This window comes from Microcystis protocystis FBCC-A270 (assembly GCF_050500235.1).
GTDB classification, from domain to species: Bacteria; Cyanobacteriota; Cyanobacteriia; order Cyanobacteriales; family Microcystaceae; genus Microcystis; species Microcystis ichthyoblabe_A.
Window position 1 is genome coordinate 3,691,323 of the sequence record NZ_CP191407.1, and the last position, 57,671, is coordinate 3,748,993.

The 57,671-nt window shown below is 41.6% G+C and carries 46 protein-coding genes and 1 CRISPR repeat array (2 of these 47 cut by a window edge); of the genes, 27 read left to right on the forward strand and 19 right to left on the reverse strand.

Going from position 1 to position 57,671, the window contains the following annotated elements; genetic code table 11:
* On the forward strand, nt 1-232 hold the 3' portion of the coding sequence (locus ACQY1X_RS17975; RefSeq protein WP_002737932.1) for a hypothetical protein. The gene continues 176 nt to the left of window position 1, outside the view; only the last 232 of its 408 coding nucleotides appear in the window; the start codon falls outside the window, past its left edge; its stop codon occupies nt 230-232.
* Between the two features lie 273 nt (nt 233-505).
* Nucleotides 506-865 (forward strand): hypothetical protein, encoded by a 360-nt coding sequence (locus ACQY1X_RS17980; protein WP_002735775.1) that lies wholly within the window; start codon nt 506-508, stop codon nt 863-865.
* Here ACQY1X_RS17980 and nblS read toward each other — a convergent pair.
* From nblS to ACQY1X_RS17995, 3 genes are all read right to left on the reverse strand, one after another.
* Nucleotides 846-2,837, reverse strand: coding sequence for a two-component system sensor histidine kinase NblS (gene nblS / locus ACQY1X_RS17985; RefSeq protein WP_002735697.1), 1,992 nt, complete (start codon nt 2,835-2,837; stop codon nt 846-848). The genes ACQY1X_RS17980 and nblS overlap by 20 nt on opposite strands.
* 115 nt (nt 2,838-2,952) lie before the next feature.
* A complete protein-coding gene (locus ACQY1X_RS17990; protein WP_002737573.1) occupies nt 2,953-3,300 on the reverse strand; it encodes a DUF4359 domain-containing protein in 348 nt (115 codons plus the stop codon).
* 75 nt (nt 3,301-3,375) lie between these two features.
* On the reverse strand, nt 3,376-3,555 hold the full coding sequence (locus ACQY1X_RS17995; protein WP_002738058.1) for a hypothetical protein: 180 nt from the start codon (nt 3,553-3,555) through the stop codon (nt 3,376-3,378).
* 293 nt (nt 3,556-3,848) lie between these two features.
* On the opposite strand from ACQY1X_RS17995, the gene ACQY1X_RS18000 reads away from it, so the two are divergent.
* The 4 genes from ACQY1X_RS18000 (at nt 3,849) to ACQY1X_RS18015 (ending at nt 11,362) form a co-directional block, all read left to right on the forward strand.
* Nucleotides 3,849-4,982 (forward strand): glycosyltransferase, encoded by a 1,134-nt coding sequence (locus tag ACQY1X_RS18000; RefSeq protein WP_002737899.1) that lies wholly within the window; start codon nt 3,849-3,851, stop codon nt 4,980-4,982.
* A 248-nt stretch (nt 4,983-5,230) separates the two neighbouring features.
* A complete protein-coding gene (locus ACQY1X_RS18005; protein WP_002735644.1) occupies nt 5,231-6,430 on the forward strand; it encodes a proton extrusion protein PcxA in 1,200 nt (399 codons plus the stop codon).
* A gap of 6 nt (nt 6,431-6,436) precedes the next feature.
* Nucleotides 6,437-9,739, forward strand: a complete 3,303-nt coding sequence (locus ACQY1X_RS18010) for an efflux RND transporter permease subunit (RefSeq protein ID WP_430014962.1) — start codon at nt 6,437-6,439, stop codon at nt 9,737-9,739.
* A 57-nt stretch (nt 9,740-9,796) separates the two neighbouring features.
* Nucleotides 9,797-11,362 carry a cation:proton antiporter gene (locus ACQY1X_RS18015; RefSeq protein ID WP_002751399.1) on the forward strand — a complete coding sequence of 522 codons (1,566 nt, stop codon included), beginning with the start codon at nt 9,797-9,799 and terminating at the stop codon, nt 11,360-11,362.
* An 18-nt stretch (nt 11,363-11,380) separates the two neighbouring features.
* Here the strand turns inward: ACQY1X_RS18015 and ACQY1X_RS18020 are convergent, their stop codons facing one another.
* Both ACQY1X_RS18020 and ACQY1X_RS18025 read right to left on the reverse strand, forming a co-directional pair.
* Nucleotides 11,381-12,130: an amino acid ABC transporter ATP-binding protein gene (locus tag ACQY1X_RS18020; protein ID WP_002751401.1), complete on the reverse strand. Its 750-nt coding sequence runs from the start codon at nt 12,128-12,130 to the stop codon at nt 11,381-11,383.
* Nucleotides 12,131-12,142: 12 nt separating this feature from the next.
* Nucleotides 12,143-12,598 carry a DUF29 domain-containing protein gene (locus tag ACQY1X_RS18025; protein WP_430013267.1) on the reverse strand — a complete coding sequence of 152 codons (456 nt, stop codon included), beginning with the start codon at nt 12,596-12,598 and terminating at the stop codon, nt 12,143-12,145.
* 205 nt (nt 12,599-12,803) lie between these two features.
* On the opposite strand from ACQY1X_RS18025, the gene ACQY1X_RS18030 reads away from it, so the two are divergent.
* The 4 genes from ACQY1X_RS18030 (at nt 12,804) to ACQY1X_RS18045 (ending at nt 17,452) form a co-directional block, all read left to right on the forward strand.
* Nucleotides 12,804-13,943 (forward strand): type I restriction endonuclease, encoded by a 1,140-nt coding sequence (locus ACQY1X_RS18030; RefSeq protein ID WP_430013268.1) that lies wholly within the window; start codon nt 12,804-12,806, stop codon nt 13,941-13,943.
* Between the two features lie 244 nt (nt 13,944-14,187).
* The gene (locus tag ACQY1X_RS18035; protein ID WP_430014963.1) at nt 14,188-15,369 is read left to right on the forward strand and encodes an AAA family ATPase; all 1,182 of its coding nucleotides are present in this window, start codon (nt 14,188-14,190) and stop codon (nt 15,367-15,369) included.
* The gene (locus tag ACQY1X_RS18040) at nt 15,366-16,148 is read left to right on the forward strand and encodes a DUF3226 domain-containing protein (RefSeq protein ID WP_430014964.1); all 783 of its coding nucleotides are present in this window, start codon (nt 15,366-15,368) and stop codon (nt 16,146-16,148) included. The genes ACQY1X_RS18035 and ACQY1X_RS18040 overlap by 4 nt, the downstream gene beginning before the upstream one ends.
* Before the next feature lie 239 nt (nt 16,149-16,387).
* Nucleotides 16,388-17,452 carry a sugar transferase gene (locus tag ACQY1X_RS18045; protein WP_430014965.1) on the forward strand — a complete coding sequence of 355 codons (1,065 nt, stop codon included), beginning with the start codon at nt 16,388-16,390 and terminating at the stop codon, nt 17,450-17,452.
* 359 nt (nt 17,453-17,811) lie between these two features.
* Here the strand turns inward: ACQY1X_RS18045 and ACQY1X_RS18050 are convergent, their stop codons facing one another.
* Nucleotides 17,812-18,645 carry a photosystem II manganese-stabilizing polypeptide gene (locus ACQY1X_RS18050; protein ID WP_002773425.1) on the reverse strand — a complete coding sequence of 278 codons (834 nt, stop codon included), beginning with the start codon at nt 18,643-18,645 and terminating at the stop codon, nt 17,812-17,814.
* 361 nt (nt 18,646-19,006) lie between these two features.
* On the opposite strand from ACQY1X_RS18050, the gene ACQY1X_RS18055 reads away from it, so the two are divergent.
* Together ACQY1X_RS18055 and ACQY1X_RS18060 are read left to right on the forward strand one after the other, a co-directional pair.
* Entirely contained in the window at nt 19,007-19,351 is a 345-nt protein-coding gene (locus ACQY1X_RS18055) for a hypothetical protein (RefSeq protein ID WP_430014966.1), read from the forward strand.
* Between the two features lie 60 nt (nt 19,352-19,411).
* Nucleotides 19,412-20,845, forward strand: a complete 1,434-nt coding sequence (locus ACQY1X_RS18060; protein WP_430014967.1) for a phosphoglucomutase/phosphomannomutase family protein — start codon at nt 19,412-19,414, stop codon at nt 20,843-20,845.
* 44 nt (nt 20,846-20,889) lie between these two features.
* Here ACQY1X_RS18060 and ACQY1X_RS18065 read toward each other — a convergent pair whose 3' ends face one another.
* Nucleotides 20,890-21,909, reverse strand: coding sequence for a methyltransferase (locus ACQY1X_RS18065; RefSeq protein WP_430014968.1), 1,020 nt, complete (start codon nt 21,907-21,909; stop codon nt 20,890-20,892).
* A gap of 206 nt (nt 21,910-22,115) precedes the next feature.
* A CRISPR array of direct repeats spans nt 22,116-23,549; the repeat unit is 36 nt; unit sequence GTTTCCATTCAATTAATTTCTCTAGCGAGTAGAGAG.
* A gap of 320 nt (nt 23,550-23,869) precedes the next feature.
* On the opposite strand from ACQY1X_RS18065, the gene ACQY1X_RS18070 reads away from it, so the two are divergent.
* From ACQY1X_RS18070 to ACQY1X_RS18105, 8 genes are all read left to right on the forward strand, one after another.
* On the forward strand, nt 23,870-25,123 hold the full coding sequence (locus ACQY1X_RS18070) for a helix-turn-helix transcriptional regulator (protein ID WP_430014969.1): 1,254 nt from the start codon (nt 23,870-23,872) through the stop codon (nt 25,121-25,123).
* 123 nt (nt 25,124-25,246) lie between these two features.
* Nucleotides 25,247-28,258, forward strand: a complete 3,012-nt coding sequence (cas10, locus tag ACQY1X_RS18075; protein ID WP_430014970.1) for a type III-B CRISPR-associated protein Cas10/Cmr2 — start codon at nt 25,247-25,249, stop codon at nt 28,256-28,258.
* Nucleotides 28,258-29,382 carry a type III-B CRISPR module-associated Cmr3 family protein gene (locus tag ACQY1X_RS18080; RefSeq protein ID WP_430014971.1) on the forward strand — a complete coding sequence of 375 codons (1,125 nt, stop codon included), beginning with the start codon at nt 28,258-28,260 and terminating at the stop codon, nt 29,380-29,382. The genes cas10 and ACQY1X_RS18080 overlap by 1 nt, the downstream gene beginning before the upstream one ends.
* A 6-nt stretch (nt 29,383-29,388) precedes the next feature.
* The gene (gene cmr4, locus ACQY1X_RS18085) at nt 29,389-30,168 is read left to right on the forward strand and encodes a type III-B CRISPR module RAMP protein Cmr4 (RefSeq protein ID WP_430014972.1); all 780 of its coding nucleotides are present in this window, start codon (nt 29,389-29,391) and stop codon (nt 30,166-30,168) included.
* Between the two features lie 9 nt (nt 30,169-30,177).
* Nucleotides 30,178-30,741 (forward strand): Uma2 family endonuclease, encoded by a 564-nt coding sequence (locus ACQY1X_RS18090; protein WP_024969471.1) that lies wholly within the window; start codon nt 30,178-30,180, stop codon nt 30,739-30,741.
* A 20-nt stretch (nt 30,742-30,761) separates the two neighbouring features.
* A complete protein-coding gene (locus ACQY1X_RS18095) occupies nt 30,762-31,151 on the forward strand; it encodes a hypothetical protein (RefSeq protein ID WP_316577988.1) in 390 nt (129 codons plus the stop codon).
* A gap of 63 nt (nt 31,152-31,214) precedes the next feature.
* Entirely contained in the window at nt 31,215-33,164 is a 1,950-nt protein-coding gene (gene cmr6, locus ACQY1X_RS18100; RefSeq protein WP_430014973.1) for a type III-B CRISPR module RAMP protein Cmr6, read from the forward strand.
* Between the two features lie 4 nt (nt 33,165-33,168).
* Nucleotides 33,169-34,617, forward strand: coding sequence for a hypothetical protein (locus ACQY1X_RS18105; protein WP_430014974.1), 1,449 nt, complete (start codon nt 33,169-33,171; stop codon nt 34,615-34,617).
* A gap of 462 nt (nt 34,618-35,079) precedes the next feature.
* Here the strand turns inward: ACQY1X_RS18105 and ACQY1X_RS18110 are convergent, their stop codons facing one another.
* Nucleotides 35,080-35,352 (reverse strand): lipopolysaccharide assembly protein LapA domain-containing protein, encoded by a 273-nt coding sequence (locus tag ACQY1X_RS18110; protein ID WP_002736670.1) that lies wholly within the window; start codon nt 35,350-35,352, stop codon nt 35,080-35,082.
* 369 nt (nt 35,353-35,721) lie between these two features.
* Nucleotides 35,722-36,174 carry a hypothetical protein gene (locus tag ACQY1X_RS18115; RefSeq protein ID WP_016515597.1) on the reverse strand — a complete coding sequence of 151 codons (453 nt, stop codon included), beginning with the start codon at nt 36,172-36,174 and terminating at the stop codon, nt 35,722-35,724.
* A gap of 231 nt (nt 36,175-36,405) precedes the next feature.
* Between ACQY1X_RS18115 and ACQY1X_RS18120 the strand changes: the two genes are divergently transcribed.
* The 5 genes from ACQY1X_RS18120 to ACQY1X_RS18140 all read left to right on the forward strand — a co-directional run bounded on the left by ACQY1X_RS18120 (nt 36,406) and on the right by ACQY1X_RS18140 (nt 41,269).
* Nucleotides 36,406-37,257: an alpha/beta fold hydrolase gene (locus ACQY1X_RS18120; RefSeq protein WP_002736085.1), complete on the forward strand. Its 852-nt coding sequence runs from the start codon at nt 36,406-36,408 to the stop codon at nt 37,255-37,257.
* Between the two features lie 337 nt (nt 37,258-37,594).
* The gene (locus ACQY1X_RS18125) at nt 37,595-37,903 is read left to right on the forward strand and encodes a DUF6679 family protein (RefSeq protein ID WP_002735547.1); all 309 of its coding nucleotides are present in this window, start codon (nt 37,595-37,597) and stop codon (nt 37,901-37,903) included.
* A gap of 159 nt (nt 37,904-38,062) precedes the next feature.
* On the forward strand, nt 38,063-38,524 hold the full coding sequence (locus ACQY1X_RS18130; RefSeq protein ID WP_002735338.1) for a cupredoxin domain-containing protein: 462 nt from the start codon (nt 38,063-38,065) through the stop codon (nt 38,522-38,524).
* Entirely contained in the window at nt 38,521-39,606 is a 1,086-nt protein-coding gene (cax, locus tag ACQY1X_RS18135; RefSeq protein ID WP_002735957.1) for a calcium/proton exchanger, read from the forward strand. Before ACQY1X_RS18130 ends, cax begins: the two co-directional genes overlap by 4 nt.
* Nucleotides 39,607-39,649: 43 nt before the next feature.
* Nucleotides 39,650-41,269, forward strand: a complete 1,620-nt coding sequence (locus ACQY1X_RS18140; RefSeq protein WP_430014975.1) for a S8 family serine peptidase — start codon at nt 39,650-39,652, stop codon at nt 41,267-41,269.
* Nucleotides 41,270-41,471: 202 nt separating this feature from the next.
* Here ACQY1X_RS18140 and ACQY1X_RS18145 read toward each other — a convergent pair whose 3' ends face one another.
* From ACQY1X_RS18145 to ACQY1X_RS18180, 8 genes are all read right to left on the reverse strand, one after another.
* A complete protein-coding gene (locus tag ACQY1X_RS18145) occupies nt 41,472-44,534 on the reverse strand; it encodes a patatin-like protein (protein ID WP_430014976.1) in 3,063 nt (1,020 codons plus the stop codon).
* 168 nt (nt 44,535-44,702) lie between these two features.
* Complete coding sequence (locus ACQY1X_RS18150; protein WP_370445071.1) at nt 44,703-44,876, reverse strand: S26 family signal peptidase; 174 nt, start codon at nt 44,874-44,876, stop codon at nt 44,703-44,705.
* 86 nt (nt 44,877-44,962) lie between these two features.
* Nucleotides 44,963-46,243, reverse strand: coding sequence for a DNA cytosine methyltransferase (locus ACQY1X_RS18155; RefSeq protein WP_430014977.1), 1,281 nt, complete (start codon nt 46,241-46,243; stop codon nt 44,963-44,965).
* Nucleotides 46,244-46,328: 85 nt separating this feature from the next.
* Nucleotides 46,329-46,967 carry a HEPN domain-containing protein gene (locus tag ACQY1X_RS18160; protein WP_430014978.1) on the reverse strand — a complete coding sequence of 213 codons (639 nt, stop codon included), beginning with the start codon at nt 46,965-46,967 and terminating at the stop codon, nt 46,329-46,331.
* Between the two features lie 13 nt (nt 46,968-46,980).
* Entirely contained in the window at nt 46,981-48,222 is a 1,242-nt protein-coding gene (locus ACQY1X_RS18165) for a DUF262 domain-containing protein (RefSeq protein WP_430014979.1), read from the reverse strand.
* 88 nt (nt 48,223-48,310) lie between these two features.
* A complete protein-coding gene (gene guaA / locus ACQY1X_RS18170) occupies nt 48,311-49,936 on the reverse strand; it encodes a glutamine-hydrolyzing GMP synthase (RefSeq protein ID WP_002737357.1) in 1,626 nt (541 codons plus the stop codon).
* Nucleotides 49,937-50,076: 140 nt separating this feature from the next.
* Entirely contained in the window at nt 50,077-51,204 is a 1,128-nt protein-coding gene (gene cbiD / locus ACQY1X_RS18175; RefSeq protein ID WP_430014980.1) for a cobalt-precorrin-5B (C(1))-methyltransferase CbiD, read from the reverse strand.
* A gap of 371 nt (nt 51,205-51,575) precedes the next feature.
* Complete coding sequence (locus tag ACQY1X_RS18180; protein WP_002773364.1) at nt 51,576-53,813, reverse strand: sensor histidine kinase; 2,238 nt, start codon at nt 53,811-53,813, stop codon at nt 51,576-51,578.
* A 324-nt stretch (nt 53,814-54,137) separates the two neighbouring features.
* On the opposite strand from ACQY1X_RS18180, the gene ACQY1X_RS18185 reads away from it, so the two are divergent.
* Together ACQY1X_RS18185 and ACQY1X_RS18190 are read left to right on the forward strand one after the other, a co-directional pair.
* The gene (locus ACQY1X_RS18185; protein ID WP_002737320.1) at nt 54,138-54,770 is read left to right on the forward strand and encodes a response regulator; all 633 of its coding nucleotides are present in this window, start codon (nt 54,138-54,140) and stop codon (nt 54,768-54,770) included.
* 119 nt (nt 54,771-54,889) lie between these two features.
* Nucleotides 54,890-55,642, forward strand: a complete 753-nt coding sequence (locus ACQY1X_RS18190) for a Uma2 family endonuclease (RefSeq protein ID WP_430013282.1) — start codon at nt 54,890-54,892, stop codon at nt 55,640-55,642.
* Between the two features lie 78 nt (nt 55,643-55,720).
* On the opposite strand, the gene ACQY1X_RS18195 is transcribed toward ACQY1X_RS18190, so the two are convergent.
* Together ACQY1X_RS18195 and ACQY1X_RS18200 are read right to left on the reverse strand one after the other, a co-directional pair.
* Nucleotides 55,721-56,785 carry a pentapeptide repeat-containing protein gene (locus ACQY1X_RS18195; RefSeq protein WP_430014691.1) on the reverse strand — a complete coding sequence of 355 codons (1,065 nt, stop codon included), beginning with the start codon at nt 56,783-56,785 and terminating at the stop codon, nt 55,721-55,723.
* Between the two features lie 125 nt (nt 56,786-56,910).
* Nucleotides 56,911-57,671, reverse strand: the 3' portion of a protein-coding gene (locus ACQY1X_RS18200) for a ferritin-like domain-containing protein (protein WP_002751461.1). Its footprint extends 133 nt past the window's final position; the window shows 761 of its 894 coding nt (coding positions 134-894); its start codon lies beyond the right edge, outside the window — the gene reads right to left on this strand; the stop codon is at nt 56,911-56,913.

A 57,671-nucleotide genomic window follows, 5' to 3' on the forward strand; every position in this document is an offset into this window, starting at 1 on the left:
GTCGGTAAAAATTGCTAAAATTAATGTCACCAGTCTGGAACCGATTTATGTGGGTAATTTGCCCGCTTATCACTTGCAGGGAGATTACGATCTAACTCTACAATTGCCCCATCAAAAAGATACCAAACAACACAACAATTTTGATCTTTATTTACAAAGACAGATCGAGGGGAAAACTTGGCGTTTACTCGAAGAAGTTGCCTCCCAATGGCGCAGCTATTTAGTGAGATAACTGGAAAAAGCCCGGGGATTTTGCTAAGTAGCTGGTTATAATCAAATTGAAGATAGATTTTGGGTTCGATCCCCCCTGCCCCCCTTGATAAGGGGGGTGCCGATAGGCGGGGGGATCTACCCTTGATAAGGGGGGTGCCGATAGGCGGGGGGATCTACCCTTGATAAGGGGGGTGCCGATAGGCGGGGGGATCTACCCTTGATAAGGGGGGTGCCGATAGGCGGGGGGATCTACCTTAGCAATAACAATCCTCAAAGGGAAAATTTAGCGATCATGATTACCTGTCCTCGTTGTCAGCACAAGGTCGATAGTCAAGCCTTACAATGTCCCTACTGTTCTAATATTTTAAAGGCTTATGGTCATCCCGGCATGACCCTACATCAAGCTGTCACTGGCGAGTTTTTGTGTGAGACTTGTCTGTATCATGGCGATGATAGCTGTAATTTTCCCCAACGTCCCTACGCTACCAGCTGCACTTTATACAAAAATAGCCAAATAATAGCCGAAAAAATTCCTCCTCTCCCTCTTCCTAGGGTTTTTAAAAATTGGTGTCTCAGAAATAAGGGATTATTGCTATTATTAACCATGATTTTGGGCAGTATTACTTTGGCTTTTATAAACTCACGTCGTTAATTTTTTTGCTGGCGATCGAGCCTTGATATGAATCTAGATCGAACCAGAAAGTTGTGCCAATTCCCACTTCACTAATCAAATGAATTTGACTATAGTGTTTTTCGATAATATTTTTGACGATCGATAATCCTAATCCCGTCCCTTCTAGGGTATGAACGCGATTTTCTACCCGATAGAAGCGATCAAATATAGCAATTTGATCCTCGGCATCGATGCCAATACCAGTATCGGATACTTCCACGCGAATTTTGAGAGTTTCTTGGGGATTATCTTTGCTGATTTCATAGGCACGAATCACCACTTTACCGCCAGCAGGAGTAAATTTTAGGGAGTTACCGACTAGATTAGTTAATACCTGTAAGAGTAGATCATAATGACCTAAAATTGGCAGTAAATTGGCTTCAATGTCCGAGCTTAATTCTAGTCCTTTATCCCTAGCATTGAGTTGATAAGTCCTCAGGGTTTGTTCGATTAATTGTCCGATATCGAGCGCATCTAAGTTATAGTTACGCGAGGATTCTAACCGAGAAAGATCGAGAACATCATTAACCAAACGAGTTAAGCGATCGGTTTCATGATTAGCGGTTTCTAAAAACTCTCTTTTTTCTGTATCGCTGAGATCCTCACCAAATTCTGTCAGGGTTTCAATAAAAGATTTGATGTTAAATAAAGGGGTTCTTAACTCATGGGAAACATTGCTGATAAATTGACTTTTTGCCTCATTTAATTCTGTTTCTCTGGTAATATCCTGTAGCGTCACAGCAATTCCCCGGACATTCTCCCGATACTGATCGAATACCTGAGTTAACAAAATGCGAATTGTGCAGGGTTTCGGGTGAGTTAAAGACAATCTAAATTCCGCCGGGGAATAGTTATTATTTTCCTGATAAATAACAGCATTTTTCTGATTTTGATTAGCGGATTCTTCTGGTTGGAGGGTTTCTCCTGCTGCAATTTGATAGAGAGGTTTAGTTAGTTTAACCGTTAACTCCGAAGGAAAAAGATGTAGAACATTTTTACCGATAATTTCCTGATCTTCCCAGCCAAATATTTCCCGAGCTGCGGGATTAATCAATAATAATTGAAAGTTAGTATCTAAGAGAATTGCTCCATCAGCAATAGTGGACATTAACGTATCTAGTTTGGCTTTTTCGGCGGTCATTTCTTCGATATTTTGTTCCTCGTATCGTTCTAACTTTTCCGCCATTTCATTAAAACTGAGAATTAATTCCCCTAACTCTCCTCCTAGTGGTAAATCAACGCGCTGCTTAAAATTTCCCGCTGCAATATTTTTGACCCCGACTAATAACTCCTTGATTGGTTTGGTGATAGTTAAAGCATTAAAAACTGCCCCGAGAATCACCATGGCCCAAATCGAGACAAAAACGGCAATAGTAACATCACGGGTTAGATTAGAAGAAGCCACCACAATAGCGTTAGGATTGATCCCGATCGCCAATACTCCCAAATATTTGCCCTCATGATTCAAGGGAACAAAGACATCGGTTACTTCACCGTCGGGGGTTTTATGCTGACGGATGAGGGGAGTTTCCCCATTTTCGCCATAATTTTCCGGTAATTGAATGCGACGCTCGATCGTCAGGGAATTTTTAACTTCGGCGGTAGAATAGGGAATACCGAAAAATATTTCACCCTCCTCGTTAGCGTAGATCAAATAACGCACACTGGAGGTACTACTATAAAAACGGGCTGAAAAACGGGCTAAATCGGTTAAATTGTCCTCAGCAATCAGAGGGGACACATTAGCGGCTAATAACAGCCCTAAATCCCTGCCAAAACGGGTATCATTGAGACGCACATCCTGCTGGATCGTGTTAACCGCCCAAAAGGTTAAACCACTCATCAACAAAGAAACGGCTAAAGTAGCCGCAGCCATTAATTTAGTTTGGAGAGTGAATTCGGACCACCAACGGGCGATCGCTTTTCGGAGAATGGGCAGAAAATTAAACACGGTTAGGCAGCATTAATCGGTGTTCTTAAGGAGTCTATCGCTCAAATCGCGGGTTAACATGATTATCTTAACTCATTATTAAGCTGGTAGCCGTTAAACCAGCACTAATCAAAGCCTAAGTCTCCGAGAAAGTTAAGAAATGCCCAAAAGCGCCAATAGTTCTAATTTTAGCCACCCCCGGTACTTCTGTGGTGTAAATACTGAACACACCTAAATTTTGCCGTTGACTAGAGGTTTCGATCGCTGGTTTTAAGATTTGATTTTTGATCACATTTCTGGCTGCCACCGGTAAAGAATCGATCGAGTCACAGAGACTGATTTTCTCGCAGGCGATTTTGTCGGCATGAGCGAGAAGTTTTTCGGCGGCGTATTCGCTGTAAAGTTCTTGGGGGGGATTGGTAAATCCCATAATCCCCGCTATTACCCCCAGGGCGATCGCTCCCTTGAAGAAATTACCCCCCATAGCTACTTAGCTCCTTGATTTTGTCTTCTCACTCTAATTTTGACAAGACATTTTCGATCTGGCTAGGGGGCAGTGTTAATTTCTTAAACCAATACCGGGTGCATAGCACTCTAGTACATTTCCCGTGAGACTGCAACTAACTAACAGATAATCACAGTGAGAACAGGCGGTGCTAACGAGATGGTGTTCTAAAATATGCTGTCTTTCGGCAAAATTTCCACAATTAGGACAGCGCACTTGTTGCAGGGTGATCATAGCAAACCTCATTAATTAGTTATGTTTTGTATATAAAGCTAGTTTTTCTTGATCCCAATCGGTTTAAGCCTATTTTTTCCTTGATCCCCATTATGAACTCGATCATCTGATCTGGCTAGTAATTTTTACTAAACTTTGCAATTTTTCTTGAAAAATTTAACAATTTCTTCCTAGGGTTTTTTACCGTGATCGGATATGTGTCGGTAATTTTGGCGAAGAGAAAGCCGGAAAGTAAACTCTTAAACTGCTAATCCCTTACTGCTATAATTACGGCTGAGATTATTGATTATCCTATGAAGTACGCTCTGGTTCACGAGTGGTTAACCCCAAAAGCGACGGGGGGATCGGAATTAGTGGTTAGGGAGATTTTACAATGTCTAGAGGCGGATTTATACGCTTTGATCGATTTTGAGTCCACTAATCCCGATAGTTATCTCTATGGTCGCTCGATCGGGACAACTTTTCTGCAAAATTTCCCGAAAGCGAGAAATGGCGTACAAAAATACTTACCTTTTCTTCCCTTGGCGATCGAGCAGTTAAATTTAGAGGATTATGATGTGATTTTATCCTCCTCCCATTGTGTGGCTAAAGGGGTTTTAATACGACCGGATCAGGTTCACATTTGTTATTGTCACACTCCGATGCGTTATGCTTGGGATTTAACTTTTGACTATCTGGCTAATAGTAAGTTAGGACAGGGATTACCCGGTATTTTCACCCGTTATCTTTTGCATGGTTTGCGTCAGTGGGATGTGATTTCTGCTAATCGTGTGGACTATTTTCTGGCTAATTCCCACCACACCGCTAGACGAATTTGGCGCTGTTATCGACGGGAGGCAAAAGTTATTTATCCTCCCGTACAAATTGAGCGTTTTCCCTACCAAGAGAAAAAAGAAGATTTTTATTTAGTAGTCTCTCGTTTGGTTAGTTATAAAAAAGTCCCTTTAATTGTGGAAGCGTTTAATCAATTGGGATTACCCCTAGTGGTTATTGGAGATGGTCCCCAGATGGCTTTAATTCGACAGTTAGCGAGGGATAATATTCAGATTTTAGGGGCAGTATCCGATCAAATGGTAGCAGAATATATGTCGAAAGCAAAAGCGTTTATTTATGCTGCTTGTGAGGATTTTGGTATTGCTTTAGTGGAAGCGCAAGCTTGTGGTACTCCCGTGATTGCATTTGCTGCCGGAGGTGCTTTAGAAACCGTGCGAGATCTGCGGGAAAATTCTCCCCAGGGAACAGGATTACTTTTTGGGGAACAAAATCCCCAATCCTTGCAGGAAGCGGTTAAATATTTTGTTGATAACGGTGATAAAATTGATCCAGAAAATTGTCGGCAACAGGCTAATAGATTTACTCCAGAGGTTTTTAGAAATGCTTACAGTTTGTTTATAGAGGAACATTCAATATCTAAAAATTATTGCTAAGTTTAATTAGAGCAGTTATCCTAATGGTGAGCTAGGAGGTTTTCGTTTTAGGGAGTCAGTCATCGGTAGTCGATAACAAATTAGGTTACACTTTATTTTGATGAGAAACGTTGTATTTCACCAATGGTGAAGATGCAGCCAAGGCGCCTAAAATGTAATATCATGGATATTTCTCTAAAGTTGAGATCTAGCCAACGCTGATAGCTTACCGTGGTGCTTGTGATGACAAAAAAGCGAGGATTATAGCCGTGCCTTGGAATCGAGTTAATCAATGGGTAGAAAGACGCTCTTTAGTGGCCTTAGAATCAGCTTATCAGAGAGCGCTGAAAATTAAAGCGATCGAAGATCAACATTTTGGGGGACAAAAAATTTCCCCAGCTGCCGTGGGAGGAAAAAGTGTTTATGATTACTTTCAAAGTACCCTAGAGCGAGAATTGTTCCAGATACGTCTCGATTTAACTCAAGTGCGTCTGGGTAATTTTCTTAACCCGCAAACTAACCCAGAAAATAATAACATCCTAGAGACTTTAAAGGTGATCGAGGATATTATCGGTAAATATCGCCTAGATTTAGGGGAATTGCTGCCCCCATTACCGAATAATCAAACCCCAAATCTGCCCAATACCAATCTCACCAGTGATAAACCCAGGGATAAAGATAACCAGATAATTTCTCCTGCAACCAGTAATAAATTTTTTAACTTCCAGCAAGAATTAACCCCCGAATACGAACAAACTGTCATCAAACAACTCCGTACCCTGCGACAACAGCAGCGCATCGCTATCCGTTTTATCCTGATTATTATTTTAGTTCCTCTCTCGGTGCAGGTTATTAGTAGAAACTTTATTTTTAGCCCTGTCTTAAACTATTTTGGTGTGGATAGAGCGAAAATATCAGAAGTTTATATTTCTCAGGAAATTGGCGAAAAATATCTCAGGGAATTTGCTAGACTTCAAGAAATTGAAGAAATCAAGCACGTTTTAGGAGTAGCAAAAGTAGGACATGAATCAGAAGAAACCTTTCGGGAACAGGTCGAGGAATTATTTAAAGAAGCGGGTTATGAAAGTCAAGATGGTTGGAAAAACTTACTCTCCGATATTACTGGATTAATAGCCTTTATTGCCATCTTAATTTTTGGTCGTCAACAATTGGCAATTACGCGAGCTTATGTTAGTCGTTATTTTCTCAGCTTAAATGATATCACCAAAGCCTTTATCTTTATCCTCTTTACCGATATATTTGTCGGGTTTCACTCAGCGGAAGGTTGGACGGTAATCTTAGAAACTTTGTTCCGGCACTTTGGTTGGCGCGAGAATATTACATTTATCAGCTTGTTTGTGGCCACTGTTCCCGTTATCCTAGATACCATCTTTAAACTATTAATATTTAATTATCTGACTCGTAAATCTCCCACTGCCGCAACTATCCTAGAAAAAATGAACCAGTAACGCCCTATGATCCTCAGTATTGCCGATACTTTCATTAAAAGACCCGTTCTGACCACAGTTTGCTCGATTTTAATCGTTTTGATCGGGGCGATCGCTGTTCCCTTTTTACCCCTAGAAAAACTGCCCCAGTTGGCATTTATTCAGGTAGCGGTAAATGCCAACTATTTGGGAACCGATGCCAAAACCGTACAGGATAACGTTACCACGGTACTCGATCGCCAGATTAACGGGACAGAACAGATTGTTTATATGCAGTCCCAGAGTACCAACACCGGACAAAGTACGGTGAATGTCTTTTTCCCGGTGGAAATGGATCGTAACATTGCCCAAGTCTTGGTACAAAACCGTGTCAGTACCGCCGCCGCCAGTTTACCGGAAGAAGTGAACCGGCAGGGGGTGACCACCAATACCCAATCCCCCAGCGTTACCCTTGCCTACGGGATTTCCGCCAAACCGGACGAAAAGGGCAATTATCCCTACGATACAGTCTTTTTAAGTAACTTTGTCGATCGGGTTATCGATGCCGAGATTCGCCGGATCGAGGGAGTTGGTAGTACAACCATCATCGGGGAGAGGGAATACGCCCTACGTTTTTGGCTTAATCCCGATGCTTTAGCCGCTAGGGGTGTATCGGCGGAACAAGTAGTACAGGCGATCAGAGAACAGAATATTCAGGTGGGTGCGGGGACAATTGGCGGTGATCCCAGTCCCGAAGATCAGCAATTCCAGATCGCCATTCGCGCCGTTGGTAGGGTGGCCACCGGGGAGGAAGCGGAAAATATTGTCGTCAAAGTCGGGGAAAATGGCGATTTAATCCGAATTAAAGACGTAGGACGGGCAGAAATCGGAGCCGAAAACTACAGTACCGCCGCCTATTTCGACAAATCCCCCGCCGTAGTCTATATCGTCTATCAGTTGCCCGGTTCCAACGCTTGGAATACCGCCAAACTGGTGAAAGAAAAAATGGCAGAACTAGAACCGAGTTTCCCCCCGGGGTTAAATATCGCCATTACCCTCGATAATACCGCCTTTGTCGCCGCCTCCCTCGAAGAAGCCCTTGGCACTCTGGTGGAGGCGATTTTACTGGTTATTCTCGTCATTTTTATCTTTCTTCAGGATTGGCGCACCACGATCATTCCAGCGATCGCTATTCCCGTATCTTTGATCGGAACCATGGCCGTCGCCCTAGCTTTAGGCTATTCTCTCAATAACCTCTCCTTGTTTGCCGTCATTCTAGCCACCGGGTTAGTGGTGGACGACGGGATCGTGGTTGTAGAAGCGGTATCGGAAAAATTACGACAGGGAATGCGGCCATTTCAAGCTGCCCTCGATGCCATGGGTGAGTTAACCTCGGCGGTAATTGCTAGTTCTCTTGTACTATTTGCGGTTTTTATTCCCGTCACCTTCTTCCCCGGTACGGTGGGGATCGTTTATCGACAATTTGCCGTCATCATCTCCGCTTCAATTCTGATCTCCACCTTTAACGCCCTCAGTTTTTCCCCCACCATGTCGGCGATTATCATGAAACCGCCCCAAGGCACCCGCGGACCCTTGGGACTGTTTTTCGAGGGCTTTAATCGGGGTTTCAACGCAGTTAAAGAAGGTTATCGACGCTCGATCGAATTTCTGATCCGAGTTCGCTTTCTGGTTTTACCCTTCTTTATCGCCGCCCTCTTTCTCACAGCTTGGAGTTACAACACCACTCCCCAGGGTTTTATCCCCGAAGAAGACCAAGGTTATGCCTTCGTTTTGGTGCAAGCACCCCCCGGGGTTTCCCTGCGCTACACCGACCGGGTGATCCGTGAGATTAACGAAGAAATTCTCGACGGTATCGAAGAAATCGAACACTTTGTCGGTATGGCGGGCTTTAGTTTTGCCGGAAGTGGCAGCAACCAAGGGCTATTTTTTGTCAAGTTAAAAGAATGGTCGGAACGGACCGGGGAAGATAAGTCAGTTTTCGGCATTCTTAGGAAAATTAACCGAGAATTAGCCACTAAAGTCCGAGATGCTCGCGCTTTCGCCGTTAATGCGCCCCCCGTGGATGGATTAAGTTCTACCGGCGGTTTCGAGTTATTTATCCAAAACCGCGCTTCTTTCCCCATGGACGCTTTGATTGCCAACGCTAATAATGTCATGGCCGAAGCCCGAAAAAGACCGGAATTATCGGGAATTTTCACCCAATTTACCACCGACACGCCGATGCTGGAACTTTCCATCAATCGCAACCAGCTACAGGCCCAAAACGTCGATATGCAGTCCGTTTTCGGTACCCTGCAAACCTATCTCGGTTCCAACTTCGTCAACCAATTCGTCTTAGGCGATCGCTTGTATCGAGTCTTTGCCCAAGCAGAAGCGGATTATCGCTCTAATCCCGAAGATATTAACCGTCTTTACGTCCGTTCCCGTACCGGGGCCAATATTCCCCTATCGGGTTTAGTTAGCGTCAAACGCTTCACCTATCCACCGATTATCACTAACTTTAACCTCTATCCCTCAATTAACGTTCAGGGTAGTCCCGCCCCCGGTTTTAGTACGGGACAGGCGATCGCAGTGATGGAAGATGTTTGCCGGAAAGTCCTGCAGCCCGGTTTCGGTTACGCTTGGACGGGTACAGCTTTCCAAGAAAAAACTTCCGCCGGGGCTGCCCCAGTTATCTTCGGATTAGCCTTTATCGTGGTTTTCCTCGTACTCGCAGCCCAGTACGAAAGCTATATCGACCCGATTATCATCATGATTACCGTTCCCCTAGCGATCCTAGGTGCCATGGGGGCCTTACTGTTGCGGGCGAATTTCCTACAAGTGGGTAGTCTGTTCCCGGCGGTGAATAATAATATCTATGCTCAGGTGGCTTTGGTCATGTTGATCGGTTTAGCGGCTAAAAATGCCATCTTGATCGTGGAATTCGCTAACCAGTCCCGTACTTTGGGTTTAAGTATTCCCGATGCGGCAGCCCGGGCCTCGACGGAACGCTTAAGACCAATTCTGATGACGGCTATTTCCGGTTTAGTCGGTTTCTTGCCCTTGGTTATCGCTTCCGGCGCCGGAGCGATGAGTCGTTGGTCCCTGGGAACTGCAATCCTAGGCGGTTATCTGATTTCCACGGTGTTGAGTTTATTTCTTGTCCCGGTTTTGTATGTGCTGATCAAACAGTTCGAGGCCCGATTCCTCTCCTCGAAACCCCCCAAAGGCGGCGATTCTGGCAATAGTAAAACTCCCTCTCTCGGTGGCGAAAGAAATACATCAGAAACCCCCATAGAAGAAGAGGCCATTTCCTCTTTGAAAATCTCTCCTCAGTCCCCGAATGACTAGGGTGTTAGGAGACTTTTTCAGTGATAACTGATAACTGATAACTGATAACTGAAAATAATGAGTCTAGAATCCACTGCTAACGAGGCGATCGCTCATAATTTAGAGCAATTCCTGCTGGTTTTGACCATTTCCTTGAGTGTCGCCACTTTATCGAGAACCGTTGCCTTCCTCCGCAAAATTCCCTACACCCTGCTGTTAGTTATTGTCGGTATGGGTTTAGCTTTTTTAGATTTGCGTTTGGTCAATCTTTCCCCGGAATTAATTCTGGAAATTTTTCTGCCTCCCCTGTTATTTGAAGCCGCTTGGAATATTCCTTGGGCTAAATTAAAGGAATATTGGGTTACTATCGTCCTTTTTGCCGTTATCGGGGTGATTATCTCCGTTTTGGGAGTCGCCTATCCCCTACATATCTTTGCTAATTTACCCCTATCGATCGCTTTTCTGTTGGGTGCTGCCCTAGCTGCCACCGATCCCGTCTCTGTAATTGCCCTATTTAAAGAATTGGGGGCCAGTAAAAAACTGACGATCCTGATGGAAGGGGAAAGTCTCTTTAATGATGGGGTCGCTGTGGTCGCTTTCGTCCTCTTGGTGGGGATTCCCTTGGGAGTCGATACCTTTTCCGTCCCCGTGACGATCGCTCGTTTCTGCACCTTTGTGGGGATTGGCATCGGTGTGGGTTGCGTGATCGGTTTCGGCATTTCCTACCTTACCCAACGCTTCGATCTGCCTTTTGTGGAACAGTCTCTGACTCTAGTTTCTGCCTATGGAACCTATCTCGTCACGGAAAAATTAGGCGGATCCGGTGTGATTGGGGTGGTAATTGTCGGGATTATTCTCGGTAATCTCGGTTCGCGCATTGGTATGAGTCCGCGCACGCGCCTGGTAGTTAGCGAATTTTGGGAATTTATCGCCTTTTTTGTCAATTCCATCATCTTTTTACTGATCGGTGATCAAACCCGTTTTGAGAGTCTTGGTAGTCACTTAAGCGGGATTTTAATAGCGATCGCTGCTATGGTGGTTTCCCGTCTGTTCTCAATTTTTGGACTAGGGGGAATTAGTAACCTAATTACGGGTAATAGGATCAGTTTCAAGGAAAGAACGGTGTTATGGTGGGGAGGATTGCGCGGTTCGGTTTCGATCGCCCTAGCGTTAAGTGTTCCCACGTCTATCCCCTACCGTCAAGAAATTATTGACGTGGTTTTTGGGGTGGTTTTATTTACTTTATTGGTGCAAGGATTATCTATACAATGGCTGTTAAATGCCCTCAATCTTATTGGTGATCAACCGATTCGCACCGAATATTCGGCCCTAATTGCTCGTCAAATTGCTTTAACTAGGGTGTCTAATTATCTGCAACAACCAGAACGTTTTCCCGATATCGATCCCGAATTTTATCGCGACAAAAAAACTCTGGTGGAAGGACAATTAAAGTCCTTGCGGGATCAGTTGCAAAAATTACTACAGGAACATCCACAATTAAAAGATGTGGTGGCCGAACAATTTCAAGATACTTTACTCGATATCGAAGCTAATACCTACGCAGAACTAATTCGAGCCGGTCGTTTAAATGAAAATCTCGTTCCCCTTTTAGTGGAGGTAGAAGAAGAAAAAGAGATGGTTTAATGATCAAGTCATGGAAAATCAAAGAATTTTTGCTAAAAATTGCTGAGTTCGATCGGATTGGGGATGATTAAAAAATTCTGCTGGGGGGGCAATTTCCAAAATTAAACCCTGATCCATAAATACCACTCGATCGGCCACTTCTCGCGCGAATCCTACCTCGTGGGTGACACAAACCATGGTCATCCCCGATTTGGCTAAACTTTGCATCGTTTCCAAGACTTCTCGCACCATTTCCGGATCTAAAGCTGAGGTGGGTTCATCGAATAACATCACCTTCGGCTGCATAGCTAAAGCGCGAACGATTGCCACCCGCTGCTGTTGTCCTCCCGATAACTGAGGGGGATATTTAAGTGCTTGTTCGAGAATACCAACTTTTTCGAGGAGTTTTCTCGCTATTTCCTCCGCTTTGGCTTTTTTCCAACCGCGCACCCACATGGGTCCGAGGGTGACATTATCTAATACCGTCAGATGGGGAAAAAGGTTAAATTGTTGAAAAACCATGCCAACTTCCTGACGGATTACCTCGATATTTTTCAGGTTGTGGGACACAGTTATTCCGTCAATAATAATGCGACCTTTTTGATAGGATTCCAAACCGTTAAAAGTGCGAATAAAGGTGGATTTTCCTGAACCGGACGGCCCCATAATCACGACAACTTCCTGTTTATTAACGGTGAGATTCACTCCCCGTAAAGCATGAAAGCGGTTATCATACCATTTTTCCACCGCTTCGGCAATTATAATCGGTTCACTGTTGTGAGATTCCATATTTTTGAGAGTTTATTGATTATCTGTATCGGGAAACCACTGTTTCTCAAGAATTTGTCTCAGAGAGTAGGGACAAATTATCGGTAAATTTTTTAATCCTGTCTTTTTTTCTGCAATTAAGCGAGCGTTTTCATAGATATTTTCTAACTCTAGTTCTAGTTCTAGAAATTTACTTAAATTGGTGGTGAGCTTATATTCTAATTGTACTCGAAAAGTGATAATCTCTGCCGCCCAATGATTACTATTTTTTTCTCTTTCTGTTGTCCAAAATTGATAGAGTAACAGATGGATTATTATTTGTAAACTTAAACTTTTAACAGCAGTTTTTTCGCTTCGTCTCAAAGCTGCCAACTCCTCGATTAAATGTTCGTAATCTACCCGATCGAACTGACGATTTTTTAATAACTCGATCGTCTCGCTTAACCAGCGATCATACTCCCGTTCATAAAGCTGTTCTAAAGCAAGCATTGTCTTTGATCAAATGGGGACATTATTAAAAATAACCCATTCCTAGAAATGATAGCACAAAATATCCAGATGGCACGGGATTAGTGTGAATATTCTTGAATTAATGATGATGACCGTCAAAAATGCTTGACCATGAGGTAAAAAAAAGGTTAAATTATGGTTAGGCTGAGAAGATAACTCACACATCCTAGATAATGAGGCTATCATGGAAATCGATAAACTCAAAGAAATTGCTCAAAAAGTTGAAACCTCTCGTTCTCAAATCCAAAACGAACAGGCAACCAAAACAGCTTTTATTATGCCTTTTTTGCAAGCATGGGGTTACGATGTATTCAATCCCATGGAAGTTCACCCCGAATATAGTGCCGATTTAACTGGATTAAAAGGGGAAAAAGTAGATTATGCTATTTGTTTGGACAATCAACCGATTATTTTGATGGAATGTAAAAGCTGTCATCAAAATCTTGAGCATCCTAAACATAGTTCCCAACTGCATCGATATTTTATCGCAACTGGAGCTAACTTTGGAGTTTTAACTAATGGGATTATCTATCGGTTTTATACGGATACCGTCAAGGATAATATCATGGACGATAAGCCATTTTTTGAGTTTAACATCCTCGACTTTGACGAATCTTCTGTTAACGAATTAAAACGATTTTCTAAATCTAGTACTAGCACATCTGACTTCAATTCTGGCAAAATAAAAGAGGCTGCTCGCAATTTATTGTACACCAAAGAAGTTAAAAAAGTGATTGCCCAGCAATTAAATGATCCTTCCCCCGAATTTGTTAAGTTTTTTGTTAGTCATGTGTATTCTGGGGTGAGAACTGCATCGGTTGTCGAAAAATTCACAGAAATTATTAAGCGTTCTCTCAAAGAGTATATCAATGATATCATCAAAGAAAAATTTGAGGAAGTTTTAGGAAAAGAACCTGAAACAAATCCTCCTGATACATCAGCAGCAGAAGATACTCCACCAGAAGAAACAGGGGAAGATAAAATTAATACGACCCCCGAAGAATTGGAAGGATTTTACATTATTAAATCAATTCTACGGGAAGAAATCAATACCGCACGCATTCAATTCAAAGACACTAGAAGTTATTTTGGTATCAACTTAGATGGAAAAGTAACCAAAACAGTCTGTCGTCTGCGCTTCCATGAAAAAACTGGCAAGAAATCAATCAGTATTCCCGATAATGTCGAAACTGGTAAAGAAGCAACCACGAATATAAACAATCTTGATGAAATTTATGGAGTCGCTGAATTTCTGAAATCTCGTATCCGCTATCTGACTCAAGATATTTATAAAAGCAAGTCAGAAAAAACGGAAAGTATCTAAAATAATTAGCCCCTATCTCTTTAACGACCGATAGGGGTTTTTAATGATATAATTTTTAGTAATCGCTGATTATGGTTGTAAAATTTTATCTAGGTATAGGAAGTTACGGTTAAGTAAGTGGTCATGAAAAGGAGACGGGAAACAGGAGATAGGAAAAAGCTGATAACTAGAAGTTCATTAAAACTTCAATACATTTGAGTAGATGACTTAGTTTTTTGTCACCCTTTTCAGCTAAACTAACTTTATGACTAAAAGCCTAGAAAACATTACCATTCACCAGTTTAGAGGACTGCGAGAGCTTGAGCTAAAGAATCTCGGACAGATTAACCTGCTTGTGGGAATTAATAATTCGGGAAAAACCAGCGTTCTCGAAGCGTTATCTATTTACTGTCATCCCTTAGATCTAAAAGTTTGGCTAAATACTGCTAGACAAAGAGAACAAGAGTACAGAGTTTCTCGGACTCCTTATCTAGATTCCCTACAGTGGTTATTTACCCACGATGCAATGATTGAGCAAGAAAAACTTAATCACGGGGTTATATCAATCACAGGAAATGGCTCCTTTAAAGTTCAGAAAATCGAGGCAATTTATGAAGAACTCGAAGGAATTATTTTAATTGACAATCCCGAAGACAAGCTTCATATTAATCAGATAATTAGCGAAGAAAATGAAGATTTAATCGATAATAATGAAGATTTATGGGAAACAAGAAAAGGTATTAACTTATCGATAATAGTATTTCTTGCTGAAGAACAATTAAGTTTAATTAATTATCCCCAAAATCCCCTGAAAGAAAACTATCAACTTTGGGAAAATAGCGCTCTCTCTAGACTATCGGGAAAAAAAGAACCTAGCTTACTAACTTCTCTGGTTAGTCCCGCTTCTCATCGTTCTGATATTGGTCAATTTCGATTACTTTCAGAAGTGAGATTTGCCAATTTTAAAACAGATGTTATCGATTTACTGCGTCAAATGGACAGTAATATTTCTGATTTAGAAATTCTCTTACCTCCTCATTCTTTATCTTCCAGATTTAACATTTATATTCAACACGAAAAATTGGGACTTGTACCCGTTAGTACCTTTGGTGACGGGGTGCGTCGCTTACTTCATATTGCCCTCAAACTTGCCAGTGTTAAAGGTGGAATTTTATTCATTGATGAATTAGAATCAGCTATTCATACAGAGGCACTGCAAAGTTCTTTTAATTGGTTAGTTAAATGGTGTCAAAAAATGAATGTACAACTGTTTGCTACTACCCACAGTCTAGAAGCTGTTGATGCTCTGTTAGAAGTTACTGAACGAGAATCAGATTTGGTGCTTTATCGTCTCGAACCAAAGGAAAATTATACTAGAGTAGTTAGACATGATTGGACTCGATTAAAAAGTTTACGAGAAGACTTAGGACAGGAGGTTCGTTGGTGAGTCGAGAACATATATTGATTGGAGTGGAAGGTAATCATGATCAAGCTTTTCTGGTGAAAGTTATGTGTAAACTTCTGGGGTTTTCTAAATGTGAAGAACTCTCAAATCTAGAACCAATTTGGAAAAAATTTATTCCGAAATATCCTCCTCCTAAAACTGGAAAACTTTACATCAGACTCGATATGCCATCTATTCTTTATACTGAGACTTTATCCGTGGCAATTTATGCCGGGGGTGGCAGTGAATTAATTAAAAATTTAACCAATAAACTTGCCGATATGGATTATAACAATGAATTATCAGCTTTTGCCGTTATTGCCGATGCGGATAAAGATAACCCGGCAGAAGTTGCTCGCAAATATCATCAGGGTTTTCGGGAATATTTTCCCGACTTTCCCAGGGTAGTAGCTGCCACGGGAACTATTCAAGAAAATAGACCAAGAGTCGGATTATATATACTGCCTAATAATGTTGATCAAGGTGTCTTAGATACCCTACTTTGTGATTGTGGAAAAATCGCCTATCCTGAATATATGAACAGAGCAAAATCATATATTCAACAATTTTCCGAGGAAGAAATTAGTCAAATTGGCTGGAAACCTTTTGATAAAGAAAAAGCCACTATTGCCGCAGTTGCTAGTATTCTTAAACCGGGAAAAACCAACACCGCAACTATTTCTGATGATCGGTGGATTAGCGAGCAAACTTTAATGCAAATACCATCACTAGAAAATCTCTTAACTTTTCTAAAACAACTCCTCAAAATGGAGTCAATATAATTATATTGATCTGCTGAAAACTTGGAGAGTTACCAACTAGGAAGTTACGGTTAACAAGTGGTCATGAAAAGGAGACAGGATATCCGAGCATTATAATAAAAGTTTTCTCTCAAGTTAAGTTCAAAAAATTCTAGCTGGGAGTTATCGAAGTGTGATTAAGCTTGACACAGTCAAATTAAGGTGTTACCATATTGGGCATGATTTATGCAGATGTTAAAATTTTTGTTTTGCGGTAGTCTATGAATTTAACAAATTTACCAATGTCTCTTGATGAGGTGACTTTACCTAGTTCTTTGCCGCCAGTTATTTTAACAGTTTTTACTCGTCCCGATCTACTCAAGGAAGTTTTAAAGGGTTTAACCCAACAGACTCTATCTCCTCCTCAGGTCATTGCCTATGTGGATGGAGCAAGAAGTGAACTTGATCTACCCCTGATTGATCAAACAATTGCTTTACTGCAAGAGTTCTCTAGTAAAATTCCAGTAGATATAAGGTTAAGACCACAAAATTTGGGCTGTGATCAAAATGTCATTTTGTCCTTTACAGAAATACTGTCCACTTATGAATCTATTGTTTACTTGGAAGATGATGACTTTCCCAATCCATATTTTTATGATAGTATGTGCCGTCTGCTAGAGGCATACCGTGAACATAAAAAAATCTTTTCGATTAGCGGATATGCAACCTTTCCAGAGCAAGCATATCCTCTGCTCGAAGAGGATTTTGCTCTCTCTCGTAGAGTTTTTTCTTGGGGATTCGGTATCTGGGCCGATCGCTGGAATGATATCGCTCTCATCAATCAGCCTAAACAATATAATCCTTTTGGAAAATTCTATAATATACCCGCCACCGTGCAAACAAAAATGACTATAATAAACCAGTTCTGGCTAGAGAGAAATGGTCAAACTGACTGGGTTATTACTCTTACTCTTGCATCTTTGTATCAAGATCGGGTTCATCTTATTCCTAAAACTTCTTTGATCTATAATATTGGTTTCGGACACCCAGAATCTAAAACCTATAAAGGGAAAGAAGCATCATGGGTAAACTCTGCCTATAGTTCCTCATTCTGCCCCAATAGCTTACCTAGCACCCTTGAGTTAATTGACCTTTTAAAAAATGAGATTAGTGGCATAGAATTGGCGCATTACCTGTATCGCAAGGGTGTTTATATTGATTTAGAAGCACTATTTTACTACCTAAAAAAATATCGTGATCTTCAAAGTCGCCTAGAATTTGTGAAGCTATTTATGGCTCACTCCCCCTTTAGTTTCAAAAAAACTCGCCGTCGCCTGGGTTTATAGTTTAGTAGATACTCAATAAAAAATATGAATAGCTCTAGAAAATTTCTGATTTGTCAAGGTTCCTCTGACATATTGAAAAAGTAAAAGCGAAAATTAGAGGTGTTGCCAAATAGTTTGTACGAGCAATTAACCAGAACTAACCTTAATGATGTCTATGTCATGGCAAACCTGGGGAGTTACCAACTAATGCTTAATTCTCTCAATATAACTTTTACCTGTTGCATAAGTGCCTCTCCTCTATAAGTAGCCTATACTCAACGGATTTAGTATTAATTGTGTCAAAGCTTAGAAAAAAGCGAACTTCTCCAGGGAGAAATTCGCCTTAATTTCCAGAAATTCTGAACTTAGCCAAAAATTAATTAGGCACGAGCTTCGAGACGACCGTAGAAAATGCCGCGAATTTTCACTTCTTCAGCATCTTTTGCGCCTAAATCGGTGTCGGAAGGCTGTTCACTTTCAAAAACACCAGCAAACTCGCCAGTAGAAGCGTCAACTTTAGTCACCTGTAAAGACATAGTACCTTTACCCAGTTCCGTCGCTTTGACGTTAGCACGCTGGAAATCTTGACTATCAGCACTAGCGGGTAAAGCGACAGCATTATCATAACCCGTCACCACACCCCGACCTTTGGGATCTAAGAAACCAGCGCCACGATAGGAGGGAACTTTAAAGTCGCCTTCAAAATCCGTGGAACTGTTGATAGAGCTAAATCCAGCTTCGGTTTTGCCAGTGAAACCTTTAATGGTAAAGAAGAGGGGAACTCTTTCACCTCCGGGTAATTGTACGGTAATGGGTTGGAAATCGATACCGTCTTCTTCCTTGAGGGTTAAAACACCGTCTTCGCCTACGGTTAAGGTCGCTGTCATCTGTTCTAAACTGGTGGTATCTCTGGTTAAGAGTTTACCCTGGATAAAAGTGGCCGCTTCCCGCTTATTAATGGGTTCACCCTTGACAAAATATTCTTGGGGTTCCAAGCACAAATCTGTCACTACATAACTTTCGCCGCTTTCTAAGGGGAGAGTCCCCCGGGTAAACTCGGAAATCTGCGGACATTTGTTAGCTAATCCAGTGTTTAAAATTTCATCATAGGTTAGCTCGTTTCTATTCAGGACGGCACTAGGCGCGTCGCTACAAGCTGTCAACACCCCTAAGCACAAGGCTAAAAAGGCAACTAACAAGGCACGAAATCTCATCTATGTCAACCTCTCTTTGTCAATCTTTACAATTACTACCCTTGATCCATAGCCTGATGAATTATCGAATCGGTTGCGCCAATTCACCGAAACTCAGTTTATCAAAGATCAGTGACCATTGAGAAGATGGGAGACAGGGAGAGGAGAGACAGAAGGCAATAGGCAATAGGCAATAGGCAATAGGCAATAGGCAATAGGCAATAGGCAATAGGCAATAGGCAATAGGCAATAGGCAGCTTTGTTCTCCCCACTTCCCCACACCCCACTTCCCCACACCCTCTTTCAAGTCAGGAGGCTCTAAGTAACTGATAGCTGATGACTGATATGATTGGTGTGACTGTTTTCAGATGCAGAAATTCCGATGAATAGCCGATTACCTGGAGATAATAGCCAATTAGATAGCCAACTACATTCCCTTGTAACGACAGTGACAGCGATCGCCGAAGAACAGCAGGGAGATTGTAACGGTTTGTTAAGGTTGCTGCGAACTTTAGAAAATTTACATCGGCAAATTCGCGAGCAGATGTTCGAGCCATCTTTACCCAATACGCGTAAGGATTTATACGGATTACTCCGGGATATCGGGGAAACCGGGGGATGGCCCTATATAGAACGGATGAAGTTACAAATGTTAATGGAAAAATTATTAATCAGTGAAGCCGGTGCGCTCGATCCGGCGGCAAAAACCGATGATCGAGAAAAATGAGTGTCCAGAGAGTACGGAGCGGGTTACAGTATTGAAAAAATGGATATTTAGGGGTAAATCATGACCACCGTGAACCCGATTAAATTTGGAACCGATGGCTGGCGCGGGATTATCGCCGCCGATTTTACTTTCGATCGAGTTGCTCTGCTCGCTCCCTTGGCGGCTCAGGTTTTAGCCGATAATTATGGTCAGATCACGGGTTCGCGGACGATAATCGTCGGCTATGATCGGCGGTTTATGGCGGAGGATTTTGCTCAAACTGCGGCGGAATCGCTGCAAAAAGCAGGTTTTGATGTGCTTCTCTCCCAATCCTACGCTCCCACTCCCGCTTTTAGTTGGGCAGCTCGATCAGAAAATGCTCTCGGTGCGATCGTATTAACCGCCAGTCATAACCCGGCTAAATATCTCGGTTTGAAGGTTAAAGGTTATTTTGGTGGTTCTGTCTCGCCGGAAATTACCCAACAAATTGAAGCTTTATTGTCTAATCCGCCACAATTTAAGGCCAATGCAGGTAAATTAAGCACTTTTGAACCCTGGTCAGGTTATTGTCAGGGTTTACGCCAAAAAGTTAATATTGCCGCTATTGCCGAGGCGATCGAATCGGGACAACTAAAAGTTTATTCCGATGTCATGCACGGTGCGGCGGCTACCGGTTTAGAGCGTCTTTTGGGGGTGGGGATCACGGAATTACGCGGCAATCGCGATCCTTTGTTCGGTGGCGGCTCTCCGGAACCTTTACCGAGAAATTTGACGGAAATCATCGATAAACTGGCTCACAGCGCAAATTTAGCCCCTTTGCGAGTAGGTTTGGTCTTCGATGGGGATAGCGATCGAGTGGCGGCGATCGATGGTCGGGGGAATTTTTTAAGCACCCAAAATCTCATCCCGATTTTAATCGAGCATTTAGCCGGCAAAAAGGGAATGAGAGGGGAAATTGTCAAAACGGTGAGCGGTTCCGATTTAATCCCCAAATTAGCCAGTTTATACGGTTTATCGGTCTTTGAAACCCCGATCGGTTATAAGTATATCGCCGATCGAATGTTGACCACTCCTGTGTTAATTGGTGGGGAAGAGTCGGGAGGTGTCGGTTATGGTACTCACATTCCCGAACGGGATGCTTTATTATCAGCTTTATACGTTTTGGAAGCGGTGGTAGAATCGGGCCAAGATTTAAGCGATCTTTACGCGCAATTACAGGATAAAACTGGTTTTTATTCTCAGTATGATCGCATTGATTTACCCCTAGCTAATATGGAAGCTCGCGATCAGTTAATTACTGCTTTGGATCAGGAACCCTTAAGGGAAATTGCCGGTAAACAAGTGACTGATTGTAATCCTATAGACGGTTATAAATTCCGTTTAGAAGATGGCAGTTGGTTGTTAATTCGCTTTAGTGGCACAGAACCGGTTTTGCGTCTCTACTGTGAATCTTCAACCCTCGATCGAGTTCATGAAATTCTCGCCTGGGCAAAATCTTGGGCTACTTATATCTAAACAATAGAAAAAGGGTTTTTTGAAGAAACCCGTTTTCTATTCTATTATTTTTTAACGCATTCAATAATGCAAATATCCTCTTGAGTTGGAATAATTCGATTTAATTTTAATCCCGCTTGACTCAACAATTCCTCAAATTCTTCTGCGGTTCTTTCCTTACCTCCCGGACACATAACTAACATATTTAGGTCTAACATTTTAGCGGCCGAAGGATTATTACCCGAAGGAACAACCATTTCCAAGACTAAAACTTTCCCATCGCTATCTAAAGCTTGACAACAGTTTTTCAAAATAGCAATCGCTCGTTGATCATCCCAATCATGAATAATATGTTTTAATAAATAGCCATCTCCTCCCGACGGTACGGATTCAAAAAAACTACCCCCAACGGTTTGACAACGATGGAGAATCCCGTGTTTTTCTAAAGTCGGTTGACAATGGGAAATTACATATTCTTCATCAAAAAGAATCCCTTTGAGGTGGGGATATTGCTCTAAGATTGTCCCCAACATCTCACCGTATCCCCCACCTACATCTACTAGGGTTTGAAATTCCGAGAAATCATACACAGCTAAAATAGCCTTCTCCTCCGAAAAAGAAAAACTATTCATCGACTGTTCAAAAATCTCTGCATCTAGCGGATGAGTTTGAAAATATTCAAAGACTCCCATCCCAAAGACATCATCAAAGGATGGTTGTCCCGTTTTAATACTATGTAACACATTTCCCCAGGCTTGATAATGGGGGGCTTCTCCTAACATAATTGCTGTCGCTTTTACTGACCGGGGATGGTCACTAGATAAATGTTCGGCTAAGGGAGTTAGTATAAACTGTTGAGATTCAGTTTCTTGAAAAATTCCCACACTAGCTAATGCTCTCATCAGTCGGTATAAAGCAGCAGGATTAGTCTCAGTTAGGGAGGCCAAATCTTGACAGGATTTCGCTCCTTTGCTTAAATGCTCGGCTAGACTTAATTTAGCCGCAGCATAGATGGCCTGAGATAGCCAATAACCCGAAACCATTTGGGTTAATTGAAGATGAAGAGGGAGTTCAGGTAAGGACATAAGCAACTTTTACGCGAATAAAATTAAACATTACCATATAGAATAAGCTGCCCGCGCATTTAAATTGCCTATTGAAATGAGGCACTTTTGCAAGGGTCAAGACCCACCTAACTCCCCCAACTTCGGGGGGTTGAGGGAGATTCAGCTAATTTCTAAACGCGAGTAGAGAGTATGGCTTATCGATGCACTCGAATCAATCCCTATACGTTTCCATTCAATTAATTTCTCTAGCGAGTAGAGAGTCGCAAGGCGGAGATGGCTGAATATGTGGCTAATTTGTTTCCATTCAATTAATTTCTCTAGCGAGTAGAGAGATGCGACCTACATATATCCAATTGCCGGCTTGATAAAGTTTCCATTCAATTAATTTCTCTAGCGAGTAGAGAGGATATCTAATAAGAACGGGGAGGTACCTCTCACTACCGTTTCCATTCAATTAATTTCTCTAGCGAGTAGAGAGTTTACAAATGGAGAAAGTACTGTTACGCGTAATTGAGGTTTCCATTCAATTAATTTCTCTAGCGAGTAGAGAGTAGCATTAAGGCGCTTAAGGGTTTTCTTCCCATCGGGTACGTTTCCATTCAATTAATTTCTCTAGCGAGTAGAGAGTACCACCAACACTAGCACTGCCATGAAAAGCATTATCGAGATGGTTTCCATTCAATTAATTTCTCTAGCGAGTAGAGAGTCGATCAAGGGCGCCTAAACTATCGCGGCAAGGGGCGGTTTCCATTCAATTAATTTCTCTAGCGAGTAGAGAGTTAACCCGTTCGAACGCAACCAAACAGGTCACCTTCGTTTCCATTCAATTAATTTCTCTAGCGAGTAGAGAGGTCACATTAACCTTGATGGTCATCGTTGGTATGTCGTGTTTCCATTCAATTAATTTCTCTAGCGAGTAGAGAGTCTAACCCCTCTAACCCCTCCAAAAAATACGTATTTGTTTCCATTCAATTAATTTCTCTAGCGAGTAGAGAGCCTATCAGGAGCGCGGACGCAAAATGCAGACCGCCAAGTTTCCATTCAATTAATTTCTCTAGCGAGTAGAGAGGTCATACCAACGATCACTTAGATTGGGGTCGGTGTAGTTTCCATTCAATTAATTTCTCTAGCGAGTAGAGAGTTAATGACGCCCCTATTCTTATCAGCCTATTGGCTGGTTTCCATTCAATTAATTTCTCTAGCGAGTAGAGAGAATCTCTAATTAGATACAGGTTCATATATCCTCTTTGTTTCCATTCAATTAATTTCTCTAGCGAGTAGAGAGTTATCACCAGCACTTGTATTTCAGAGGAAGAGGCCCACGCTCTCGTTTCCATTCAATTAATTTCTCTAGCGAGTAGAGAGAAATAAGTAGGGGGCCGCTGGCCCCTTTTTCCTCGTAGTGTTTCCATTCAATTAATTTCTCTAGCGAGTAGAGAGGATACCGCTCTATAGTAGCGCCTGGGTCTAGCCCGAGTTTCCATTCAATTAATTTCTCTAGCGAGTAGAGAGTTACCTACAGATTTAGGAGATGAGTGGGACAGCTCGTGGTTTCCATTCAATTAATTTCTCTAGCGAGTAGAGAGACATGATTTACAAGCATTTGCCCCGCGAGTATGACTGTTTCCATTCAATTAATTTCTCTAGCGAGTAGAGAGAGCCGGTAGGCAAACGTCCGAACAGGATTGGGGTTCGGAAGCCAGTTGCGACGGATAAGTTAATTATAGCTAGATACGGTCGCACAGTCAACCCCATAAACCACAAAACCCTTATCCCGTGGTAGATCGAGGGATTTTACCGGAAACCGAGGTTATCTGCTCCCACCCCTATCCGTCGCTAGTCGATGATACCCTAAAAAGCCAATAATTTAACCCCTCGATCGAGCGGCTAATTTTTCCAGTCCTGATCGGATTTTCTAGCCCTCGGAGTGAGGTAAATTTATATCGGCTTTCCCCTTGACTGAACCGATTGCATCTGTATGACTCAGCACCCCAAATCCCCTAGGGAAAGAACACTGCGTGAACGAGATAGTCGCGAGTTCCAGCGACTTATGCTCCTGATCGCCACCCTCGTCCGACACCCCGGAGTCGGTTATCAAACCCTCGATCCCTCGGAAAATTACCATTCGGGGAAAGATCACAACGCATTAACAGAAGTACAGGAACGGGTGAGAGAACTCGCCGCCACCCTCGCCCTCGGTTGGCCCGCGGAATATCCCTCCATTGCCACCCTGAGAAAAGACATAACGACCCTACGGGATTACAAAATTCTCGATCGCCACATCTATCGCTGGGGGTATTATCTCGGCACCGGCGTTATGAGTCCCGACGAACTTAAAATCGCCTTTGATGCACTCCGCTCCCGGGCCCTCTATCAGGGTGATCCGAGAATCCGTCAGGTCTATCACCAACTCGATCGCCGTCTTCAAGGGTTTACACTCGGCTCCCGGGCTGACTTTCTCTATCCCGTCTGGGAACAACTCGATCGCTCGATCAACTATACCGATCCCGAAGAGATGATGGAACGGGGAAAATATCGCCAAACTTTATACGAGAAAATCGACACCCTAGAACAGGCCATTGTCCGGGGAGAGGTAATCGAGATCGCCCGACCGATCGATCCCTATCAAAAGAAATTTACCGGGCCCTTCCCGATCTATCCCCTCCAGTTAATTTACCGTGACATTGGTTGGTATCTCCTCTACGAAACCTATCCCGATGGCTGTCTGGCCATCGGCCGCCTCAATCGTTTCGCCGGTCATTGTCGAATCCTCCCAGAACCCTCTCGCTCCCTCGAAGAACAGCGCCACAGCCTCAATAATGCCCACAAACTGATTAAAAATGGCTGGGGCTTGAATTTGGGGGATTTAGCAGCGCAAAAATTGGAATTAGCGGCACAATTAACCCTAATTACCGTTAAAGTTCGCTTTTTTCATCCTGTGAGTTACTTTATCTGGGAGGGAGAAGCACGTCACCCCCGGCAGCAGTTGACAAATCCCCAGATCGACCCGCAGACGAAAATCCTTAACTCGATCGATTACCACATCGCTCTCCCGTCCCGTTCCCTGGAAGAATTTCTCTGGTGGGTACAGCGCTATCTCGAACAGGCCCAGATTCTCTCTCCCCCAGAAATGGCCGAAAAACACCGGCGATCGGCGCAAATGTTGGTCGATCGATATTCTCCCCAAAAAGACGATAATCATAGTAAAAAATTCATACCACCAGAAACTTAGACAGGATAAGCTTTTGAAGCTTTTTAGAAAAAATCTTCAAAATATCGTGTTATCTCTAGCGGTTTCTAGTGCATATTGAATATAGTGGGAACATCGGTCAGCAACAAGTTGAGACAGACGTTTATGGCTCTAGGATACTGGCAAGCGAAAATCTGGGGACTACTACACGATCCCGTCTTCAAAGCCCTACATAGCAACTCAGGACGCGGTGATAACAGCTTCTGGAGAGATTTAGAAGTAATGAAGTTGTGGGGAAAACATAACCCCGAAGAATCGACTAAAAAAATTCTCAAACAAATCAAACTAGCTGACTATATCACCTCAGCCAGCGATCGATCGGCGATCGGTAGTTTAACCCAATTCGTTAACTACGATCGAGAAACAGGTCTAGAATTGCGTCACCTCCTCTCCGGAGAACCCTTAGATCTCAAATTAGCCGACACAACCCATAAGAAAATCGCTTCTAACCGCACAGATTACTTAAAAGAACAGGAAAAACGGCTATTTAACCAAATTCCCGACAGATTACGCACAGGAATCTCAGAAAACGAAGCTAAAGAACTATTTTGGTGGTTATGGCGCTGTCTTCCCCAAGCAGCGACGAAATTACTCGATGACGAAAATCTGCTTTTAATGCCCGCCGAAACCAGAATACCGGACGGATCGATCTGGAGTCATGCCAGTTTAACGGCGGCCATCGCCGGGTCCCTAGCGGGATATGATCTCACGTCCGAGGATGTGGTCAATAAATGGCCGACAGGAAAACAATTATCCCACGCTTATCTCGTTAGTTTCACCTTTTCCCCTGTGCAAGAACTAATCAAAGCCAGCCGCAAAATGCGCGATTTTTGGGCAGGTTCTTGGATTCTGCACTATCTATCTGCTCAAGTCTGCTGGCAACTGGCCCAACAATACGGCCCCGATAGTTTGATCTATCCCTCTCTCTACGCACAACCCTTAATCGATCGATGGTTACTAGAGAAATATCCCGATTTTAAACCCTGGATCGACCCACCGAGCGATCGACAATTACTAACCGCCGGATTTCCCAACATTATTATCCTCGTCTTGCCCAAAGATAAGGTGGCAGCGGCCATGCAAACCGCTAAATCTAGTTTATTAAAAGAATGGAAAGAAATTAGTCGGCAAGTTTTCGAGGAATTGGGAGAACGTCACTGGATGCCCAAATTAAAAGAAAATAGTCGTACCTGGGACAGTTGGTTAAATGCCCAATGGCAAACCTATTATGTGGGAGTCCCCATCGGTAGAGAAGACCAACTCCTCACCAGTAGCGAAATTTACCAAGAAAACGAAAATATCGACGAAAATCAAGCCGAAGACCCAGAAAAAGCGCAAAGCTGGCGAGACAAACAAAACGAACTTTATAATCTCTACGATAAAAAAGCTCTATTCTTAGAAAAAGAGCGGGAATTTCTGCAAAAAGCTGGAAAACTACGCCTTGAGAAATGGAAAAAACATCCCTTTAGTTCTAATGTTGGTTCTTGGTGGAGTAGTGCTTTCGATCAAAACCGTTCCGCCCTTGCTGCCGTCAAAAATGCCCGCGATTGGCAGATTCCCACCGCTTTCGGCACCCGTTCCACCATTTCTGGACTTGGCCCCGTCGTCCATCCCGATAGTAACAACGATTGGATTAGCGAAAAAGCAAGCAAAGAATATTGGCAACGAAATGCCGGATTATTCGATGGGATCGAACAACTCAACGCCACCGAAACCGTTAAACGCGGATTACACCTAATCCTGCCAAAACTCTTAAAAAATAGCGACCAAGAGCGTCTAGATGCCGCTTATCCCGATTTAACCGTGGGAGTCGCCGGTTATCTCAAAACAGGCGGTGATCTCGACCATTTTCATCACGCTTGTCGCACCATCTCGCGTAGGTTAAGAGAAGACGGGAAAAAGATTCCCCCGGCACTTACCCAACCCTGGGGAATCCCCTACATTGACGATCACATCGAACCAGAATATAAACGTTATCACCCTCGATTTCTCAATGCGGGATGGTTAGTAGAAGAACTAGAGATTACCGATGAAGAAATGGCTAATTATCGCCATCAATTAAGCCAATTAATTGACCAAAACTATCCCCACAATAACCCGGCTGATTGGTATGTTATCGCCGCAGGAGATGGTGACGGAATGGGGGAATGGTTAAAAGGCCAAAAAATGAAACCCTATCGAGAATATATCCCTAAGTCACTTCATCAATACGCCGATCATCCCCCGACCGAAACCGATACCCTAGAAAAAGAAGTACAAAAAGCTTTTGGCGATTTTGTCACCCTCAATAAACGCATGGGACCATCTACCCATAGCGCCCTCAGTCGCGCCCTTTTAGACTTCTCTAATCAACTCGTTCCCTACCTCACCGAACAACGCTATGCAGGACGCTTAATCTATGGTGGCGGTGATGATGTTCTCGCCTATACTAATCTCTGGGAATGGGATAAATGGTTATGGGATATCCAGCAATGTTTTAAGGGAGAAAAAGACCCCCATGGGGAATTTAATAACGCCGGTGACTATTGGCAATGGGAAGGCAAAAAACCTCCCGAAAATCTCTCCAAACGTCCCCTATTTACCATGGGAAAGCGGGCGACTATCAGTTTCGGTATTGTCATCGCTCATCATTCCGTACCCCTTGCTATCGCCCTAGAAAATCTCTGGGAAGCCGAGAAAAAAGCCAAGGAACACGCCTATAAAGACTTTGACGGCAAAAAAGTCAAAAAAGACGCTGTACAAGTGCGCGTTCTCTACGGCAACGGAAACATCCTAAAATCTACGGCTAAGTTTGATGTTTTTTATCAATGGCAAAAACTCTTAGAATTGAATTTAGATGCCAGTATCTTTGAACAAGCTGCGACAATTTGGGAACAACATCCCGCACCGATGATAGAAGCGATTTTTCCCTGGACAAAAGCCTTCTGTAGCCGTCGGGAGAACTTATCAGAAAAACAAACAGAGCAGATTCAAAAAGAACTTGCCAACTTTCTAGATAGCCTTTGGCAAACTACAGAAAACACACCAGAAGTTCTCAATAAAACTATCAACAATTGGCTTAAACTAGCGGCTTTTATGACTCGAAAAAGAGAGATTAAGATCGGAGGTTCCATTTAATGTATTGGTACACAATCACTCCCCTAGATGTTCTTCTCCTACGCGATGCCAAACCCTTTAGTCCCGGAGAAAGAGCCTGGGCCGGAAGTACATTTCCCCCCAACGGTCACACGATCGCCGGTGCTTTAAGTGCTTTACTAGATCGCTCTAAAAATAGTTATTTTAAAATCACCGGTCCATTCCTATCTTTTGCTGGAGATACTTTATATCTACCCCGTCCTTTAGGATTCGCCAATTCTGACCCATTAATTCCTGTTTCTTGGAGTGATAATTTAACGATTTCAGAAAACCATATATTTTGGGATCGATCGAAACCTGCCCCCTTAGCTAAGGCTAAACCTAACAAAAATTGCCAAAATCGAGAAAATCAAGAGGAAGAAGAGAACGAAAGTAAATATCGTCAGTATCTACCTTTTGAAGTTATTCTCGATTATTTAAAAACAGGAGCGATCGATCCCTCTCAGTGGTTAGTCAAGCACGAAGGAGAAGATAAACCCTGGCGAGAAGAAATTCGTTCCCATAACGCCATAAAACCGGGAAGTAAACAGGTAAAAGATGCCGATGGATACTTTGTCGAAAAAGCGATCCGAATGCTACCCGGTTGGAGTATAGCGATCGGAATTGATGTTAATATTCCCACTCCCACAACTTTGCGGTTAGGAGGAGAAGGACACCGAGTTATACTGGAAAAATGCGATAATTTAGGTCAACAATGGCAAGAGTTAAAACAAAAATCCGAGGAGAACTTTAAACAAAGAAAAAAAGCGATCGCCTATCTCGTTACCCCCGGTATTTTTGAACGCCGTCACGATAATAATCAAGCCATTTGTCGCTCTTGGCCCTGGGAATGGAAACTCGCCCATACTGTTAATAGTAATCAGAAACCGGGCAATCTAGTCAGTGTCGCAACCGATCGAGCTATTCCGATCAGTTGCCGCATTCAATCAAAAGAAAATACTAGCATTCCCGCCCCCCAAGTCTTCGCCGCCCCCGCCGGTAGTCAATACTATTTAAATCAACCCGATCGCCTATTTCAAGATCAGCCCGATAGTCCCGAATATCACCAACGCTGGCGCAAATTAGGCTACTCAGAATTACTTTGGATCAACTATAAAGGAGAATAATTAATCATGAACTTAATTCACTTTTATCTACTTTCTCCCCTACATACCGGAGGAACCACTCAAGAGGGGAATCTAGTGGGTATTGCTCGTGAATCCCATACCACTTTACCCTATATTCCCTCCAGTACAATTCGCGGGAAAATCCGTTCTTTAGCTACCGAAGAAAACCTAAAATTTAAGTTATTCGGTAATGAAATCGATAAAGGTGCAGAAAACTTGGAACAGGGAGACATCTGGATAGGAGATGGTTCGATTCTCTGGTTGCCCGTCCCTTCCCTTAGTCACGGTGTCGTCTGGATCACTTCTCCTTTACTTCTTCGTCGTTGGACAAGATTAACTAATCCTAGTCTGACAATTCCCCCCGAATATAGCTGTAGTTTTAAAAAGGCCAACACCAACGTTTATCTCAAGGATGCCATTCTCAAGGTCGATGATCTAAAAGACTGGTCAAATTGGCCAAGTTTTATTCCCAAAAACTCTGTCAGCAGTGGCATTAATAAAGTCTTAGTATTACCCGATCAGCATTGCACGACTCTAATTCAAATGAGTTTATGGAGACAAGTTAAAATTAAATTAGATGAGCATAAATCCGTCGATGGAGGATTTCGTTATGAAGAAGCTATTCCCCCCGACACCTTAATGTATTTTCCTTGGGGTATTACCTCTCAAGCTAATGGAACCAGACAACAATCCCAAGATGATTTTAAACAGTTATTAGCAGATAATGACATTCTACAAATCGGCGGACAGGAAAGTTTAGGACGTGGTTTTGTTCAACAATGGTAGAGGTAATTTATGACAGCTAATCTTGCCTTAGCTAAATGGTCAGTGGTCGATTATCATCGCATGATTGCGGCGGGAATTTTAATCGATCGGCGTGTAGAATTACTGAATGGAGATATTCTCGAAATGAGTCCAGAAGGCCCTTTACATAAAGACAGTGGAGAAGGATTAGCCAACTTTCTCCGTCAACGTCTCAAGGATAAAGCATGGGTAAGAGAAGTTGGACCTATTACCTTAGAAAACTCAGAACCTGAACCCGATATCGCTGTAGTTTTTCCCCCTCGTTCTCGCTATCGAGATCATCATCCCTATGCCGATGAAATTTTTTGGTTAATCGAAATTTCCGACTCAACTCTCAGTAAAGACTTAACCGAAAAAAAACACATCTATGCCCAAGCTGGTATTGCAGAATATTGGGTAGTTGCCATCAAAAATCGAGAGATTTATGTTTTCCGTCAACCGATAAATTCTGATTATCAATATCAAGAAAAATTTAGTACAGGAACTTTATCCGCTGCCGCATTTCCCGATATTGTTATCTCTCTTGATACCCTTTGGTCAGGTAATATTTTTTAACTTTTGGAGCCAAAATAACCATGACATTCGACCCTAGAACGATTAGCAATCCCGTATTCACGGCCTTGCAAGAATTGTCCTCAGCCACTGCTGATAATAGTCGCCGCAAAGAACAAAAAAATCAAGCTCTTGAACTTTATACCTATCTTTCTACTTGGGGAATGATGCGCCTAAAAGCCGAAGAAACTGCCCTCAATCAAGAAGGAAAAAAACAGGTGGTTAAAAAGTATTTTCAATGCCTAGAAAAGTTATCTCAAAGAAATAATATTTCTAATTCTCAAGGTTTAACTACTCTTAAGGATTTATCTACCGATGATTATCTAGGATTAACGGGTTTAGGCTTGGAAATCGCCCAAGAATTTAGCTTCTGGGCCAATGCCATCTATTCCGATGTGGAAAGTGGGGACTAACTCAGGTAAATTGTCACCACAGTTTTTATAATTCATTGAACTAGAAAGGAAATTATAATTATTATGTCCCATAGCCCCTTACAACGTCCTAATCCCCCTCAAAAACCCACCCTAAAAAATCAAGCTATAAAACCTACAAATAACAACCAGCCCCCCAGACAGCCTCCTAGGGGTGGCGGCGGCAATAATAACGGTGGTGGCGGCAATAACAATCCTCCTCCACCCTCACCTTGGTTAGACCCCGAAAACGAACCTCAACCCGACCAATCAGCCAGTTTTGTCGAATATCTCCGTTGGATGCGTGCTGCCGACTATCCACACAAAGATGCGACTAAAACCCAAATTCTGCAAAAAGCCCAAGAAAATGCTAACTACACTCAGCGTCTTGAGCAACTCAATCAACGTACCCAACTGTTAGCGAAAGACGGAATCGCTTTTCAAGTCAAATCCACTTGGCGTATTCGTGTCGGTGGTCATCGCGGACCGGAAAGTATTCTTTTACCTGCCTTTGATGCCCTCGGAATGCCCTATATTCCATCTAGTACATTGCGCGGTGTTGCCAGAAACCAAGCCATCCGAGAAATCATGGCGGAAAATAATCTGGAATGGAAAGACGCGGAAAAAGAAATCGCCCCCTATTTTGGTGATATAAACGCCAAAGAGGAAAAAAATAAAACGGGTAAAGTTGTCTTTTTCGATGCCTATCCTTTACCTTCTAAAAACGGGGGGTTAGAAATGGACATGGCTAATAATATTTGGTCATGGAAAGATGATTATACGCAATATTCTCCTAACCCTAATCCTTTTTTCTCTCTCAAAGAACCAACTTTTTTAATTGGTTTACGTTTACGTCTAGCTAGTAACTGTCAAGATGAAAAGATACTTGAAAAGGTAAAACAATGGTTAATTAACGGATTGCAATATGGCATAGGTTCACAAGTAAATACCGGTTATGGACAATTGATCTTGTCTGGAAAAAACCAAAGATTAGAATCGGAATTTTATCGCTTGGATTTCGAGCTAGAAGGTCAATTAATTCATGGTTATCAACGATTCACCCAATGGCAATGGAATGACCGACGCAACGAGTGGCAAATGCGCGGCGCACCGGTCGCAGAAGTTCGTCCCATAGCCTTTAAATCGATGCTGCGATACTGGTTTCGTGTTTTTGCATCTGGAGTTTTACCTATTAACGAAGTTCAAAATATTGAAGCTGAATTATTTGGAGGTATTAATCCTAAAAAATACGGTTATCTACAAGTGAATATTCTTGAGGGTAAAGTTACCCAAAAAGAACCCCGACCCAATGTTCAGGGTAAAAATGACCCCTGTGGTGAACAACGGGGAACTTTAGTCTTATCTTTGTCTTCCGAAACTCCAAAAGATAAACAAGAAGCTGTCAAAAAATTAGCTAAATATTTGACTTGGTTTTTAGCTAATATGGGTGGTATTGGTCAAGGTGCGAGAAGACCTAATTATTCTCGCAAAAGTCGTGAAAGCGCCCCATGGTTTCGTGGTTCTACATTTTATATTGACAGTGAAGAAGATTTTTGGGCAATGCCCAATAATGTGCAGGGGTTTAAACAACAATTTCAGCAAAGATTGCGAGATTTTTATAAATCTTTAAATCAAGTTACTGGCACTAATATAAACTCTAATAATTTAAGGATAGCTGGTCAAGTTTCTCAAAGTAATTGGATTGATGCAGCCGATAGTAATTGTCAAATTTTTGTCTGTGCAGGAAATGAACAAAGAGGTAAACCCCATGCTTTAGCAATTCTTCACAGTGATACTTTGAAAATTACCGGTAAAAATGGTCAAAGAGAATATGATGGTAATCTCTGTGGTAAAGTCAGTGGTGGAGCTAAACCATCTCCCGTGTGGATTGCTGATTTAGGAGATTACCAGATAGTTACTGTATTTGGTGCTAATCTGAATCCCCGTCAAGAGTTTATCAGGCAATTAAGAAGTAATACAAGTCCTCAAAATTTCGCTCAAATATTCCCTTTATAATCTCATGAAATCAATTTTAGTTGCAACGATCGGAACCAGAGATTTAATGTTTCAAGTCACCACTGGTGACTGGTATAATATTGGCGATGATCGCATGAAAGGTGATATTCTCGGAGAACAGATAGAAGTAGTGTCTGATTTAGCTCTGACCGAAAAATCATCTTTTCGAGAAATATCCCAATACCTTTGGGAAAATATTGAATATTATGGAGATCGAGTAAAACCTGTGATTCTGGGTAAGCTTTTGGAAGATAAAATCAATGATCTCGAAAAAGTTTATTTAGTAGTAACTGATCAAAATGAAACAGTAAAAGAAAGAGAAAAAGATAGTCTTTACTCAGGAGAATTAATCAAGTATTGGCTAAATAAATTAAATTCTGATTTGGTAGTAAATATTCTCTATATAGGTAGAAATGATGAAAACCCTTCTAACTTCGAGGAAATGTTCCGTTGGTGGCAACAAGTATGGAAAGAAAATATAAAACCTCAACCCGAACAACCCATTTTATTGTGCTTAAAAGGTGGGGTGGGGCAAGCTTCAGAAGCGTCGAGAATTTCGGGATTGAGTTTTTATGGAAACGATATTAAATTCTATGAATTTATTCCCACTCCTCATGACAATCAAAAGGGCATTTCTTCAGATTACACAGGGCCTTTTTTAGGGACTAACTATCTTTGGGATCGCACTCGACAACAAGCCCTACAATTATTAGAACGCTATGATTATGCTGGTCTTCAGAACTTAGTTAAACCTTACTATGAACAAAATAAACAAAAATGGAAAGAAACTTATGCTCTAATTAAATCTGGAGTAAGCTGGAATCAAGGACAATTTGAAGATTTTTTTCAGTCCGCTTCTTTTAGTTTCAATAATCAACAAAAAGAGCAGCATCAACAATATTGGTGGATGGCCTATGAACAAGCTTATACCGCAGTAGTTAGACTAAAACAAAAAAATACAACCGAGGCTATGCTTCATAGTTTCCGAGCGGTAGAAGGCTTAATTTATGAGTGTTTAAAACATGAATTTAAAGACTATATGGTTAATTCTGAATATACTTATTCATCTTTAAAATCTTCGGTCTTAACTAAGTATCCTGATTTGAGCATATTGTTTGTTAATGGGACAAATAAAACTGACATATTATTAGACAGTCGCAATCAACAACGAGTAATTGAGTTGTCTATTAATGTCGATCTAAAGGATTGGGGTTCTGCAGAATTGCGTAATCATAGAAATCGATTATCTCATAAATTAGGTGGCATTAGTGAGGGAGAATTATATCAAGCTTGGGGAAAAGATACTTACAATCAAAAAGACTGGGAAAAGCGAATTTTAAATTGTCTCAATCTAATCACAGAAAATAAATTTAATTATTTATGGCAAGGAAGTTTATTTGCTTCTATTCATGAGAGAGTCAGAACAGCTATCAAAAATTATAATGTTGTTTAAAGTACAAAATGCAATTAGCTCCTACAATATACACCCGGGATGCTGCCGATAAATGGCTCTCTTGTTCTTGGTGTGATCTCGCGTAGCGAGCGCGTTGCGACCAGTTTAACTTATATAAGACCGATCGATCTTTGTGTCCTTTGTGTCTTTGTGGTTCGTTCCAGTCGCTCGCTGGCAAGACTGTATTTTAGAACACATTTTACCCACCAAACCCTAAGAGAACCGATAAATTAGCCAGTCAAAAGACTATTTAGGGTGTGCTGAATAAATCTAAAAACCTTGTTGGATAAGAATTTTAGACTTTTTTCCCATCAAAAAGTGCCAGACCTTGGGGTGATCGGGGGGGAAATTTAGGCACTTTTTCCCTGAAAATTAGGTAATTGACCCCCTCAAAATCGGTAAAACCCTACACCCCACACCCCACACCCTACCCCCAGGAAAAACTTTTTCAGCAGACCCTATTTAAAAATCAAACTCGTCTAACCCCGATTCTGGGGGAGAAAAGCGACTGCGAGGAGATTTTTTCGACTTTCTCAAAAAAGCGGGAATAACTGCGGCCATAAAAAATCCCATTCCCAAAGAAAAAGCCAATAAAATGCCGATGGGTACTTTAATTGACTCAAATTGTAGAAACTTTAAAGAAACTGGTTGGATATTTTGGATAGCAAAAACTGCCATGGTCATAATCCAACCACCGACAATAGCACTAGCTAAAAAATTAGTGATTGTATTCATGTTTGTCCTCGCTAGGTTTGTAGGAGATTTTTTAACCTTTTGTAGGCTAAGTAGGTAGGCTTGAAAAATTATCAGATGCCCCCCTTATTAAGGGGGGACTAAGGGGGGATCGTCACCCCCCTTATTAAGGGGGATCCCCCCGCCTTCGGCTTCCCCCCTTATCAAGGGGGGCTAGGGGGGATCGAACCTAAAATCCATTTTTAATTTAATTATAACCAGCTACTTAATTTGGGAGTTATATCCCTATTAATTTAACTTTCCTGGGGCGGAAATTACCGTTAATTGACTAAAACGTTACAATTGTCGATCGATCTCAAATAAATCTCGATCGCGATAATATAATTGTAGTCTGATCGCCCTCAGCTAGAGCTAGTAAATATAAATAGCACCCTGTTGATTGAGGTTAAAGGTGGTATAACCGGGGGTACTCCCTGGAACTTTGGTGACAGTAATCGTGACTAAATTATCTTTATTGACTTCTACGGCATAGATTAAACTAGAAGAATCGGGATCCGAGGCGGCATTAGCCCGATTAATCAGAATATATGCTGGAATTACGAAACCTTTTAGGGTTGTCTCCGTACCAGGAGATAATAATTGGGGAGAGGAATCAATATTGGCCGATAGGTCATAATTGAGGTCAATATCGGTTTGATTGATGATTTTAATCTCCACAGGACGACTCATATTCACCCTAGCGACAGGCTGCCAAGGACCCGGTTGAAAGGTGGTAGCGGGGGGATTTTGAGCGGGTAAAGAGGGGGGAAAAACTAATCCCAGACTTAACACGAGGGAAAGAGTTAAAAAGCGATCGCATTTCATAGATAAATCCTGGTCTAGGGTTGTCATCCTATTTTAGGGAGGTATCCCCAGTGTTTTATACTTAAAGTAGAAGCTTTTGAAATTGTCTATAGCATTGATTGATCAGCTATCAGGGAAAATCCTAAGCTTCCCTGATTTTGCTCTATAAACAAGGCTAAATACACCGATTTTTCTCTAGAAGTTTCCCTAGTAACCCCTATCAACGGTTTAACTTAGGTTGAGATTGATTATATGCCTACCATCGACATATCGGGAGTATCCCACAGTTACGAGTTATTTTCGCCCCAAGCGGATAAACCGGTTTTAGTCTTTATACACGGTTGGCTGCTGAGTCGTCACTACTGGCAGCCTTTGGTAGATATTCTCTCCCCAGACTATCCCTGTCTAGTTTATGATCTCCGGGGCTTTGGCGACTCCCAAAAAATCACCTCTAACAGTCCTCCTAGCAGTTATAACCTTGAATCCTACTCCCAAGACGTTATTACCCTTCTTAACCGCTTAAACCTCGATGCTGCTTGGTTAGTCGGTCATTCCCTCGGTGGTAGTGTTGCTTTGTGGGCCGCGGATAGCTGTCCTGAACGCATTAAAGGGGTAATCTGTATGAATGCCGGCGGCGGCATCTATCTAAAGGAGGAATTTGAGCGATTTCGGGAAGCCGGAAGACAGATTTTAGAGAGAAGACCGCCTTGGTTGCCCCGTGTTCCCTTGATTGATGTTTTATTCTCGCGGATGATGGTCAAGCAAACCCTAAGTAAAAAATGGGGCAAACAGCGAGTGATTGATTTTGTCCGGGCCGATTACCAAGCGGCCCTGGGGTCACTTTTGGAAACCACCACTATCAGCGAAGTTCATCTTTTACCCCAGATTGTCTCCCGTCTCCCGCAGCCGGTCTATTTTCTGGCGGGGAAAGAGGATACGATTATGGAAGTTAAGTACGTTAACCATCTGGCCAGTTTTCATCCCTTGTTTGAAACTGGCGGCAACGTGATTGAGTTATCCGATTGTGGTCACTTTGCCATGCTCGAACAAACAGCAGCGGTGGCCGAAAAGATGATGGCTATTTTAAATCAGCATCGGGGTTAGGGGGTTTAAGTGTTGAGGTTTTAGTGGAAATTTCCCTATCTCCCCATTTCCCGATTCCATCCACAGATACTGTTATGAAGTGAAAATTTATGTAACAATGACTCTATAAGGGCGATTTTTTACCGATCGCCGAGGCCGTCTATTAATCGAATCGATGTCTTTGAAGAACGTAGTCCCAAACTGGAAACCTGACTTTCCTTTCCCATTCTTGCCACTACTAGCGGAATTTTTCTCCTTTTTGTGTTACCCACGGGAATTCTTGAGCTATTGCTGAGATTGGCATTTTTTCACTTCCCGTTAGTTAAATCCAACAAAAGAAGCTGTTTAGGAGCAATTTATGTTACACCGCAAGATTTATCAATTCTGTATGGATGGTCAGGAAGTCTGCATTTTCTTGCGCGATCAGCAAAGATGGATTGATAATGCTCGTATTATCGATCTAGAAAGCGATCTCGTCACCATTCGCTACGAAACAGAAGAAGAAGACGAGATTAGTTCTTGGGAAGAAATGGTGCGTTTAGAAAGTATCGGTGCGGTGAGCAGAAAACTGGCCTCCGTGTCGCGGACGAATCCTGATATTAATGTCTCGGAAGATTGTCCAGAAGCAGAACAACTTTATCCCCATTCTCCCGATAGCTTAGATTAATTTTGTCGATTTAACTGACAGTGGCTAGAAGTCCCGAGGTTTGAACAGTGGCCAAGGGACTTTGAGGGAATGGAAGGGAAGAGAGCCGCTAAGAATCGCCACTTGTTCTAAAATTATCGTCAAAGCCGCCAGATTTTCTCTATAAGCTGCAGGAGCAAAATGAATTCTAATCCCTACTTCCCTGTCCAGGATATCTATCAAAAATTTGTGGCAGTAGTAATAGTTTTAATTAGTTGTTGGTTAGTGACTTTTCCCGCCTTCGCTGCATCCGCCCCTCTAGAAGTTAAAATTAGTCTAGGCTCCGGGCAAGGAGAATTAAAATTCTTTCCTAGTCAATTAGACTTTATTGCCGGACAAAAATACAAATTAATCCTCGATAATCCCAGTCCTACTAAACATTATTTTACCGCTAAAGACTTCGCTGATGCTAGTTGGACCCAGAAAGTTGAAGCGGGAAAAGTGGAGATTAAAGGGGCAATTCACGAACTAGAATTAAAACCTAATGCACAGGCGGAATGGGTGATAGTTCCTCTCAAAACTGGTAAGTATAAATTAATCTGTACTATTCCGGGTCATGCCGAAGCGGGAATGGTGGGAGAAATTGCCATTAATAACCCATGAATTTAAGAAAAATTGTCTCCTTTGCTTTCCTATTATTTATTCCCCTATCGGTGGTCGCTAGTCGTCTTAATTGGGGAGATCAAGCTATTTTTATTACTGCCGCTTTATCGATCATTCCCCTGTCAATTTGGTTAAGTACGTCTGTGGAAAGAGTTGCCGTAGTAACCGGGCCAACTTTGGGAGGATTAGTTAATGCTATCTTTGGCAATACTACCACTTTAGTTATTGCCTTAATTGCCCTAAAAAAAGGCTTGGTGGACATCGTACAAGCCAGTATTACTGGCAGTATTCTCAGCGATTTATTATTATTTATGGGCATGGGAATGCTCACGGGAGGAATTCGCTACAAAGAGCAGGAATTTAAACCGATTTTAGCGCGGGTAAATGGTTCTTCCATGACTTTAGCAGTAATAGCGATCGCTTTACCAACTTTGGTAATATATACTTCTAACGTGGTGGAAGTTGCCGATATTCTCAGTCTTTCCCTAGTCACCGCCACGGTTTTATTAATAGTTTACGGGTTAACTTTATTATTTTCCCTGAAAACCCATAGCTATCTCTACGAAGTGGGATTAAGTAACGAAAATACCCCCGACAATCAGGTTAGTGAGGAAGAAAAAGCTCAAGTCTGGATTTGGTTACTTGTGCTGCTTACTTCCACCGTAGCTGTAGCCTATGAGTCGGATTTATTTGTTGATGTAGTGGAATCGGTGATGGAAGGATTTAATCTCACTCCTCTCTTTATCGGGGTGATTTTCATTCCTTTAATTAGCGATGTTTCTGGAATAGTTACCGTCACTCAATTAGCCCTAAAAAATCAGATGGATTTAACGGTTTCTGTGGCTATGGGTGATAGTTTATTGGTGGCTTTATTCGTGGCACCTTTATTAGTTTTTATCGGTCAATTTTGGCAGCAGCCGATGGATTTAAATTTTAATCCCTTTAACGTGGTGGCTTTAATTGTAGCGGTGGTTGTCACTAATTTAATCAGCTTTACTGGTCGTTCCAATTGGTTAGATGGAACCCTATTACTAGCCACCTATTTAATCTTGGCAGTGGCTTTTTATTATCATCCCACCTAGCCAAAAAAGAGATTTGGGTATTTTCTAAGATTTCTGTCTTAGAATGGATTGGTATCACCTTACTGCCGCAGGATTGCTGATGATGAAAAGAGGGTTTTGGTTTGTCGTCGGGTTAGTAGTAACGATAATTCTGCTTCCTTCCCTAGTTCTTTCTAATTCCATCGGTGAACAGGGAATTTATGCCGATCGCCTGCGGGCGGAACCCTATAATTTATTAGGGCGAAAAATTGCCATCGGTCAAGTGGAAATCGGACGACCAGCTCAGTTCGGTTATGATAAAGTGGCGGCTTGGCAGCCTCCCTATAAATTAGCTGGTGTTTTTTTTCGCGATCAAATTGCCAAACCCAACACCTATCTAGATAATCACGCCGCTATGGTGGCAACGATGATGGTCAGTGATGATAAAAAAATCCCCGGAGTAGCCCCAAAAGCGAGATTATATTCGGGGGCGGTGGGTTCTTTGCGACGCGGTGGACAACCGGAAGAATGTCTTACCAGTCAAAATATTGCCCGACAAAATAGCGGTGATGTCCGCGCCATTAACTTTAGTTTTGGGGAATCTTTGCAAAGAGATCAACGACAGGAACCAAAATTAGATGGTCAAGCTTTATTAACTCAATGTGTTGATTGGTCATCGCGAGTTGAGGATGTCCTTTATGTAATTGCTGGTAATCAAGGTAAGGGAGGAATTCCCATTCCCACCGATCATTTTAACGGCATTACTACCGCTTATACAGCGACAAGAGAAGGAAAATTTACTAAAGTTGATTTTGCTAATATTAGTGCTTTGCCGGTGGGTATTGGTCGCAGTTTAATTAAACGGGAAATTAATGATGGTTCGCGACGGTCAATTAATTTAGTTGCTCCCGGCAATAAAATAGAGCTTTATGACCTCAAAGGTAAATTAAATACTGTTAGTGGCACCAGTTTCGCCGCTCCTCATATTACGGCATCGGTGGCACTTTTACAAGAATACGGCGATCAACAAATTAATCAAAAAAATCCCCATTGGAGTCTCGATTCTCGTCATCATCAAGTGATGAAGGCAGTGATGCTTAATGCTGCCGATAAAATTAAAGATACGGGGGATGGGTTACGGTTAGGTATGAGACGGACAGTCTTAACTAAAGACCAAAAAACTTGGTTAGAGTCCGATGCTTATAAAGATCCGAAAATTCCTTTAGATATGCAGATGGGGACGGGACATCTTAACACTTTTCGCGCCTACCAACAGTTTAGTAATGGTCAATGGTCGGCCGCAGAATCTATTCCTCCTATTGGTTGGGATTACGCTACAGTTACCGCTAATGGTTATCAAGATTATGCCCTAGAGAATCCCTTAAAAGCTAATAGTTTTGTTTCGATAACTTTAGCTTGGGATCGTTTGGTAGAATTAATCGATACTAATCGTAATAATCTCTATGATATCGATGAAAGTTTCCAGGATCGCGGCCTGAATAATTTAGATGTTTATCTTTTACCTGCTCAGGAGGATAATAATGCTAAATACACCTGTGCTTCCCTGAGTGATAGTGATAGTTTAGAGCATATTTTTTGTCCTGTCCCCATCTCTGGAAACTATAAAATTCGGGTTCAATATCGTCAACAAGTTAACGAAAAAGAACAAGCTTTTGCTCTCGCTTGGTGGACGGTTCCTGAATAACAAAAATGATAGTAAAATAGTAAGTAGGGTTTGCTGAAAAAGTAGGGGCGAAGCATTCGGATAGAAAATCTACGGTTTCAGCGATAGGTTATGCCCGAATGCTTCGCCCCTACAGGACGCGAGCGCCGATCATAAACCAGATTCTCTCCCCCATGGCAACCCCTACAGGACTTTGATTTTTCTTTGGCACAGTTTCCAGGGGTTATTTAGAGGTTCTCCCGAATAATAGTCCCAATAAGCTTTTTATTATCCAGAGTAATGCTAAGGTTGCAATGGTCAACACAGCCCATCTTGGTAATACATTTAGTAGATAGGCTATTACTCCAAATCCAATAATAAAAAGAAGCAATGATTTCAAAGCAGAGATGAGGGGAGAGGCTTGTGTTTTATAGCTGCTTGGACTACTTCTTTGGGACAGGAAATAGTATATATTCAGAATTTGTTTGAGAAGCTGATAAGATTGAAGTCTAAGCAGTCGTTTACCAGTCTTACTAGATTCTATGATATAACTCAAAATTATCGCTGACCGAGTGCCTAAACTTTTGAGAATATTAGAAGGTATATCTTTCACTATTGTTTCTGAACCAACTCCATATTCACCCAGGAAGTATTCTTTTTCTTTCCCTTTTAAATCTTCCAGGAAACGTTGAGCAAGTTCTGCAGCAGCTAAGGGAGTTACTGCTTTGTCAAAATAGCCACCAACATATTTGTAGTTTGACTCAGGAGTTGGGTCAATTTTTTGTTGATTCCATTCCAATTGTTCAGAAATTGCGTCTTTGAATACATTCCCTAAATTTTCCTTAAGAATAGCACTATGTCCTAAACTGACAAGCTTATTTAAGAATTCTTCTAATTCTTCTTTTGCAAGGGTTGTATTAGGTTGAGCAAGTTTAATTAAGTCTTGAATTAGCTCATCTTTTTCTGTTTGTGTTTCTGTGGGAAAAGATTCATCAACAAGTCGCTTGACATATTCTTGAATTTTCTCTTCCTGAGTTCCTGAGAATTGTTCTAGTTCAATTTGGCGACTTACAACTCCAGAGAAGGCTTTTAAGGATTCTGAAGTTAATAACCCATCAACAATACGGTTGACTCCATCTAACCGTCCCCAAAGTATATCATTAGAACGCCAAGATTTCTTAAAAAAGCCTCCAAAAGCACGAAATTGATCTCCAGCTAATTTTTCTTCAAGTCCCTTATCTTTGCCAAATCCTTTATCAGCATCATTGGGAGAAATACGAACAAGTTTAATTGGACTGTTGTTTTGGACATCGGACAAATATTGATAGGGATATATTACTTGATCAATTAGCTGAAATTTCTCAAATTTGCCAATTGCTGGTTCTACATTCTCCGATTGTTCAGTTAACAACTTCGCCGAAGCTTGTTCTATTTTTTCTAAGATGGTTTCACCTTTGGTTATAGTTAATGCTTCCCAATCTTGATCTAGAGCTACATCTTTAACCTTCTTCCGTAATTGTCCCCGGATAAAATTGATTTTGTCAAAATCTAGCTCTTTGAGATTTTCTACGGTAACATCGGCTAAATCTTGACTATCTAAGATAAGACGCAACAACGTTAATAGATAATTATAGATTTTTTTGCGCTTCAAATTTACAGATTCTTGATTATTGTCCTCTTCCTCTTCTGTGATGAGTTGATAAAATTTTTGTCGAACAGGTTCGGATTTTATCACTTCTTTGATAACCTGATCAATGACTTTGAGCAACTCTAGCAGCCAAGTGATTTTATTGGCTAAATTTTTCAACTCTGTATATTTGGTAATATCATCTGTATCTTTAGTAATAGCATCAGATATCAGAGAGTAAATTTGGGACAAGAGAAAGTTATGTTTTCTAATAGCATATTGAATATCTAGATTTTCAACATCTTGAGCTAGGGAGTTTAAAGTTTCCTCTCGCTTTTTAATTTCCTCAGAATTATTAATAAATTGGGTCAATAAACTGGCACTTTTTTCTAATAGTTCTTCCTGTTCTTGTTCTTTTCCAACAAAATATTGATTGTCAAAAATTACGGAGAGAACACTATCTCTTAAACTGACTAAACGACACCTCCAATAACGATTTTTGGCTTCTGTTGTTTGTTCAGATACTTCTTCATCAACACTTTTTAATAACAAATTATAGCGACGAATTTTGTCGTTAATACCTTTGATTTGTTGAAGATCTTTGCTAATACTTTCATATCTGGGTAAACTGATTAGAGAACCTGTGATGACTTCCCAAACAGTAGGTTGCTCCATTTCTTTAAATTTGGTACTGTCAACAAAGCTTTCTGGATTGGGATCGAGATAAAATAATTGACGATTGACAGGACGATCTGCTGTACGATAATAAATGGCTTCAGTGGTATAACTAAAAGGACGATTATCTAGAACTCCCCCATCAACAAAATAGATTTTATATCCCTCTTTTGGAGGTTCTTGCGGAAGGATGCGATTTCTCAAAAGCTTTCCCCATTCTTGTAGTTGGTTATCTACCTTATTATCAGACTTGATTTCGACAGGTACTACAGGAAAAGCAAGGGGAAAACAAGAGGTGATTCGACAGAGTTTAGCTAAGGCTTGTTGAGTATCTTTATCTGTCGTAGAAAAAGGATCTCCAAAATCTTGATCTTCTCGATATTTAAGATGAAAAACGCAACGATTATCTTTGATTTCGATGACTTTTCCAGTGTTGTCAAAGGTTTTATAGATTCTTCCTAAAACATCAGTGCCAGTGATAAACAAATCTAATTCGTTAAACTCTGAATACCATTCTCCATCAGGAGCAGATTGTTGGTTATTTCCAGCTTTTTCAAAAGCTTTAAAAAGTTCTTCCTGATAGTATCCCTCGCCGTTTAAAAGAGAATTAACACCTTTTTGATTATTTTCTTTTTTGATCGGACGCAGTAATTTATTTATATCTCCACTTTCTCGCCAAATATCTCCAAATTCCTTAAAGTCAACTACAATTTTTTCGTAGCTATTAGCAACTGCATAGCTCAAGAGAACTCCATTAATTCCTCCCGCTGAAGTTCCCGATACAATATCAACAACAATATCTGAATCTGTCAGTGCTTTAATTAATTTATAAATTCCCCGACCCCTTGTTGCATTATAAAACTCTCGACAAACACCATTCATATAAACTGCTAGAGAAACCCCACCATAAAGCACTAATCCTAAGCGAGTTTCCTTACGAAAATCTGGTTTTTTCAAGCAAGTTGCTGACGAAGATTGTGTGTTTTTACTAGGTGTTGCAGTCATAGCAAGTCTCCACGATTATTTGGTGTTCTAAAAGGGACAGATACAGTTGGGAGTCGTTTGTGGCGGTTGTGGCGGTTGTGGCGATCAGGGTTGGGACGCTCTACCACATTTCCCAATATAAGAGGATACACACCACCCCGCCACAAACGTTGTATCCTAGACTATATTTTAATAAATCTTTACATTTATCCTGGTATTTGAGGTTGCGGGGAAACAGAAGTCAGAAAACCAACTAAAGCGGTGCAGTGGGAAAAAGCGAAAAACTGCACAGCTAATCAGGTTCTTGACTGGTAAAAATCCCCAGATATGGAAATCGTTGCTATGATTACGATTATCTCCCATGAAAAATATTCACCAGAAGGAACCTGAATTAACGGCAAATTATAGCGCGGTGCTTCTAAAAGATAATACTCTTTGATTGGTATCATTTAAATACCGAACAGCCTCTGAGAGACACCTCGTTTTCTTTTCGGGATAACATCGTCAGAGATTCCCCAATAGTTTGATGCCTGAGACATATTATATAGCAATAAGTCTTCGGGCATTCTTTCCAAAATAAGCTGGTCGAAATTGGCTGGATTAATATTCATTGCTCTCATCACAGAGGAGCCAAGTTCTTTCGATAATAGCGGAATAACTGCATTACCAATCTCGCGAAAACCATGCCATATTGTGCGGTGAAACTGAAACCAATCGGGGAATGTATGTAATCTGGCGGCTTCTCGTACAGTAATACAACGAGGAATAGAATAGTGAATGGGTCTAGGAGCAGTATAGGCCCCTTTGTCACTATTAGTTCCGGCCCGGAGAGTGTTACATAAACCAGTAGGAGAAAGCTTGAAAAAGCGACTTTTTGGTTCCACTGTACCCGGTTCGGTTACGATAAATCTATCAATTGATCTTTGGGTATGAACTGAGCCTATATGTCCATAGATTTTTGTATCTACTATTCTTTGATGGCAAAGTTTAAAAATATCCCCTGGCTGCACTGAATATTTTTTCCTCTTACCACTATAATCTAATTTTGATGCGGGTATGCCTAAATCAGTATCGATAAAGGCCGATATTGATTCTAAATCTGAAATCGCATCATAGACGCTGGTAAAAGCTGATTTTTTGGCTGAGTTTAAATCGACGGTCTTTGTCAAAGGATATTTAGCCATCGGCACGTCTTTTCGACTACCAATTAAGATTAATCTTCTGCGCTTTTGTGGTGCGCCATATTCACTGGCATCAAGGATTTTAACTGGCTGATTGATTGTATAGCCAATAGCTTCAAATTCAGAGATTAACTCCTCTAAAAATTGTTTATGTTTACCCGTCGCCATGCCGGGAACATTTTCAAAGATAAAATACTTGGGTTTAATTTCCCCTACAATCCGCAGATATTCAAATACAAGAGAATTTCTAGGATCATCTATTTGTCGTTTACCAATTAATGAAAAACCTTGACAGGGGGGACCACCAGCAATTAAACTAACATCGGTGGCATAGCCTTTTAGTTTTAATAATTCCCATATTTCTCTACTTGTTACTTTAGTTATATCCCGACAAATAGTTTGACAATAGGGAAAGTTAAAATGATGAACCAAGGAATGGACTGCATCAAACTCCACCGCTACAGCAATATCAAATCCGGCCGCTTCTAGACCAACGGACATCCCACCGCAGCCGGCAAATAAATCGATCGCAATTGGTCTATGTTTCACTTTGATGATTAGCTCTCTATTGTCTGCTTTTTATTATACTGTATTTCTGATAAAATTAAAAATTTAAGTTTTATTAAGAGTGGAATTACTTGAGCAAGTTAGTAATCAATTGATCGACTTTCTCTAATTCTTGAATAATTTGTTTAACTCTTTCTAATTCGTCGGCAGGGTTAGGCGTTTTTTTCGTTTTTATTCCCGAAGAATGAGCGATTTCACCGCGTTCTTCTCCAAAAGTATTCATATTGGCTAACCAAACTTTATCTAAGTCATCACTATCGATGCCGATTGGTAAGAGTAATTTTAATAGGTTAGTTTCTTTAATCCCATGATTTTGATCGATAACTGATTTAAAACATCTAATCGCTATGTCAATTTTTTTAGTTATTTTCAGTTTGTCTAGGGAGACATTTTTGTTACCTTTAAGAGGAGTAATGGTATCGGGAGGATTTTCCATTTCTTGACCAGAAAAAGCGATTACACATAACAAAACTTCACTAGCTTTACCTTGATTATCCCAGATATTTTTTGCTGTCTGTACTGTATCCCAAACTCGATCTTCAAGATAAGATTCAATCTCAGCATGAGCAAAAACTCGATAGGCAAAAGTTAAAGCTAATTGTCTTTCAGAATAGTCATTGATCTCGCTGAATTTACGAGGTAGGAATTGTTTTTTGAGTCGATTTAATTCTTTGGTTAGTTGTCTAAATCTTAGAGATTCCGGCATAGTAAAAAAACAACTATCTTAACCCCTTAAAAATAATACGATTGTCTTCCATCTGAGGAATATTGAAGTTAATATCTAATACTTTTGATAAAGCTTGACCCCATAAATGAAAACGATCATAGGTTGATTGTTTAGTATGTGGATTAATTAATACAGCATTTTTAAATCGATCAACGGCAGTAAGAAATAAACTTTTAAATGCTTCTTCTACCTGTTCTTTTTTTTTCTCGGCAGCTGCTCTAATTAGATCATCGCAAAAGTAAAAAACCATCACATCTAAAATTGCTCGATTCAACTGACTTCGATACTTTCCTTCTTTATATAACCAGAGACGAGAAAAGTTTTTCTCTCCAAAAATATTAATTGTTGTTTGGACAGCTTTTTCAAATTGATCAACAACATTGATAATTTCATCTGAGCGTTTTTCCCATTCTTGATTGAAATTTTGACAGGTTTTATCTAGAAGCATCTGAACATCACCGCGATAATCAGATAAATAATAATGAAAAGCTACATAACGCAATAATATATCAGTGTCGCGCATCCGGAAATCGGGATAGGAAGATTTAAATATTTTCTTTAATGCTTGACTTTCGATCACTCGATCATCTAAAAAATTAATAAAACCCCCTGGGTGTAATGCTTGTCTTAATTCTTGAGAAGACAAAGGGGTATTTTCCAGATTGAGACGCAGAAAAATTTTATGGAGGAAACTCTCCGTTTTCCAATTACGGATAACAATCGTGCGGATAGTTTGATTATCCAGTTGGTCTAAGAAATCATTTAAATTGAAGTCATTTTTTAGATCTTGATATTGGCAGCCATTGAGGTTATCTAAAAATTCTAAATCTTTTAAAGTAAAACTATTATTAGGTGTGTCACTGTCACCATAAAACTGTAAAATTGTTAGTAGGCGTTGTTTGCCATCAAGAACGATAAATTTCCCTTTTTCCTTATTATTAGTAGCTAAGACAATCTGTGGGACTGGAAACCCTAGAATTAGGGATTCAATAAATCGACTTTTACGAGTAATATTCCAAGCATCTCGTCTTTGAAAGCGCGGATTGAGTTGAATATTTTCTCGAATTAATTGATCGCGGATCGTTGCGGTAGTCCAATCACTGCTGGCAACAACAGTCTCGGAGATTTCTTTGAGTTGTAGCTTTTTTTGGTTTGCTGATTCTCCTGCAATATCTTCTTCTTCTTCGGCAAAATCCACCGCTTCTATTTCTTCCCACATCTCTAACTGTGCCATGGTAGTAATTAATCTCCTCAATTGTCTATTCTGCAAAAATCCCGCCCCAATATTTGGACGGGAATAACAATCAATCAATAATTCAATACTACTCCCATTCTATAGTTCCGGGGGGCTTAGAAGTAATATCATAAACCACGCGGTTAACTCCCTTAACTTCATTGACAATACGATTAGAAATTGTCTCCAATAAATCATAGGGAACCCGGGACCAATCGGCAGTCATTCCGTCTTCACTGCTGACTAAACGTAGGACAATAGGATAAGCGTAGGTACGTTGATCTCCCATCACTCCCACACTGCGGACAGGCAATAAAACCGCGAAAGCTTGCCAGAAATCGTGATACATTCCCTGCTTATTAATCTCGTCGCGCACCACCCAATCTGCATCGCGCAAAATATTTAATTTATCTGCGGTGACTTCCCCTAAAATGCGAATCGCTAAACCGGGGCCGGGGAAAGGTTGACGACGAACAATTTCTTCCGGAAGACCGATTGATCGACCTAATTTTCTCACCTCATCCTTAAATAATTTTCGCAGGGGTTCGACTAATTTAAACCGGAGATTTTTCGGCAGTCCACCAACGTTATGATGACTTTTAATTTTAACCGCTACTCTTTCCCCGGTTTTGGGATCCACATTACTATCGGCCGATTCAATCACATCGGGATATAAAGTTCCTTGGGCCAGATAATCAAAGGGTCCCAAACGATTCGATTCTTCTTCAAACACCTGAATAAATTCATGGCCGATACGACGGCGCTTTTCTTCGGGATCGGTGACACCGGCCACTTGCGCTAAAAATCGCTTTCTAGCGTTGACATACTGGACTCCGATATGGAATTGCTCGTTAAATATCTGCATTAATCGTTCGGGTTCACCCTTACGCATGAATCCCTGATCGATAAACATACAGGTTAGTTGATCACCGATCGCTCGATGCAAGAGGAATGCTAAGGTAGAGGAGTCCACACCGCCGGATAAAGCCAATAAAACTCGCTTATCGCCCACTTTTGCCCTAATTTCTCGGATCGATTCCTCGACAAAAGCTTCCGTGGTCCAAGTGGGTTCGCATTTGCAGATATGATAGACGAAATTGCGAATTAAGGCGATTCCTCCCACAGAATGGACAACTTCCGGGTGAAACTGCACTCCAAAGAGTTTTTTCTCGTGATCGGCAATGGCCGCACAATCGGTATTATCGGTATGAGCGAGAATTTCAAAACCCGCAGGCAATTCCACGCAGGAATCCCCGTGACTCATCCAAGCGGTGGAACCGTCCTCGACATTGGTTAATAAATCGGTAGGATCGTTGATAAATAGGGATGCTTTGCCGTATTCGGCCCGTTTTGCCCGTTCTACCCTGCCCCCTAACTGCTGTACCATCAATTGCATCCCGTAGCAAACTCCGAGGATGGGTACACCTAAATTCCAAATTTCGGGATCACAGTGGGGCGCTCCCGGATCATAGACGGAATTGGGACCGCCCGAAAGAATTATTCCTTTCGGGTTGATTTGGGCTAATTGTTCGGCGCTGGTACGATAGGAGAGAACTTCGGAGTAAACGTTCGTTTCCCGGATTCTGCGGGCGATTAATTCAGAATACTGGGAGCCAAAGTCAAGAATGATGATTATTTGACGATTAAGGCTATTAGTGAAGGACTCTGAGGGCAAAGTCTCTTGGGGGGTGGGAAGGGGGGTTTGAGTTGTCACTACGATCAAGAAAAGAAACTGGCAGGAAAAGGTTAAAGATTTGTAAACTAAATCGGCTATTGTTCTGAAAATAAGCTACAATGGTGTGGCCTTATTAGTTTCATTTTTTAAGACTAAATATTCCCACGATCATAGCACAGTCACTGGGGAGTAACTGGTAGATTTTGCAAAAATTTAAGGCCATTTTCGCTTTTGCTGATCAAAGAACGAGAGCGATCGAATAAAATACAACCGACCCCAAGATGACCGTTACTGTGGTTATAAACGTATTCTTGGCAACGGCGATCGATAGTATTAGCCATTTCTCCATAGATGCGTTCCACCCAATTATCTCCCGTTTGCCGGTCTAATTGACGCAGATATTCCAGACCGTTTTCGCTGGTGCTACTGTCAAAAATTTGCTGGAGATGGGGGGTAGCTAAACCCATTTTAGCGGCGTAGGCGGTAAGAATTTCCCGACGACCATCGGCGAGATGATGGTGAGTCTGAAAGATTCCCCCGGCAAGTTTAATTAATTTACCGTGATAACCAAACAAAAGAATTTCAGAGATTCCCTGTAATTGTGCCTCTAATAACATCGGCCCGATCCAATTGGCTGTTTTTACCAAAATATCAGGATTAATACCCATTTGAGGGGCTAAATCTAAGCCATTCTCCCCGATACAAAACACCAAGCGATCAAAACGAAAGGATAAATTTTTTAATTGCTCGCGAAAGATTTCTAACTGTCCGGGAGCGCTGAGGGGTTGGGAAATGCCGGTGGTACCCAACAAAGATAATCCCTCTACCACCCCAAAAGCGGCGTTAGAAGTCCTTGTGGCCAGTTTTTTGCCTTCTGGCAGGATAATCGTCACTTTGATGCTTTCTTGGGGCAGTAACAGGGGTCTGAGGTTTTCTTGCAGCAGACGCTGGGCATAACTATAAATAGCTGATTTTCCGCCATTATCAATCTGTAGGCCGATTCCTTCGCCGCCTTGAATCTCTATCTCTTGATTACCCGTCTTTATTTCTACTAACGCCCATATAGGGGTATTTCTAGTTAAATCTAAATTGTCCCCCGGATCGCTGCGGGTGATAGCTAGGGCAGCATCGGGGTTAAGTTGGGCAACTTGTTCGATGGCAATTGTAACGGTTTCTGGCGGTTCTAAAAGATTAAAAGTAACGGAATTTAGCTCATTTTCGCCGTGGAGATGCTGGAGAGATGCGATCGCACTGGCACAGGCAAAAACCGGCAAAGTGTAACCGGAACGGGGTGGGGAGATAGACATGAATAGGGTCGATAGCCAATCAAATTAGCCGTGATCTGATTATAGAACTAGGGGGCAACCGCTGCTATTTTTGATGATTGTTTGACATCCTCACCACCGGGGGTGAGCGCATCTCAAACGCTATTGACAATTGGCCAATTTTGTGATCCTTGTGAGAATTTCAAGGGATACTAGCAATCAGAATAGTTACAAACTCGACCTATTTGGTCGATTGTTGCTTAACAATTGAGATGGCAAATTCTCCTCAAATATGCCTTAATTGTCGGTAGGCAACCCACATAAAATGGCTAATTCAAGTCTGAATTGGCGATTCTATATACCCCAGAGTCCCAGAAGAGCGATAAGCAGAATCATCTCGATCCCGTTACAAATCACTGATTACTGTTGACTAACTCCTGCTTAATTACTCTAGAATTTTGATGAGCAAGGGGTAAAGTAAACCAAAACTGTGAACCAACCCGCGGGGTACTTTTTACTCCAATTCTCCCAGAGTGAGCCTCGATAATTTGCCGACATTGGTAGGAACCTAAACCAATCCCCGTTAGGTGTTGATTATGAAGATTTCTTACATATAAATGGAAAAGATGTTGACATTGTTCCTCATCCATGCCAATGCCATTATCGCTTAAAGTGCAGTAGAGCATATCTTGGTCAATACGAGCATCTAAAGCTAATTGAATTGGTGAAGGATTATGTTTCAAGGCATTATTTAATAATTGTTCAAAAACACTTCTTAGCTGATAAGGATCGGCATCAATAGCGGGTAAGTTATCGGGGAGAAGATTAATAAAAGTAGCTTGGTATAAATCAAAATCTTTTTGCCAATCTTTCAGCCAAATTTCCACCTGTTCTTTTAAAAATAGAGGTTGACGATGCAAGATTAAAGGCCGTTCTTCAGCAAAATGATTTTCTGATAAAGCATTAATTAAAGTTAATTGTCGATCGCAACTACGCACCACCTGATCGAGCATTGCTCGCGAGATAGTTACTTTTTCTGTTTGCCGACACTGGAAATTTTTTAATAACATCACTAATCCCATAATCGAAGTGCGTAGATCGTGGGATACTGCCTGTAAAAAAACCGTTTTCATTTCGTATAAACGCTGAATTTCCCGGACTTTTTCTCGCAGTTCCAGGGTTCTAGCTGCCACTTCCTGTTCTAAATTATTATTCAAGCTTTGCACCCTCTGATATAGTTGCGCTTGGCCGATAGCGATACAAACTTGGGTGGCTAACTGTTCTAATAATTTGACCTCGCTTTTTTGCCAATGACGGGGATGGGAATATTGATGGACAACTAAAGCACCTAAATGTTGATTATTAACCGTTAGAGGTAAAACTAAAGAGGATTTAACTTGCAGGTATTCGTAATAACCCTTGAGAGTGGGCAGCGTTTGCACCTTAGCGGTATTATCAGCAATAATTAACTTATCTAAAGAAAATAATTGTCCCAATTCTTCCAGTAATTCTGGTTCGGGAAACCAACCCATCAGCGAGGGAATCTCGGGACGACGGGACTCAGCGATTACCTTAGACCAACCCCGCTCTTGACAGTGACCGATATAGACTTGATCGGCATCGAGAAAATTTCTGATTTCCCCAACAATGGTATTTAAAACTTGATCTATATCTAAAGATTGATGGACTTTTAAAGCAACTTGTGTGACTAAATGTTCTCGTTCTAAAGTTTCATTTAAAGCTCGATCAATCTGTTGTCTTTCGGTAATCGCCGCCGATAAAAACAGAGAAGTTGACATGACAATGACCAAAAAGATTTGTAAGATCAGGACACCTCTGGTATGGTCGGGGGCTTGTAGGATAAAAGGACTGATTCCCCCGACCAATCCCATCAAAGCTAAAATAGATACTAAAAAATTGGCTATTACCGCTCCCCAGGTCTGAAAACGCATAGCAGCCCAAACCACAAAAGGAAAAGGCAGATATTCGAGGTACTGCACCATACTCCAATCGGGGTTAAGAAAATCCTGTTGACCACCAAAAACCACGAAAGTCACCACCGTTAGCAAACTCATACAAAGTAATGCCTCGCCAAGGCGTTGGGGTTGCCGGGGTTCCCGCAGGGAGTGACGATTGAAGCAAAAACGCAACAGCAGCGGCGTGGTCATTAAGATCCCTGTACTATCTCCGAGCCAGATCATGCCCCAAGACTGTCCAAATTGCCGCCAATCCCAAGTATTTAGCCAACTACGGGCAAAAGTATCGATAGTGGCATTAACTGCCGAGGCCAATAAGGCCGCTAAAAATACCAGTAAGAGAATATCGCGAATACGCTGTAAAGTGGCGGAAAATCTCAGATAATGTAGGAATTGCGCCCCTAACAGAGCCGATACACTGCTACCGAGCGCCGAAAATAGAGCTATGGGCCAACTGCCCCCTAAAAAGAAGGTTAGAAGCAAATCTCCGATAAAAACGCCTAAAACTAGCCTTTTTCCCCCTAAAAAAACAGCAGTTAAGCCAATACCAGCACTCATCCAAATTGGGGCAGGTCGCGACCCTAAATTTAAGCAGAGATAGCCTAGCCAACCAACACCCAGATAAGCTAGGGCAACAAGCACAATTTTAGACCGATCTGATGAAATACGCAGCATTTTCAGTTATCAGTTATCAGTTATCAGTTATCAGTTATCAGTTATCAGTTATCAGTTATCAGTTATCAGTTATCAGGTTTAAGTTTTAAGTTATTAGGTTTAAGTTTTAAGTTATTAGGTTTAAGTTTTCAATTTTCAATAAATTTAGTATCTTTCACTGGTCACTGGTCACTGGTCACTGGCTACTGGTCACTGGTTACTGGTCACTGGTCACTGAATCACTGAATCACTGTTAATCTCTCTCCAGATTGCCTAAACTAGGAGTAGTTCTGCTTCATGCAGATGGGTGAAAACCGTACATTTTCCCGTTAGGAATCAAAGATTATGCGGATTTTAATTGTTGAAGACGATCCTTTAATGCAGTTAGGTTTAGAACAAGCGCTCGGTGAACAGCCAGATTTTGAGATCGTCGGTCAAGCGAGTGATGGTCTAGCAGGGGTACAATTAGCCCTATCCCTACGGCCGGATTTAGTGGTCATGGACATCGGTTTACCCCGTCTCGATGGCATTGCGGCAACCAAACAGATTAAGGAAGGTTTAGCTAATGTTCATGTGGTTATGCTCACTTCCCACACTCTCCAACAGGAAGTGATCGCAGCTCTGGCCAGTGGCGCTGATGCCTATTGTATCAAGGGAGCGAGTCTCGATCGCCTTTTGGCCGCTATTGAAGCAGCTAAGGACGGGGCCACCTATTTAGACCCTCAAATTGCCCGTTTAGTCATGGATAATCTCAAACCGCCAGCAGTGCAACCTAATCCCAATCTAGCACTTTTATCGGAGCGAGAAATGGAGGTTTTAAAGTTAATTGTTGAAGGCAAAAGTAACGCTGAAATCGCCGAACAACTTTATTTAAGCACCAATACGATTAAAACCCATGTGCGGGGAATTATGAATAAATTGGCCGTGGACGACCGAGTACAAGCGGCCGTAATTGCCCTGCGTTCTGGTATTGTTTAAGGGAAAAATGACGATTTACCCACAGGAATATTCTACCTCAATTGCTACTGCTAAAATTGCCTAAAAAATCCCTTCAATCATTTATAATAACTTATCGACCTATCTCTGTTGGACAAACCATGACTATCGCTCAAAGCTTACCCCTAGTGGAGTCCCATGTCAACCCTGAGATAATCTTCCCAGAAGGCGAATTTTGGAGTGATGAACCACCCTTGGAAAGTAACTTACATCTACAACAAATTATTTTACTAATTCAGTGTTTAGAATGGTGGTGGCGCGAGCGAGAAGATTATTTTGCCGCCGGCAATTTAACCATTTATTACAGTCCCAACCAGAAAAAGTCAGAATTCTTCCGTGGTCCTGATTTTTTCGTCGTTTTGGGGACAAATCCCAACCCCAACCGCAGAAGTTGGGTAATTTGGCGAGAAGAGGGCAAATATCCCAATTTAATTATCGAAATTCTCTCCGATAGTACCGCCAAAGTTGACCGAGAGGAGAAAAAACAAATTTATCAGGATATATTTCGCACTCCCGATTATTTTTGGTTTGACCCAGAAAGCCTAGAATTTGAAGGATTTACCCTAATTAGCGGTCAATATCAACCGATTACCCCCAATGCTCAGGGACGGCTCTGGAGTCAACAATTAGGCTTATATTTGGGTTTATCTGCCAATAAATTGCGCTATTTTACCCCCGAAGGGGAATTAGTACCCACTCCCGCAGAAGCGGCACAACAGGCGGAAAATCGGGCTGTGGAGGCAGAAAACCGGGTTTTAGAGGCAGAAAACCAAGTCGAGCAAGAAAAGCAAAAAGCGGCGAAATTAGCGGCTAAACTGCGGGAATTGGGCATAGATGCCGAGGAAAATCTCTAATCTTCTTTTGTTATTTAATAACGCTATTTTCGGTGAAAGGTGAGGGTATTTGGTGTCATTTAGAGGCTGAATAGTTGATTAATCGCAGAAAGCTCCGCGCAAGCGTAAATTTTCCCGCAATTCCTCGGTCATACCCACGTTATCGGCAAACTTTGCCCCCTTCACTTTTGCCCCGCTAAAATTCGCTTGAGTGATGTTGACTTCAACCAAATTAGCTCCTTCTAAATTGGAGCCAATTAAATTAGCTAAAGCCAAACTAGAACGGTAAAAATCAGCATAACTTAAATCGGCATTAGCTAATAAGGCTCCGCTTAAATCTGCTCCCTTAAAATTAGCATGACTGCCATTAATTTCGCTTAAATCAGCATCGGTTAAATTAGCCCCCCGCAGATTAGCTTGATAGAGATTGGCCATACCTAAAGATATACCACTTAATTCCGCTGCTAGGAGATTTGCCCCAGTAAAATCCGTTAGGGGATTGAGTTCAGCTAATTGGGCTAATTTCAGAAAATCATCACTAACAGTAGCATAAATTCCCTCGATTTGTGTCTGCAATTTCTCTAAATTTTCTGATGCTGCCGGTTGCGGTTCAACTAGAACATTATCTAATTCCACCTGCGATGAACCCAAAGAAATACGACTTAAAAAAGCATCAAATTGATTTTCCATTAGGAAAAATGCTAACTTTCGCTCTAAAATACTATGTTTATTGGGACTTAGATCGTGTTTCCATAATCCCGATGTTTCCGTGATACAGATATCCGCAGCTGTCAGCGAAAATTGCACCGTCAGATGATAAGGTTCTTCCTCCACACTCACGGTTCCTAGGTTAATCCTTTCAATCGCTCCTGTAAATATTGACTGAGGACTTTTGAAAGATAACCGCCATTGATAATTATTAATACGATTTATGTATAACTCTTGACTAGAAAGAGGATTTGGTGTTAGGTGACAATTAACTAAAAGAAAATCTAATTTTCCTCCTTTTAGTCCCCATTTGATTTCCCCGCCAAGGAGAGATTGAATTTGAGCTTGTAGGTGTAAAGTTAAATATAAATCAAATTTTTGCGAGTCGGTGGCTACTGGTTCTAGGGTTAACGATACACTATCGGGGTAGCGATCAAAGGCAGCTAAAAGACGCATAATCCAAAAGAGAAAAGTCAAAATAAACAGTAAAAAAGTGGTGTTTCTCTGGCTCCAAAGCCGAGAACTCACCCCTATTTAAAACAATAGCTGATTTTCTCGATCCTTTGAAAATCAAGATTAAATTAGTTGACTTTCTCTTTTTTGCCGATATTGTCGTCCGCATTAAAAAACATCGGTAAAAAGCGTTCCATAAACATTTGTGGATCACGATTCCAGGCTTTTTGAGCCGCTTCTACCCGGAATAATTGCAATTTCGGGTCGAGAAGGGATTGGGGTAAACGTTCCATCAGATATTGAGGACGTTCCCAGAGCGGCATAGTGGCGGCGATGTCCATTAAATGACCGACGCGGCGCAATTCTGCTCCCAGGGTGATATCCATACCCGATTCATAGGCGGCCTGTTCGATCGCTGAGTATTTGGCCTTGGCTTTTTCGACTTTTTGCCGATGTTCGGGGCTTTTTTGGGCAATTTTGGCTAACCAACGATTGCCCCAACGCACATGACCTGCTTCTTCGGGAAAGATTTTGGCGATCGTTTCCTGAATTTTCAGATTTTCCGGGGTTTGTTCCCCTGCTTTGAGAGCATAAATATGGGCGGCAAAGTATTCGCATCCCCGTTTTTCCGTGACGTTAATTGCCGCTAGGGCCGCAATCAGTCCATCTTCCCTTTGTTCTTCGCCTTGGAATTGATCTTGATCGAGAAGACGTTCAAATTCATCGATATAGGACAACCCCGGCGGTTTCCCCACATCGGCCCCCAATTCGATTAATAAATCGGTTAACCAGTAGGCATGGCGGGCCTCATCGGCGACGTGACGGGAAAGCTCCTGGATCAGTTCTTTCGGTTGTCCGTCTAGGGTTTCGATCAGTTCGGTCAGGTCTT

Excerpts from the sequence above, each read along its gene's own strand:
- ACQY1X_RS18050 (WP_002773425.1), bottom strand. The coding sequence starts at position 18,645 with ATGAGATTTCGTGCCTTGTTAGTTGCCTTTTTAGCCTTGTGCTTAGGG.
- ACQY1X_RS18115 (WP_016515597.1), bottom strand. The coding sequence starts at position 36,174 with ATGAAATGCGATCGCTTTTTAACTCTTTCCCTCGTGTTAAGTCTGGGA.
- ACQY1X_RS18030 (WP_430013268.1), top strand. The coding sequence starts at position 12,804 with ATGGAAATCGATAAACTCAAAGAAATTGCTCAAAAAGTTGAAACCTCT.
- ACQY1X_RS18070 (WP_430014969.1), top strand. The coding sequence starts at position 23,870 with ATGACTCAGCACCCCAAATCCCCTAGGGAAAGAACACTGCGTGAACGA.
- ACQY1X_RS18020 (WP_002751401.1), bottom strand. The coding sequence starts at position 12,130 with ATGGAATCTCACAACAGTGAACCGATTATAATTGCCGAAGCGGTGGAA.
- ACQY1X_RS18055 (WP_430014966.1), top strand. The coding sequence starts at position 19,007 with ATGAATAGCCGATTACCTGGAGATAATAGCCAATTAGATAGCCAACTA.
- cmr6 (WP_430014973.1), top strand. The coding sequence starts at position 31,215 with ATGTCCCATAGCCCCTTACAACGTCCTAATCCCCCTCAAAAACCCACC.
- ACQY1X_RS17990 (WP_002737573.1), bottom strand. The coding sequence starts at position 3,300 with ATGGGGGGTAATTTCTTCAAGGGAGCGATCGCCCTGGGGGTAATAGCG.
- cas10 (WP_430014970.1), top strand. The coding sequence starts at position 25,247 with ATGGCTCTAGGATACTGGCAAGCGAAAATCTGGGGACTACTACACGAT.
- ACQY1X_RS18130 (WP_002735338.1), top strand. The coding sequence starts at position 38,063 with ATGAATTCTAATCCCTACTTCCCTGTCCAGGATATCTATCAAAAATTT.
- ACQY1X_RS18090 (WP_024969471.1), top strand. The coding sequence starts at position 30,178 with ATGACAGCTAATCTTGCCTTAGCTAAATGGTCAGTGGTCGATTATCAT.
- ACQY1X_RS18110 (WP_002736670.1), bottom strand. The coding sequence starts at position 35,352 with ATGAATACAATCACTAATTTTTTAGCTAGTGCTATTGTCGGTGGTTGG.
- ACQY1X_RS18065 (WP_430014968.1), bottom strand. The coding sequence starts at position 21,909 with ATGTCCTTACCTGAACTCCCTCTTCATCTTCAATTAACCCAAATGGTT.
- ACQY1X_RS18015 (WP_002751399.1), top strand. The coding sequence starts at position 9,797 with ATGAGTCTAGAATCCACTGCTAACGAGGCGATCGCTCATAATTTAGAG.
- ACQY1X_RS18150 (WP_370445071.1), bottom strand. The coding sequence starts at position 44,876 with ATGGGAGATAATCGTAATCATAGCAACGATTTCCATATCTGGGGATTT.
- ACQY1X_RS18025 (WP_430013267.1), bottom strand. The coding sequence starts at position 12,598 with ATGCTTGCTTTAGAACAGCTTTATGAACGGGAGTATGATCGCTGGTTA.
- ACQY1X_RS18010 (WP_430014962.1), top strand. The coding sequence starts at position 6,437 with ATGATCCTCAGTATTGCCGATACTTTCATTAAAAGACCCGTTCTGACC.
- ACQY1X_RS18190 (WP_430013282.1), top strand. The coding sequence starts at position 54,890 with ATGACTATCGCTCAAAGCTTACCCCTAGTGGAGTCCCATGTCAACCCT.
- cmr4 (WP_430014972.1), top strand. The coding sequence starts at position 29,389 with ATGAACTTAATTCACTTTTATCTACTTTCTCCCCTACATACCGGAGGA.
- ACQY1X_RS18095 (WP_316577988.1), top strand. The coding sequence starts at position 30,762 with ATGACATTCGACCCTAGAACGATTAGCAATCCCGTATTCACGGCCTTG.
- ACQY1X_RS18160 (WP_430014978.1), bottom strand. The coding sequence starts at position 46,967 with ATGCCGGAATCTCTAAGATTTAGACAACTAACCAAAGAATTAAATCGA.
- ACQY1X_RS18035 (WP_430014963.1), top strand. The coding sequence starts at position 14,188 with ATGACTAAAAGCCTAGAAAACATTACCATTCACCAGTTTAGAGGACTG.
- ACQY1X_RS17995 (WP_002738058.1), bottom strand. The coding sequence starts at position 3,555 with ATGATCACCCTGCAACAAGTGCGCTGTCCTAATTGTGGAAATTTTGCC.
- cax (WP_002735957.1), top strand. The coding sequence starts at position 38,521 with ATGAATTTAAGAAAAATTGTCTCCTTTGCTTTCCTATTATTTATTCCC.
- ACQY1X_RS18125 (WP_002735547.1), top strand. The coding sequence starts at position 37,595 with ATGTTACACCGCAAGATTTATCAATTCTGTATGGATGGTCAGGAAGTC.
- ACQY1X_RS18045 (WP_430014965.1), top strand. The coding sequence starts at position 16,388 with ATGAATTTAACAAATTTACCAATGTCTCTTGATGAGGTGACTTTACCT.
- ACQY1X_RS18185 (WP_002737320.1), top strand. The coding sequence starts at position 54,138 with ATGCGGATTTTAATTGTTGAAGACGATCCTTTAATGCAGTTAGGTTTA.
- ACQY1X_RS18140 (WP_430014975.1), top strand. The coding sequence starts at position 39,650 with ATGGATTGGTATCACCTTACTGCCGCAGGATTGCTGATGATGAAAAGA.
- ACQY1X_RS17980 (WP_002735775.1), top strand. The coding sequence starts at position 506 with ATGATTACCTGTCCTCGTTGTCAGCACAAGGTCGATAGTCAAGCCTTA.
- ACQY1X_RS18000 (WP_002737899.1), top strand. The coding sequence starts at position 3,849 with ATGAAGTACGCTCTGGTTCACGAGTGGTTAACCCCAAAAGCGACGGGG.
- cbiD (WP_430014980.1), bottom strand. The coding sequence starts at position 51,204 with ATGTCTATCTCCCCACCCCGTTCCGGTTACACTTTGCCGGTTTTTGCC.
- ACQY1X_RS18080 (WP_430014971.1), top strand. The coding sequence starts at position 28,258 with ATGTATTGGTACACAATCACTCCCCTAGATGTTCTTCTCCTACGCGAT.
- ACQY1X_RS18165 (WP_430014979.1), bottom strand. The coding sequence starts at position 48,222 with ATGGCACAGTTAGAGATGTGGGAAGAAATAGAAGCGGTGGATTTTGCC.
- ACQY1X_RS18120 (WP_002736085.1), top strand. The coding sequence starts at position 36,406 with ATGCCTACCATCGACATATCGGGAGTATCCCACAGTTACGAGTTATTT.
- ACQY1X_RS18145 (WP_430014976.1), bottom strand. The coding sequence starts at position 44,534 with ATGACTGCAACACCTAGTAAAAACACACAATCTTCGTCAGCAACTTGC.
- ACQY1X_RS18060 (WP_430014967.1), top strand. The coding sequence starts at position 19,412 with ATGACCACCGTGAACCCGATTAAATTTGGAACCGATGGCTGGCGCGGG.
- ACQY1X_RS18105 (WP_430014974.1), top strand. The coding sequence starts at position 33,169 with ATGAAATCAATTTTAGTTGCAACGATCGGAACCAGAGATTTAATGTTT.
- ACQY1X_RS18195 (WP_430014691.1), bottom strand. The coding sequence starts at position 56,785 with ATGCGTCTTTTAGCTGCCTTTGATCGCTACCCCGATAGTGTATCGTTA.
- ACQY1X_RS18180 (WP_002773364.1), bottom strand. The coding sequence starts at position 53,813 with ATGCTGCGTATTTCATCAGATCGGTCTAAAATTGTGCTTGTTGCCCTA.